Raw genomic sequence first — 57671 nt, forward strand, 5'->3', positions numbered from 1 at the left:
GACAGGCACCAGCACCGGCCTCGCAGACCGCGACCAGGACCGGGACCGGGACCGGGAGCGAGCCCGAGAGCGGCACCGGATCTGAACACGGCCCCCGAACCGGAACGGGAACCGGACCCAAGCGAACCTCCGAACCGGACTCCGATCCGGGCTCCGGACCGGGCGGACGCTCCCGTCCCGAAGACGACCACGCCCCCACACCGACCACACCGCCAGCAGACGCGGCCGCACCGGCCGCACCGGTCGCGGCGATGCGCCTGGTGCACCCGAAGACGAACGAACCGCTGATCCCGGTGCGCTCGAACCTGATCGAAGATCCCATCCCGGTCTTAACCTGCCCGCCGCGGGACGCCGCGGCGGGGAAGGCGCCTCATACAGCCGCCAGCTCGAAACCGGAAACGGCTTCGAGCCATTCCCCGTGTCCAAGCCCGGAACAGCACACCCAAAGTGCCCCAAGTCTCCACACCCGACCGGCCCGAAACCCGCCCCCGGCCGCCCCGAACCGGCATCCCCTCCCCGCCACCGAACCCGCAGCCACAGCGCCCACCACAGCCGCCGAACCGGCCCCTAGAGTCCCGCTCCCGCTCCTGCTCCCCACGACCAACCTCCGTGGCCGACAGGGCACCCCGACCTCCACTCAGCTCCTTCGTCGCCGCCCGCCTGAAGACCGCCCAAAGCGGACCGAGCTCCGAAGGGTCCGCCCCCACCCGACTCCTACCTCGTCATCGCTGCCGCTCTTGGCGCAGAGCAACCATCTGCCCGACACCGATCCCGCCAACGACCCCACGGCCATTGCCGGACTCCTCAGGCCCGCCGCCAACCACCGCCGACATATCCGCTGCTGCCCCACGACCGACCTCCGCGGCCGAGAATCCGCTCCCGACCTCCACTCAGCTCCTCATCGCTGCCACGAGAGCTGGGATTCGGGAGCTGGATCTCCAGCCTCACCGTAATCGGGATAGTCCCTCAGGCTTGCAGGGAGTCGCGCATGCTTACCGGCTGAGCTGCGCGATGCGTCGGCTCGCCGAGTCCCACCGCACCACCCCCGAACAGGGCTACTACCCCCTTGACCGGGCGAGCTTGAACGGAGCCCACGCGGTCCTGCACGTCAGCGCGGGCACCGGGACCGAACACGCCCTGGGCGACGCCGAAGCAAACGGCGAACCGCCCGGGAAGTACCAGCTCTAGGTCAGCTCAGAGCCTCGGCCAGGCCGTCGGACAGCAGCTCCACCTGCCACGTGCGGGCGCCGGCGGCCAGCAGCGTGTCCCTGATGTGCCTCTCGGAGATCTTCTTCGGCGGATCCCACGCCAAGGCCCGCACGATCGCGGGCGTAATCAGGTTCTCGGCCGGCAAGCGGTGCTTCTCGGCCACTTCGGACACCACGGCGCGGGCGGCGGCGAGCCGCTCGGCCGCGTCCGGGTCCCTGTCCGCCCAGCGGTGCGTCGCGGGAGGGCCTTCCTGCGACGGCGTCGTCGACGGCAGCTCGTCGCCTGCCAGCGTCCGCGACTCGGCCAGCGCCGACAACCACAGCCGCGCATTCGTGCGCCCGCCGCGGCGGCGGAACCCGGGCAGGCTCATCAGCTCGGCGAAGTCGGTGGGATCGTTCGTGGCGGCCTCGACGATCGCCGCGTCGGGCAAGACCTTGCCGGGCGCCCGGTCGAGCTTGCGGGCCAGGTTGTCGCGGGCCTCCCAGACCGCGCGCACGCGGCCGAGGGCCTTGGCGCCGCGGACCTTGTGGATACCGGAGGTACGTCGCCAGGGCTCCTTGCGCGGCTTCGGCGGCCCGGCGGTGCGCACGTGCTCGAACTCGGCTTCGGCCCAGGCCGTCTTACCCTGCTTGGCGAGCTCGGCGGCGAGCTTCCCGCGCAGCTCCAAGAGCAGCTCGACGTCGAGGGCGGCGTACACGAGCCAGTCGTGCGGGAGCGGGCGCGAGGACCAGTCGGCCGCCGAATGCTGCTTCTCCAGCCGGTATCCCAGCAACTGCTCGGTGATCGAGGCGAGCCCGACCTTCTCGAAGTCGCACAGTCTCGCGGCCAGCTCCGTGTCGAACAGCCTCGTCGGATGCAGTTCCAGCTCGGCCAGGCACGGCAGGTCTTGGCTCGCGGCGTGCAGGATCCATTCCGGGCCCCTCAGCGCGGCCTGCAGCGGCTCGAGGTTCTCGATCGGGATCGGGTCGACCAGGACCGTCCCGGTACCGGCGCGGCGCAGCTGGATGAGGTAGGCCCGACCCGAGTAGCGGAAGCCCGAGGCGCGCTCGGTGTCGATGGCGATGGGACCGGAGCCGGATTCCAGGCGTTCGGCGGCCTGGGCGAGGTCGGCCGAAGTCTGAATGAGCGAAGTCATGCCTTCTCGCGGCTCGGTCAGGAGTTCGGGCTCTGGTTCGGGCTGGGGATCGGTCACCTGTTCACGGTACGGCCATCCGCGCTGGTCGCGCCACTGCCCCGCCGATCAGGAGGACGAAATACACCTGAATATGGTGCTATAACCCCATTATCATCTACCGATAGTAGAGCGCAGGCCACACCGCCCTGGAAGGTGCGCGCCACATCGCACTCTCCGCTGCGGGCGGGCACGCTCGACGCGTGCCAAGATGACAATGTGCGTACCGCTGCAGCGACTCCAGTGACGTCCCCATTTCTCGCGGCCTGCCGGGGCGAGGAGCCCGATCGGGTTCCGGTCTGGTTCATGCGCCAGGCCGGGCGCTCCCTGCCCGAGTACCGGGAGGCGCGGGCGGGCACCACCATGCTGGAGGCCTGCCGGACCCCTGAGCTCGTCGCCGAGATCACCATGCAGCCGGTCCGCCGCTACGGCACGGACGCGGCCATCTTCTTCTCCGACATCGTCGTGCCGCTCGCCGCAATCGGCGTCGACATCGAGATCGTCCCCGGGGTCGGCCCGGTCGTCGCCGAGCCGTTCCGCACCGAGGCCGACGCCGATCGCCTGCGCAACCTCGACCCCTGCGACGTCGGCTACGTGACCGAGGCGATCGGCCTGCTGGTCAAGGAGCTCGGGGAGACCCCGCTCATCGGCTTCGCCGGCGCCCCGTTCACCCTCGCCTCCTACCTCATCGAGGGCGGCCCGTCGCGCGATTACGCCAAGACCAAGGCGCTCATGCGCTCCCGCCCCGACGTGTGGCACTCCATCGCCTCCAAGCTGGCCGCGATCTGCGGCGAGTTCCTCCGCGTCCAGGTCGAGGCCGGCGCGAGCGCGGTCCAGCTGTTCGACTCCTGGGCCGGGGCCCTGTCGGAGGCCGACTACCGCCGCTTCGCGCTCCCGCACTCCACCGCCGCGCTCATGGGCGTCGCAGATTCGGTGCCGCGCATCCATTTCGGTGTCGGCACCGGGCACCTGCTCGAAGCGATGGCCGAGACCGGCGCCGAGGTCATCGGCGTAGACTTCCGCATCCCGCTCGACCAGGCCGCGGCGCGGCTGCCGGGCAAGACCCTCCAGGGGAACCTCGACCCGACCGCGATCCTCGCCGACGACGAACCGCTCATCGCCGAGACCGACGAGGTCCTGCAGGCCGGTCGCGCCGCCCGGGGCCACATCTTCAACCTCGGCCACGGCGTCCTGCCCGACTCCGACCCGGCGAAGCTCAAGCTCGTCGTCGACCGCGTCCACGAGGCGACACGGCGATGAGGGTCCTCATCGTCGGCGGCGGCATCACCGGTCTGGCCGCCGCGCACCGCCTGCGCGAACGGCTCGGCGAGGACGCCGAGATCGTCGTCGCCGAACGCTCCGACCGCCTCGGCGGCAAGATCCACACCGTCGACTTCGCCGGCCGGCCGGTCGAGGCAGGCGCCGAGTCGCTCCTGGCCGCCCGCCCCGAGGCCATCGACCTGGCGAAGGCCGTCGGGCTCGGCGACGCGCTCGTCCACCCCTCCGGTCTCAAGCCGGCGTTGAGTCTCGACGGGCGGCTGCGGGACTTCCCGACCGGCACCATGATGGGTATCCCGGCCGACCCCGCGGACGTCGCCGCCGTCGCCGACGTCAAGGAGGGCCACGGCTCGGACCGGCCCATCCTCGCGCCCGGCGCCGACATGTCGGTGGGGGAGCTGGTGCGTTCTCGCCTGGGCTCGGAAGTGCTCGACCGGCTGGTCGCGCCGATGCTCTCCGGGGTGTACGCCGGCGATGTCGACCGGCTCTCGGTGACCGCCGTCATGCCCCAGCTCGCCTCGGCCCTGCGCCGCCATTCGCGCCTGACCGACGCCGTCGCCGAGGTCAAGCGGCCCGCAAGTGGAAAACCGGTGTTCGCCACCGTGGACGGCGGTCTGGGCCGGCTCGTCAAGGCGACGTCCGCCGAGGCGCGCGCGGACGTGCGGATCGGCATGACCGTCCGCGAGCTGCGCCAGACCCCGTACGGCTGGGAGGTCGTCGCCGGGCCCGTGCCGGACCCGATGAAGGTCACCGCCGACGCGGTCATCCTCGCCGTCCCCGCCTCGCCCGCCGCCAGGCTTCTGCGCGGCGTCGAACCCGAGGCCGCCGCCGCGTTGTCGGGTGTCGCCTACGCCTCGGTGGCCTTGGCGGCCTTCGCGTTCGACCACATCGACCTGCCCGAGCGGTCCGGTTTCCTCGCCCCGGCGAGCGCCGGGAGGGCCGTCAAGGCCGCTACCTTCTTCTCCCAGAAGTGGCCGCATCTGGGGACCCGCCGTGCCATCCTGCGCGTCTCCATGGGGCGGATCGGCGACGAGGCGCTGCTCCAGAGCGACGACGCCACGCTCGCCAAGACCGCGCTCAGGGAGCTCGGCGAGCATCTCGGGCAGCGGATCCCCGAACCGGTCGCGCAGCGCGTCGACCGATGGGGCGGGGCGTTGCCGCAGTACGCGCCGGGCCACCCCGAGCGCATCCGCGCCGCGCGCGAGAAGCTCAGGGAGCACCGCGGCATCGCGATCGCCGGCGCGGCCGTCGACGGCGTCGGCATCGCCGCGTGCATCGCCTCCGGTCGGGCCGCCGCCGACGAGATCGCCGCCCAACTGGCAACCGAATCCGACTAGTTTCGAAGGGCCGCAACGTGGCACAGCAGGCGAACAATCCGAACGCCCAGCGCATCAAGGAACTCAACGAGACCGTCCGGTACACACTGTGGTCGGTGTTCCGCGTGGCCGAGCCGTTCCCGTCGATCCGGCAGGACCTGATCTCGGACACCGAGTCGTTCTTCGGGAAGCACTGCCCCGACGCGGGCGTGACGGTGCGCGGCACCTACGACCTGACCGGGATGCGCGCCGACGCCGACGTGATGGTGTGGTGGCACGCCGAATCCTCCGACCAGCTGCAGAAGGCCTACTCCGACCTGCGGCGCAGTGCCTTCGGTCGGCACCTGGCGCCGGTGTGGTCGAACATGGCGCTGCACCGGCCGGCCGAATTCAACCGCAGCCACATCCCGGCGTTCCTCGCAGAGGAGGAGCCGCGGAAGTTCGTGTGCGTGTACCCGTTCGTGCGGTCCTACGAGTGGTACCTGCTGCCGGACGAGGAGCGCCGCGACATGCTGCGCGAGCACGGCATGCAGGCCCGGGACTACCCGGACGTGCGAGCGAACACGGTGGCGAGCTTCGGGCTGGGCGACTACGAGTGGATCCTGGCGTTCGAGGCCGACGAGCTGCACCGGATCGTGGACCTCATGCGCGAGCTGCGCGCCTCCCGAGCCCGGAGGCACGTGCGCGAGGAGATCCCGTTCTTCACAGGCCGCCGCCGCACCATCGGCGACATCATCGACGACCTGCCCTAGCCCGTGGAGCCGAACGCCTGGCTCAGCGCGCTGGCCGTTGTCGCCGCCGTGTTGCTGCTGATCGAGGGCGTGCGCCAACTGCGGCGCCGCTGGATGCTGGTCAACGTGGACGGCGAGAGCATGGAGCCGGCGCTGCGAGACGGCGACGAGGTGCTGGCCAAGCGCACCCGCAGGATCGAGGTCGGCCAGATCGTCGTGGTCGCGGCCCCGGACCCGCTCCTGGGCTGGGCGGAGCCTCCGAAGAAGGGCCGAGGCCCGTGGTGGGTCAAACGTGTCGCGGCCGTCGCGGGCGAGCCGATGCCGGGATCGGACGAGACCGTGCCGCCCGGTCACTACTTCCTGCTCAGTGACAATCCGGTCGGCGAGGACTCCCGCCGTCACGGCGTCTGCCCGGCCCGGATGATCGCAGGCGTCATGGTCCGGAAGTTCTGACGACCAAGCCGATCCTAAGAACCGGGCGCTTGGTCCCGCGATTCGGGACGTGGCAGACTTGGTTCATGCCAGCGCTTCGTTCACGCACATCCACCCACGGCCGCCAGATGGCCGGCGCACGCGCGCTGTGGCGCGCCACCGGCATGACCGATTCGGACTTCGGCAAGCCGATCATCGCCGTGGCCAACTCGTACACCCAGTTCGTGCCCGGGCACGTCCACCTCAAGGAGCTCGGCGGCATCGTCGCCGAGGCCGTCACCGAGGCCGGCGGCGTCGCCCGCGAGTTCCACACCATCGCCGTCGACGACGGCATCGCCATGGGCCACGGCGGCATGCTCTACTCGCTGCCCAGCCGCGAGATCATCGCCGACTCCGTCGAGTACATGGCCAACGCACACTGCGCCGACGCGCTGGTGTGCATCTCCAACTGCGACAAGATCACCCCGGGCATGCTCATGGCCGCCCTGCGCCTGAACATCCCGGTGGTCTTCGTCTCCGGCGGCCCGATGGAGGCCGGCAAGACCGTCGACAGCAACGGCGTGGTCACACGCAAGCTCGACCTCATCGACCCGATGGTCGCCGCCGCGAACGACGACGTCTCCGACACCGAACTCGGCGTCATGGAGGCCGCCGCCTGCCCCACCTGCGGCTCCTGCTCGGGCATGTTCACCGCCAACTCCATGAACTGCCTCACCGAGGCCATCGGCCTCTCCCTGCCGGGCAACGGCTCGACCCTGGCCACCCACGCCTCCCGCAAGGCCCTGTTCTCCGAGGCCGGGCGCGTGGTCATGGACCTGTGCAAGCAGTACTACGGCAAGGACGACGAGTCGGTCCTGCCTCGGAGCATCGCCACCCACGACGCGTTCGAGAACGCCATGGCCCTCGACGTCGCGATGGGCGGCTCCACGAACACCGTTCTGCACCTGCTCGCGGCCGCCCGCGAGGCCGGCCTGGACTTCTCGGTGGCCGACATCGACGCGGTCTCTCGCCGCGTCCCCTGCGTCTCGAAGGTCGCGCCGAACTCGCCGGACTACCACATGGAGGACGTCCACCGCGCCGGCGGCATCCCCGCGATCCTCGGGGAGCTCTACCGCGGTGGCCTGCTGCACGAGAACGTCCACTCGGTCCACTCTCCGAACCTCGCCGAGTGGCTCGGCAAGTGGGACATCCGCGCCGAGAACCCCGCCCCCGAGGCGATCGAGCTGTTCCACGCCGCGCCGGGCAACGTCCGCACCACCGAGCCGTTCTCCACCGAGAACCGCTGGGCCAGCCTGGACACCGACGCCGAGAACGGCTGCATCCGCTCGGTCGAGCACGCTTACACCGCCGACGGCGGCCTCGCGGTGCTGTTCGGCAACCTCGCCGAGGACGGCTGCGTCGTCAAGACGGCAGGCGTCCCCGATGAGAACCTGACTTTCTCCGGCCCCGCCCATGTCTTCGAGTCCCAGGACGACGCCGTCCAGGGCATCCTCGACAAGTCCGTCAAGGAGGGCGAGGTCGTCGTCATCCGCTACGAGGGCCCCAAGGGCGGGCCGGGCATGCAGGAGATGCTGTACCCGACCTCGTTCCTCAAGGGCCGCGGCTTGGGCCGCAAGTGCGCGCTCATCACCGACGGCCGCTTCTCCGGCGGCACCTCGGGCCTGTCGATCGGCCACGTCAGCCCCGAAGCCGCCGGCGGCGGCCTCATCGGCCTGGTCGAGGACGGCGACGTCATCGAGATAGACATCCCCGCCCGCCGCATCGAGCTCAAGGTCGAGGACGCGACCCTGGCCGAACGCCGCGTGGCCCAGGAAAAGCGCGAGAACCCGTTCACGCCGGTCGACCGCGACCGCACCGTGAGCCAGGCCCTGCGGGCCTACGCCTCGATGGCCACCCCGGCCAGCGACGGCGCCGTCCGCAAGGTCCAGTAGACCATTCACCACCGCACCGCAGCCGGGCCCGAAAGGGCCCGGCTGTTTGCGTCGGCCGAGCTCGAACAGGCCGAGGACCTCGTCCGAGAGGACGAACCCCGAACGCTGCGAGCGGCTCGCACCGACCGCCGACGTCCGCGACGAGCTCCCAGAAGTCCTGAAGATCCGCTTATGCGGAATTCGATGTCACGCACCGTAGTCGCATGGCGGCGTGGTGGCGGAGACCATCCCTAAAGGATGCACATGTGACCAGCGTCCGCTCTGGGGCGCGGTTTCGCCCCGCCGCACGATGGGGCATTCTGTAAGGCACGAGGCTTCCTAGGATTGGGCTCTGAGCATGTCGCCGTCACCCCGCCGCGCACGCCTCCTCATGTCGTGGATCGCGGCCACCGCAGTGTGGTGCTCCGTGTTCGCGGCCGCCATCGTCACCGGACTGCGCTCATCCCCCGAGGCCATGCACGATGCGACCGCCGCCAGCGTCGGCAGTCTCGGCGCCGCCTGCGCAGGACTGCTCATGTGGCGCACCGCCGCCCGCCTCCGGCCGACCAGGCGCGTCTCCTATCAGATGATGGCCGCCGGTGTCCAGGTCACGGCCGGGACCGTCGCCGCCGCCTGCTGGCTGCCGTCCGGGGCCGCCTCCTTCGCCGCCGGCATCGGCTTCACCGCAGCGATCGGGCTCTACGGACTCGCCTTGCTGCGACTGCCCGACGAGCGCTGGGACGGCGCGGCCGTCCAGCGCCGCCTCGTCGACGGCAGCTTCGTCGGCGTCTGCGCGCTCTTCGCCTTCTGGCTCGTGGTGGCCCGCCCTTGGCTCCAGGCGAACCGCGGCCACCTCAGCAACGGCGACCTCGCCATCATCATCCCGGGCATGCTCGGGATGGTCCTCCTCGGCGTCGGACTCACCACCACCTTCCGCCTCAACCGGTGGCGCCGCCGCCACGCCTTCGCGTACACGGCCGTCCTGGCCGTCCACACCAGCGGCCTGGCCCTGTTCACCACCTGGCAGTGGAACCTCCCCGAGGTCAACACCCTGTGGTGGTCCGTGGCCTGGGTGGCCTCCACCGCCGCCCTCCTCGGTGTCACGTACCTGGCGCTGCGCCAGAAGCCGGCGATCGACAAGCCCAACTACCCGAGCGTCCACTACACCGTGATGGCCGGGGCCGCCGTGCTCGCCACCGCCGTGTTCCTCCACAACGGCGCCTCCTCGGGCCCGCTGCCGCTCGACGCCGCTCTCCTCGCTCTCGGCGCCGCCGCCGCCCTCGGCGGCCGCCTCGTGCTCACCAACATCGACGTCCGCCGCGTCGCCGGCGACGCGGCCGACCGCCAGCGGCGCCTGTCCGCCATCGTGGGCGTCGCCTCCGACACCGTCCTCGTCCTCGACACCGACCTCAAGGTCACCTGGCACCCCGAGGACTCGGAGTGGCGCCCCGCCACCGAGGCAGGTCAATGCCTCGGCGCCCGGTTCCTCGATCTCATCCACGCCGACGACCGGCGCGGCGCCGAAGAGGACCTGCGGGCGCTGCTCGAAGGCATCAACGCCACCGGCAAGGTCACCCTGGACGTCCGCGTCCGCGACTCGGCCCGCCGCTGGAGGCACACCGAGACCGTCGTGACCGACCTGCGCGGCCAGCAGCAGGTCCGCGGCCTCGTCGCCCGCGTCGAGGACGTCGGCGCGCGCCGCAGCCTGGAGGCCGAGCTGGCCCGCATGGCCTACACCGACCCGCTCACCGGCCTGGCCAACCGCCGGGCCCTCCTCCAGAGCCTGGAAGACGGCGTCGCCGCCGAAGAGCACAGGACGGCGCTGCTGCTGCTCGACCTCGACGGGTTCAAGAACGTCAACGACACCCGCGGCCACGATTTCGGAGACGAGCTGCTCGTCGAGGTCTCCAGGCGCATAAAGGAACTGCTCCAGCCGACCGACCTCGGCGCGCGGCTCGGCGGCGACGAGTTCGCAATTCTGCTGCGCGCCAACAGGTCCGAAGCGGTCTCCATGGCCCGCGACCTGGTCGCCAAGCTCTCGGACCCCTACGAGTTCCACGACGCGTCCACCGTGTTCACGACCGGCTCGGTCGGCATCGCCACCGCCTCCGACGGCATGCACGACCCCGAGACCCTGCTGCGCAGCGCCGACCTCGCGCTCCGGGCGGCCAAACAGGCCGGGAAGAACCGCTACGAGACCTATGACGCCGAGTTCGACCGCAAGGTCCGCCGCCGCAACGAGCTCACCCAGGAGCTGCGCGGCGCGATCGCCCGAGACGAGCTGCGCCTGGCCTACCAGCCCGTGTTCGCCCTCGAAAACCGCTCGATCGTCGGCGCAGAGGCCCTCCTGCGGTGGCACAACCCCCGCCTCGGCCAGGTCAGCCCCGGCGAGTTCATCCCCGCCGCGACCGAGTCCGGCCTCACCCAGGACCTCGCGGTATGGGCCGTCAACCGCGCCGCCGAGCAGCTCGCCGCGTGGCATTCGGCCGGCATCAAGGCGTGGATCTCGGTGAACGTCTCGGTCAAGGAACTCCACACCCACCTGTTCGCCACCGAGGTCAACACCGCGCTCATCGCCGCCGGCGTCCCGGCCTCGCGCCTGGTCCTCGAGGTCACCGAGCACGACTTCTCCCACCAGATGAACACGCTCGTCGCCCAGCTCCAGGCGCTTCGCGGCGCGGGCGTGCGCATCGCCCTCGACGACTTCGGCTCCGGCTACTCCTCGCTGGGGCAACTCGACCGGCTCCCGGTCGACATCATCAAGATCGATCGCGACCTCGTCGCCAAGGACGACGGAGGCGTCGGCCCCCTCGCCGCGGTCACCGTCGAACTCGGACGACGCCTCGGCATGGAGGTCATCGCCGAAGGCGTCGAGACCGACACCCAGCTGGAGGCCATGATCAAGGCCGAGGCCCCGCTCGTGCAGGGCTACCTCCTGGCCCGCCCAATGCCGGCAGACGACCTCACCAGGTGGCTGCGCGAGGACCCGGCGGCCATCACCGCCGAGTGAGACGACATCTCGCACTCTGGGAAAAGTTGACTCACGGGCCGGAATCATGCATGCTGGGTGCGTGCCGAAGCAGAGCTACTTCCAGACAGCCGCCCCCGAGCGGCTGCTCGTCGTAGTACTTACCTAGCGCACCGTCGTTTCCCTGACGGTGCGCTCGCCCCGTGCGTCCTTGCACGCGGGCGATTTTTTCTGCCCGGGGAACGACGTCCCAAGTGTCGAACAGTCAGCCAAATACTCTCTATTGGACGAAGGACATGAGCACACCAGTGAAGGCACCGAAGCCAGGGCCCCAGGCTGCCAAGGCTCAGCCCGCCAGGCCCAAGGCCCCCAAGCCGGGTCCGCCGCAGATCACTCCCGCCGCCGCTCCCGTCCTCACCGGCGCGCAGGCCGTCGTGCGGGCTCTGGAAGAGCTTGAGGTCGAGGCCGTCTTCGGCATTCCGGGAGGCGCCATCCTCCCGGCCTACGACCCGCTCCTCGACTCGGTGAAAGTGCGCCACGTCCTCGTCCGCCACGAGCAGGGCGCCGGGCACGCCGCCTCCGGCTACGCGCTGGCCACCGGCAAGGTCGGCGTCTGCATGGCCACCTCCGGTCCCGGCGCCACCAACCTGGTGACGCCCCTGGCCGACGCCCACATGGACTCCGTGCCGATGGTCGCCATCACCGGGCAGGTCGCCTCCACCTCCATAGGAACCGACGCGTTCCAGGAGGCCGACATCCAGGGCATCACGATGCCCATCACCAAGCACTCCTACCTGGTCCGCGACGCCGCCGACATCCCGCGCGTCCTGGCCGAGGCCTTCCACGTGGCCGCCACCGGCCGCCCCGGCCCGGTCCTGGTCGACATCCCCAAGGACATCCTCAACACCAAGGCCCCGTTCGTGTGGCCCCCGCGCATGGACCTGCCCGGCTACCGGCCCACCACCCAGCCCCACGGCAAGCAGATCCGCGAGGCCGCCGCGCTCATCGCTGAGGCCAAGCGTCCCGTGCTGTACGTCGGCGGCGGCGTCATCAAGGCCGACGCCCACGCCGAACTGCTGGAGCTCGCCGAGCTGACCGGCGCTCCCGTGGTCACCACGCTCATGGCCCGAGGCGCCTTCCCCGACTCGCACAGCCAGCACCTGGGCATGCCCGGCATGCACGGCACCGTCCCGGCCGTCCACGCGCTCCAGAAGGCGGACCTGCTGGTCGCACTCGGCGCCCGCTTCGACGACCGCGTCACCGGCAAGCTCGACTCCTTCGCGCCCGACGCCAAGATCGTCCACGTCGACATCGACCCGGCCGAGATCGGCAAGAACCGCGAAGCCGACGTGCCGATCGTCGGCGACTGCAAGGCCGCCATCGCCGCGATGGTCGAGGCCTACGCCGACCCCGGCCGCGAGCGCCTGAAGACCTGGTGGGAGACCCTCGACGACCTGCGCGAGCGCTACCCGCTCGGCTACGAGCCGCACGGTCCGGACGAACTGCTCGCCCCTCAGCACGTCATCGACAGGCTCGGCAGGCTCGCCGACCCCGACACCATCTGGACGACCGGCGTCGGTCAGCACCAGATGTGGGCCAGCCAGTTCATCTCCTACGAGCGGCCCGGCACCTTCCTCAACTCCGGCGGCCTGGGCACCATGGGCTTCGCCGTCCCGGCCGCCATGGGCGCCAAGCTCGGCCAGATGGACCGCATGGTCTGGGCGATCGACGGCGACGGCTGCTTCCAGATGACCAATCAGGAGCTCGCCACCTGCGCCATCGAGGGCATCCCGATCAAGGTCGCCGTCATCAACAACGGCAACCTGGGCATGGTCCGGCAGTGGCAGACGCTGTTCTACGGCAAGCGCTACTCGAACACCGACCTGTCCACCCACCACAGCGACGCCTCGCCGCGCGTGCCGGACTTCGTCAAGCTCGCCGAGGCCCTCGGCTGCGTGGGCCTGCGCTGCGAGACCGCCGAGGAGGTCGACGAGATCATCAAGCAGGCCAACGACATCAACGACCGGCCCGTCGTCGTCGACTTCACCGTCGGCCCCGACGCCATGGTGTGGCCGATGGTCCCGGCCGGGGTCTCCAACGACGAGATCCTCTACGCCCGGGACGTGCGGCCGAACTTCGACGACGAGGGAGAAATCTGATGAGCAAGCACACCCTGTCGGTCCTCGTCGAGAACAAACCGGGCGTCCTCGCCCGCGTCGCGGCCCTGTTCTCCAGGCGCGGCTTCAACATCGACTCCCTCGCCGTCGGCGAGACCGAGCACCCGGGCGTCAGCCGGATCACCATCGTGGTCGACGTCGAGGCGGGCTCGCTGGAACAGGTCACCAAGCAGCTCAACAAGCTCATCCACGTCCTCAAGATCGTGGAGCTCGAAGCGGAGGCCTCCGTGCAGCGCGAACTGCTGCTGGTGAAGGTCCGCGCCGAGGCCGCCACCCGCGGCCAGGTCGTCGCCGCCGCGAGCCTGTTCAAGGCCCGGTCGGTCGACGTCACACCCGACACGGTCACTTTCGAGGTCACCGGGAACTCCGACAAGATCGAGTCGTTCCTCGAAGTCCTCGAACCGTTCGGGATCAAGGAGCTCGTCCAGTCGGGGACCGTCGCGCTCGGGCGCGGGGCCAAGTCGATGGCCTCGCTGTCCCGCTACGTCTCACCGAGCTAGGTCGGGTCCTCACCTGCCCGCCACGTCCTATCGAGCCAAGTCAAGTAAAGGAAGAAACCAACACATGTCCGCTGAAGTGTTCTACGACGACGATGCCGACCTCGCCCTCATCCAGGGCAAGAAGGTCGCCGTCCTCGGCTACGGCTCGCAGGGCCACGCCCACTCGCTGAGCCTCCGCGACTCCGGCGTCGAGGTCGTCATCGGGCTCCAGGAAAGCTCGAAGTCGCGGCCGAAGGCCGAGGAGGCGGGCCTGAAGGTGCTCACTCCGGCCGAGGCCGCCAAGTGGGCCGACATCATCATGATCCTGGTTCCCGACACCGTCCAGGCGAAGCTGTACGCCGACGAGCTCGCGCCGAACCTGCGCTCGGGCCAGACTCTGATGTTCGGCCACGGCTTCAACATCCGCTACGACCTGATCCAGCCGCCGGCCGACGTCAACGTCGCCATGGTCGCGCCGAAGGGCCCTGGCCACATGGTCCGCCGCCAGTTCGTCGACGGCAAGGGCGTGCCCGCGCTGGTCGCCGTGGAGCAGGACCCGAGCGGCGACACCCAGGACGTCGCCCTGGCCTACGCCAAGGCCATCGGCGGCACCCGCGCCGGCGTCTTGAAGACCACCTTCAAGGAGGAGACCGAGACCGACCTGTTCGGCGAGCAGGTCGTGCTGTGCGGCGGCACCGCCGAGCTCATCCGCGCCGGCTTCGAGACCCTGGTGGAGGCCGGCTACGCGCCGGAGGCCGCCTACTTCGAGTGCCTGCACGAGCTCAAGCTGATCGTGGACATGATCTACGAGGGCGGGCTGACGAACATGTGGTACTCCGTGTCCGACACCGCCGAGTACGGCGGCGTCTCGCGAGGCTCGCGGATCATCACCGACGAGACCCGCGCCGAGATGAAGCGCGTGCTCGGCGAGATCCAGGACGGCTCCTTCGCCAAGGAGTGGGTCGCCGAGTCCGAGAAGCGGGAGAACTTCAAGAAGCTGCAGGAAGTCCAGACGGACAACCAGCTCGAAGAGGTCGGCAAGAAGATGCGCGACCTCATGCCGTGGGTCCAGCGCAAGATCACCGAGACCGCGTAGCTTCGGAGTGATCCAGAGCCGCGGTCCCGAGACCGCGTAGCCCGGCTCAGAAGGCATGAAGGCGGCCCCCACCCCCCGAGGGTGGGGGCCGCCTGTTCTTGCTGGGATACGGCTTGAGCGCATCCGATCCCTGCTGAGGGCGTCTGGGAAGTTCGACATCACCCGGCTCGCCGCCGATCGGGATGACGTCCGCTTGGTCGGCCTGAACGACCCCTACGAATGAGTCATCCCCATCTGGTCTGAATGATCTGTATCTGACGTGTTTTAATCTCTCGTCGTCGGGTCCGTTTTCATGCCGTTTGCCTCAGAGGAAGATCACCGAGACCGCTTGAGCCTCAAGCGCGTTGAAGCCCGGGAACCTCGCGATTCCCGGGCTTTCGCCTTGCGCCGCGGCTACTGCGGCAGGTGCTGGCGTGCGGCTGCGACCTGCCGGGCGGCCGGGGTGAGCGCCGGCCCGACCTGGTTGATGAGGTTCGCAAGCTCGTGCCCGACCTGGCCGATATCGCAGTGCAGCCCCGCGAGCGCCAGGATGCTGGCGCCGCTGGAGACCGACATCGAGAACATGTAGCCGCCGTGCATTTCGGTGAGGTTGCTGATGACCGGGTCGGCCTGCAGCGACCGCGCCGCCCCCGCCAGCAGGCTCGTCAGGCCGGAGGCGATGGCCGACAGCCGTTCGGCCTCATCCCGCGGCAGCGTGTCGTTTGAGGCGATCAAGAGCCCGTCGGCCGCCACCGCGATCACGTGGGTCACGTTAGGCACCCGGCCGACGAAGTCATTGAGCAGAAAATCCAAGTGTGCGCTCGTGGTCATGGACTCGTTCCTCGAATCAATCGTTGGGCTGTTGTTGGTTTCGGCTGCCGGCAAGGCCTCGCGCGTAGGCCGAGTAGGTTGCGCTGATCGTCTTCGGGTCGCGCTGGACGGGCTGTCCGGCGCGTTCGGAGGTCGGTGCGATCGCGCCAGGTACCAGATTGGACATCGGTTGGCGCCGCGGCAGGCCGCCCTCGGTGAGCGGCTCGGCCGGCTCGGACTTCGGGAGGGCGTGGCCGGCCCGAAGCGACGGCTCCGCGTGGACGTACTGCACGTCGAACTTGAGGTCCGGGATCTCCGAGATGAGCCGCTTGGGCGCGTTGAGCGCCGGAACGGCGGGCAGCGCGGGCTGCGAGGGGACCGTCGCCGTGCCCCTGGCGGGCGCTGAATCGATCGCCGCGGGGGGCCTGATCGGGATCGCCTGCGCGGGCGGCCGAGGCGGCGCCTGCATCGCCGGGGGCGGCACGGGCGCGGGGGAGGAGGACTGCTGGAACAGCGGGGCGTTGCGCCGCTGGACCTGCGGTTCCTCGGGCTTGGGAGGAGGCGGGGCGGCGGGCAGCGCGGACTGCGGGCGCTCCTTCTTCTCAGGCTCGGTGAACGACAGCAGCGGGCCCGGGATCGCGATCTCGGCGACGGTGCCGCCGCCCACGGTCGGCCGCAGCTCCACCTCGATGCCGAGCCGCGCGGCCAGGTGACCGACCACGGTCAGGCCCATCGACTGCAGGGCCTCCAGGTCGATCGGGACGCGCCTTCGCAGCCGGTCGTTGAAGTGCGCCATGCGCTCGGGCTCGATGCCGATTCCTTGGTCGCGGATCTCGATGACCGCGCGCCCGGTCAGGACCCGCGCCGTCACCTCGGCGGCGGACTCCGAGTAGCGGGTGGCGTTGTCCATCAGCTCGGCGAGCATCTGCACCATGTCGTCGACGGCCTCGGACTTCACCCACGCACCGTCGTCGGAACGCAGCTCGACGCGGGTGTAGTACTCGATGCGGCTCTGCGCGGCGGTGAGCACGTCCGACAGTTTCGCGTCGGTGGTGCGGACCTTCGCCGCGGAGGAGCCGCCGAGGACCAGGAGCGAGTCGTTGGCGCGGCCGACCAGCGAGACCAGGTGGTCGAGCCGGAACAGCCGGTTGAGGCGCTCGGGGTCGGACTCGTTGCGCTCGGCCTCGTCGAGCTCGGCGGTGAGCCGGCCGGTCAGCGAGTGGCCGCGTCGCGCCAGGCGCACGAATACAGCGCCGATGTGGAAGCGCAGCAGCGCCTGCTGGGCGGAGATCCGGATCGCCTCGCGGTGGACGATGTTGAACGCCTCACCGACCTCGGACAACTCGTCCCGGCCCTTCGTCTGGAGCGGAGGCGTGGTCCGCGCGGCGAACTCGAACGGCGTCAGGCCGCCGAGGCCCTCCTGCTCCTCCACTCGCTTGACCGCTCTAGGCAGGTCGACCATCGCGATCTGGCGCGCCGAGCCGGACAGCCTGCGCAGTCCGCGGGTGACGCTGCGGCCGATACCGAAGGCGATGAGGACGGCGAGCGCCATCGCCGCCACCGCGATCGCGCTCTCGATTGCGAGCCGCTGCAGCACGGCGTCGCGGATGTCGGTGGCGAGCGCGTCGGTGGCGTCGAGCGACTCGCCGACCAGGCCGGCGGTGGCTTCGTGCCGGGCGTCGTACGCGGCCATGAGCTCGGTGTGGTCGAGGTCGTGGCTGTCGTCGGAGCGTGAACCGGCGACCTGGCTCTCGAACGTGTTGGCCGGGCGGGCGTCGGCGGCGCCGAGGCCGCCCACCTTGAAGACGGCCGCGTCGGGGTCGGTTTGGGCCGCGATTCGGCGGTACTGGACCAGGGCCTCGTCGCGGGCGGCGGACAGGCGCATGAACGGCCGGTAGTCCTCGGCGAGGGGCTTGCCGTCCTCCAGTCCGAGGACGAGGATCCGCAGCTGCTCGGAGTTCTCGTCGATGGCCGTCAGCAGGCCCGCGGTGCGCAGGTGGCGGCTCAGGTCGGCGGTGTCGGCGACGTCGACGGCACGGTCGATGACCGCCCTCAGGCGGGAGATGAGCGAGTTGTACACCGTCAGGTGGACCTCGGCGACCGTCTCGTCGTTGATCGCGGCTCTCGCGATCGGCAGCCGCTCCAGCGGCTTGTCGGCTCGGTCGAGCAGCGCGGTCATCTCGGCGTCGAGCTCGAGTTCGGACCGGGAGGCGGCGAGCGCCTCCAGTTCGGCGTCTGCGACCGCCTCGGTCTCGTCGAAGTGCTCCAGGAGCGTCTCGACGTCGTCGAGCCCGGTGTCCTCCTGGAACACGAGCATCGCCGCCGCCAGTCGTTCGTGCTGGACGGCGTCGATGGCTCTGCTGACGTCGCCGACGAGCTCCACGACCTCCGCGGTCACGCCGACGTCGCGGGCGTCGGCGGCGGATTCGACGATGCGCAGTGAGACCACTCCGGCGAGGGCGAGCGTGGGGACCAGCAGCATGATGGTCAGCTTGGTCCGTATCCGCATGGACGACCATCTGCTCGGCCGGCGCGGACCGCCTGTAGTGGCAGGTTCGGGGTTTTGCTCCACCGCCCTGGGGCTCCTTTGCGTTCGGTGCGAGTTGTGCTATTCGACGCCCAGATACGCTTCCACGACTCTGGGGTGTTCCAACAGTTCGGAGGCCGGACCGCTGTGGGCGATCTCGCCGGTCTCCAGGACGTAGCCGGTGTCGGCCGCGCGCAGCGCCCGGCGGGCGTTCTGCTCGACGAGGACGACGGTGACCCCGGTGGACCGGATCTTCTCGATGACCGAGAAGACCTCGTCCACCATCTTGGGCGCCAGGCCCATCGACGGCTCGTCCAAGAGGACGACCCGGGGCCGGGCGATCATGGCGCGTGCGATGGCGAGCATCTGCTGCTCGCCGCCGGACAGGGCGCTGGCCGGCAGCGATCGCCGCTCGGCCAGCACCGGGAACAGTTCGTACATCTCCGACTCGGAGGCGGCGCTGCGGCGGCGCCGGTGGGCGCCCAAGCGCAGGTTCTCGGCGACGGTGAGGGTGCCGAGGATCTGGCGGCCCTCGGGGACCAGGACCAGACCGGCGCCGACCCGGCGGTGGGTCGGCCAGCGCGTGATGTCCTTGCCGTCGAGGCGGACCGCGCCGGACTTGGGTCTCACCAGGCCGCAGACTGCGCCGAGCACGGAGCTCTTTCCGGCGCCGTTGGCGCCGACGAGGGCGACCAGGCCGCCTTCCGGCACTTCGATCGAGACGTCGCGGACGGCGTTGACCCGCCCGTAGGAGACGTGGACGGACTCGACCGACAGGATCGGATCAGACATATTCGCTCTCCCCGGTTTCCGTGGCGCCCAGGTAGGCCTCGACGACCTTGGGGTCGGCGGCGACCTCGCGGGGCCGTCCGGCGGCGATGACCTCGCCGAAGTTCATGACGACCAGTCGGGTGCAGGTGTCGAGGACCATGCGGACGTTGTGCTCGATGAGCAGCACGGTGATGCCGTCGTCGGCCAGCGCCTTGATGAGTGCGGCGAGTTCGGCGGCTTCGACGTGGTTCATGCCGGCGGCGGGCTCGTCGAGGATGAGCAGGGTCGGGTGGGCGGCGAGGGCGCGGGCGATCTCGAGCCGCCGCTGGTCTCCGTATGACAGTGCGCCGGGGCGGAGGTGCGCCCGCTCGGCCAGGCCGACCCGGTCGAGCTGCGCCCAGGCGAGGGCGCGGGCGCGCCGCTCGTCGCGGCGGGCCGAGGGCAGCCACAGGAGCCTGCGCAGGTAGGTGGGGCGGCTGACGACGTGGGTGCCGACCAGGACGTTGTCGAGGACGGTGAGTCGGTCGAACAGCTTGGAGTGCTGGAAGGTGCGGCTGACGCCGGCCTGGGCGAAGCGGTGGGCGCCGCCGTTCGAGCCGAGGGCCACGCCGAGGACTTCGCCTTCGCCGGAGGTGGGCGGCTCCAGGCCGCTGATCATGTTGACCAGGGTGGTCTTTCCTGCGCCGTTGGGGCCGATGACGCCGAGGATCTCGCCGGAGCGGATCTCCAGGTCGATTTCGCGGACGGCCTGGACGGCGCCGTAGGACTTGCCGAGGGCGCGCAGTTCGGCCACTGCGGTGCCCGGTTCGGGCAGCGGCGGGAGTCCGGCGAGGTCGGTTCCGTCGGGGTCGACGCGGCGCGGTGCGGGGCGTCGGCGGGCGAGGAGGCTCGACAGGCCGCCGGGCAGGAACAGGATGACCGCCAGCAGGAGCAGGCTGGTGACGAGCGGGTGGACCCAGCCGGCGTCGAGCCCGAGGGCCGATTGGATCTCGGGCACGACGGTGAGGAATCCGCTGCCGAGCACCGGCCCGAAGAACACGAGGTAGCCGCCGAGGACGGCGGTGACCAGTCCGTCCATCATGAGACTGAAGTCGAATGCGGCGGGGGTGATTCGGCCGAAGAAGTAGGCGAACAGGACCCCGTAGACGCCGGCGATGGCGCCGGAGGCGACGAACGAGGTCATGCGGGTGCGCACGACGTTGACGCCCATGGAGCCGGCGGCGAGCTCGTCTTCGCGGACGGCGGCGAAGGCGCGGCCGACTCGGGAGGGGCCGAGTCGCCAGAACAGGTAGGCCAGGACCGCGACGATGATCCAGGCGAAGTCGAAGGTGACCCATTTGTCGACGCGGACGCCGAGGGCGCCGTTGGTCCACTCGGCGTTGGTCATGGCGACGCGCACCATCTCGCCGAAGGCGATGGTGGCGATGGCCAGGAACACGCCGCGCAGCCGCAGCACCGGCAGCCCGACGACGAACGCGGCGCCGGCGCCGACGAGCGCGCCGACCGGGAGGCCGACGAGCACCGGGGAGAGCGAGCCGAACAGCGGCTCGGCGGGGACGACGAGCGTGGAGACGTAGGCGGCGAGGGAGGCGAAGCCGGCCTGGCCGAGGCTGAGTTGCCCGGCCATGAGCACGACGTGGAAGGAGTAGGCGAGGATCGCGCCGAGCGCGATCGTGGTGATGAGGGTGTCGTACCCGGCGAGCATCAGACCTCCCTGACTTTGACGTGGCCGAACAGGCCCTTGGGACGGATCACGAGGACGGCGAACAGGAGCGCGAAGGCGACCATGCCGCGCCAGGTGGAGTCGAAGTAGGTGACGGTGAGGGCTTCGGCGAGGCCGAGGATGAGCCCGGCGGCCATCGCGCCCCACAGCGAGCCGAGGCCGCCGAGGATGATGACGGCGAAGCCGATGAGTTCGATGGAGGCGCCGAGACCGCGGTTGGCCTGTCCGAGGTTGAGCGCGAGCAGGACCCCGGCGACCGAGCCGAGCGCGGACGACAGCGCGTAGGTCCCGGCGGTCACCCGGGTGACGTTGACGCCGACGACCTTGGCGGCGGTCGGGTTCTCGGCGACGGCCCGCATGGCTCGTCCCAATGGGGTCTTGGAGACGAGCCATGCGAGTCCGAGCATGAGCACCAGGGCGAGCCCCAGCGTGACCAGTTGCATGAGGGTCACGCGGAGGCCCGCGATCTCATACAGCCGGTTGGGGAAGTAGGAGCTGGGGAAGCTCTGGGGCTCGGTCCCGTACCTCGCGTGCAGGAGGGCGATGAGGAGGCCGCCGAAGGCCACCGACGAGATCAGGCCGGCGAAGTGCTCGTCGTCGCGGCCTGACAGCGGGCGGAAGGCGGTGCGCTCCAGGAGCACTCCGGCGAGCGCGCCCGCGCCGGCCACGATCGGGAACAGCAGCCAGATCGGAACGTCGAACCGCGTCGCGAGCTCGATGCCTACGAAGGCGCCGCCGGTGAAGATCGCGGCGTGCGCGAGGTTCAGGTGGCGGAGGATCCCGAAGACGAGCGTGAATCCGATCGCGAAGAGCGCGTAGATGGATCCGGCGAAGACGCCGTTGGCCAGTTGTTGCAGCATCTCTGTTTCCCTGTACGGAGGTTGGGACGAGACGGACGTGTGGTCTGTCGGTCTTACTGGAGGATCGTGAACTCGCCGTTCTCGATGATCTGGACGAACGGCTCCTGGGTGACCTCGCCGTTCTCGTCGAGGGAGATGGCGCCGAGGATGGAGTCGAACTCGAGGATCTGGCCGAGGTTGTCCTTGACCGCTTCGCGGTTGGCGTCGCAGTCGGCGCGGACGGCCTGGTCGATCAGGTAGCCCGCAGTGTATGCCTGGGCGGCGAACTGGTCGGGGGCGCGGTCGTAGGCCTCGGTGTAAGCGGCCATGAAGTTGGCGTTGCCGGTGGTCTCTGCTGCCGCACTCCAGGCGCCGCCGACGATGAGGCCTTCGGAGGCGTCTTCGAGGGCGCCGACGAGCACCGGCGAGTTGAAGGCGTTGCCGCCGACGATCGGGGCGTCGATGCCGAGGTCGCGGGCCTGCTTGACGAGCGGGATGGTGGCGCCGGGCAGGGCCGAGAGGATGACGGCGTCGACGTCGGCGTTCTGGACCTTGGTGAGCTGGGCGCTGAAGTCGGTGTCGGCGGTCGCGAAGCTCTCGTCGACGACGACTTCGACGTCCTCTTCGGCCAGGACGTCCATCATGGTGTTGTAGGCCGAGGCGGTGAACTCGTCGGCGCTGTCGTGGAGCACGGCGACCTGCTCGATGCCGATCGCTTCCTTGGCGGCGGGAATGCTGGCCGCGAGAGCGCCCTCTTCGGGGAGGGAGGCGCGGAAGACGTAGTCGCCGATGTCGGGGATGCCCTCGGCGGTGGTGGAGACGCCGAGCGCGGGGACGCCGGCGCTCTGGGCGTCGGGGAAAGTGGTGAAGGCCATGTTCGACAAGGTCGGGCCGACGATGACGCTGACCTCGTCTCGGTCGATGAGCTTCTCGAAGGCGGCGACGCTGTCCTCGACGCTGGTCTTGTCGTCCTCGACGATCAACTCGTAGGAGACGCCGTCGGTGGCGTTGATCTCCTCGAAGGCCAGTTCGAGCCCTTCACGCTGGTACTCGCCGGCGAACGCGGCGGCTTCGGTGAGGCTGAAGACGGCCCCGACCTTGACGGTCTCATCGATGCTGCATTCTGCACCGCTGCCTGTTCCGACCAGCGCGTCGTCGGAGGTGTTGCTGGTGGCTTCCTCGGAGACGCAGGCGGCGGAGGCGAACAGGGCGGCGACGGCCACGACGGTGCCAGAGGACTTCTTGAATCGCATATTCTTCCTTGGGTCTTTGACGAGTGGGGGCGTCAGCGGGACAGACCGCCTTGTGGGGCGGGTGTGGTTCCCGTTGGCGGCACGGGGCCACCTTATAGGGGCCGATCAACGGGCACAAGACCGATCCCGTGGTTGTCTCATAATGGATTCCGAATATGGGATCCTGTTGGGGGGGAGTCCATCGCGAATGCCGCTGCGGCGCTGGCAGAACTGTGGAGTAAGGGTCACTTAGGGCATTCGAAGTGATTCGGCGAGATGTCCCGATGGTGAACTCAACGCGTAACACGGGCGATTCGGAACTGTGCAGAGGATACGCTGTGATCATGTGCCATTGCACTCCGAAGTCACGCTGATCGCCCGTTGATTCATCCTCAATGGAATTGACTCCTCTCGGGGCCGCACCTCCACGGTTTCCGCGTCGGTCGGCGGTGCGGATGCGGGCCTGGTCCGGGCCTGGAGTCAGAAGCGCATCCCGGCCTTCGCCGTGTGATCGCCCTCGCGTCTATCCTGGGGGAGTGGCTCAGCAAGGTGTGAAGACTTACCAAGTGCGGACGTTCGGGTGCCAGATGAACGTCCACGACTCCGAGCGGATCGGCGGCCTCCTCGAACAGGCCGGATACGTGCCCGTCGGCGAGGCGGACGCGCCCGACCTGGTCGTGTTCAACACCTGCGCCGTGCGCGAGAACGCCGACAACAAGCTCTACGGCAACCTCGGCCACCTTCGCCCGGCGAAGACGCGGAATCCGGACATGCAGATCGCCGTGGGCGGCTGCCTCGCGCAGAAGGACCGCGGCGAGATCGTCAAGCGCGCCCCCTGGGTCGACGCGGTGTTCGGCACCCACAACATCGGCGCGCTCCCGGCCCTGCTCGAGCGCGCCCGCCACAACCGGGCCGCCGAGGTCGAGATCCTCGAGTCCCTGGAGGTCTTCCCCTCCACGCTGCCGACCAAGCGCGAGTCGACCTACTCGGGGTGGGTGTCGATCTCGGTGGGCTGCAACAACACCTGCACGTTCTGCATCGTCCCCTCGCTTCGCGGCAAGGAGAAGGACCGCCGCCCCGGCGAGATCCTCGCCGAGGTCCGCGCGCTGGTCGAGGAGGGTGTCTCGGAGGTCACCCTCCTGGGTCAGAACGTGAACACCTACGGCGTCGAGTTCGGCGACAAGCTCGCCTTCGGCAAGCTGCTGCGCGCCTGCGGCGAGATCGACGGGCTGGAACGGGTGCGCTTCACCAGCCCGCACCCGAAGAACTTCACCGAGGACGTCATCGCCGCTATGGCCGAGACGCCGAACGTGTGCCACCAGCTGCACATGCCGCTCCAGTCCGGCTCGGACCGCGTGCTGAAGGAGATGCGCCGGTCCTACCGCTCGAAGAAGTTCCTCGAGATCATCGGCAAGGTCCGCGAGGCGATGCCGGACGCGGCGATCACCACCGACATCATCGTCGGCTTCCCCGGCGAGACCGAGGAGGACTTCGCCGAGACCCTCCGGGTGGTCGAGGCGTCCCGCTTCTCCAGCGCCTTCACGTTCCAGTACTCGATCCGGCCCGGCACGCCGGCCGGCGAGATGGAGAACCAGATCCCGAAGGAGATCGTCCAGGAACGCTACGAGCGCCTGGTTGAACTCCAGGAGCGCGTCTCCTGGGAGGAGAACCGGAAGCTCGAAGGCACCGAGGTCGAAGTACTCGTGACCGTCGGCGACGGCCGAAAGGACGAGGCCACGGGCCGCATGTCGGGCCGCGCCCGCGACGGCAGGCTCGTCCACTTCGAGAACGCCGACGGCGTCCGCCCCGGCGACGTCGTCACCACCACCATCACGTACGGCGCCCCGCACCACCTCGTCGCGGACTCGGCGATCCTGACCCACCGCCGCACCAAGGCCGGCGATGCCTGGGAGGCGGGGCACCAGCCGAAGCTGCCCGGCGTGAGCCTCGGCATGCCGACGATCGGCCGGAAGCCGGAGGCGAAGTCCGATTCGCCGGGCTGCGCCTGCTGAAGACGCTTGCTCAAAGCGTGGAACGCCGAGACCGCTTCGCAAGGCCCGGCGACGGGGCTGTCCGCGACTCAGAGCCGAGTGGCCTCCGGCTTCAACCGGAGGTCGCCTGCCGATCGCTATACGAGGCTGTCCTCCCACTGGCGGTGGAGTTCGGCGTAGTCGCCTCCCGAGGCGATCAACGCCTCCGGCGGACCGTCCTCGGTGATGCGGCCGGCTTCCAAGACCAGCACCCGGTCGGCGATCTCCACCGTCGACAGGCGGTGCGCGATGATGATCGCCGTCCGGTCGGCCAGGATCGTGCGCAGGGCGCGCTGGACCAGCCGCTCTGAGGGGATGTCGAGCGAGGAGGTCGCCTCGTCGAGGATCAGCACGCGCGGATCGGCCAGGAACGCGCGGGCGAAGACCACGAGCTGCCGCTGCCCGGCCGACAGTCGCCCGCCCCTCTTGCGCACGTGCGTGTCGTAGCCGTCCGGGAGCGCCTCGATGAACTCGTGCGCGCCGACCACCTCGGCGGCCTCGACGATCTCCTCGCGCGTCGCTCCGGGCTTGCCCAGCTCGATGTTCTCGGCGATCGTGCCGTTGAACAGGAAGTTCTCCTGCGTGATCATGACGACGTTGTCCCGCAGGTCCGCCTCGGCCAGGTCCCGCAGGTCCACGCCGTCGAGCGAGATCGTGCCGCCCCGCGGATCGTAGAAGCGGCTCACGAGCTTGGCGACGGTCGTCTTGCCCGCGCCCGTCGCACCCACCAGCGCCACCGTCTGCCCACCCGGGATGTGCAGGCTCAAACCCGGCAGGACCCGCTGGTCCTCGCGGTAGTAGAACTCGACCTCGTCGAAGCGGACCTCGCCCCTCGGGCACTCGATCGACCGGGGCTCGTCCGGCTCGGCGACCTCGATCTCCTCGTCCACCACGCCCGACAGCTTCTCGAGTGCGGCTGTGGCCGACTGGAGCACGTTGTAGAACTGCACCAGCTCGTTCAGCGGGTCGAAGAACCGCTTCATGTAGAGCAGGAACGCCGCCAGCACGCCCACCCCGGTGTTGCCCTGCATGACCTGCCACCCGCCGAACAGCAGCACCACCACCGTCGCCAGGTGCCCGATGCCCTTCATTCCGCCGGACATGAACGCGTTCTGATGGTGCCCCTTGGCCTGCGCGTGCCGGTTGTCGGTGTTCAGCTTCGCGAAGATCTCCTTGTCGCGTTCCTCGCGCCGATACGCCTGCACCGCCCGGATGCCGCCCATCGACTCCACGAAGTAGACGATGAGCACCGCCACGGTCTCCCGCGCCCTGCGGTAGGCGATCGCCGAGACACGACTGAACCACTTGGCGAGCATGACCATCAGCGGGAACGTCAAAAGCGTCACCGCCGCCAGCAGCGGGTCGATCACCAGCATCACCACGGTGATCGTGATGATGTTGAGCCCTGCCATGACCAGGTCGTCCATGCCGTTCTCGGTCATCTCGCGGATCGACTCCATGTCCGAGCTCTGCCGGGCCGTCACCCGCCCCGAGGTGAACCGCTCATGGAAGGACACCGACAGCCGCTGGAACTTCCAGAACACCCGGTTGCGCAGCGCGTAGAGCATCGCGTTGCCCACCTTCGCGGACTGCACGATGTAGAGCCGCAGCGACACGTACTCCAGGACCGCCGACACCGCGAACGCCACCCCGATGCCGACCAGGATCGAGTAGTCGCCGTCGTCCCTGACCGCCGGGATGCCGCTGTCGATCGCGACCATCACCAGGATCGGCGCCGCCATGCTCGCGAAGTTCTGCACCACGAGGATCCCGACGAGGAACGCGATCGCCCTGCGATGCGGACGCATCATCCAGCCGAGCAGCGAACGGCTGCGCGAGCGCAGCCGCTTGATGGCGGCGGCGTCGTCGAGCTCGGCGCTGGTGCGCTCGGCCTCGACCGACTCGGCCCGCCCGCGCCATGCCACGTGCTTGTCGTCGTGCTTCACGGGCGCCGTCATGCGGCCACCTCCTCGGACTCGGCGGAGAGGACCTCTACGTAGTCGGGACTCGACTCCATCAGCTCCGAGTGCCGGCCGACCGCGGCGATCCGGCCCTCGTGAAGCAGAGCGACCCGGTCGGCCAGCGCGACGGTGGACGGCCGGTGGACCACGATCAGCGCGGTCGTGTCCTGCAGGACCTGTTCGAGAGCCCGCTCGACGAGCTCCTCGGTGTGGACGTCGAGTGCCGAGAGCGGGTCGTCGAGGACCAGCACGGCTGGCCTGACGACCACCGCTCTGGCCAGAGCGAGCCGCTGGCGCTGGCCGCCCGACAGCGACAGGCCCTGCTCTCCGATGCGGGTGTCGAGCCCGTAGGGCAGGTCGTGGACGAACTCGGCCTGGGCGACGCGGAGCGCTTCCAGCAGGTCGTGTTCGTCGGCGTCGGGTCGCCCGAGCGCGAGGTTCTCGCGGACGCTCATGGAGAACAGCGTGGCCTCCTCGAATGCGGTGGTGACCGCCCGGCGGAGGCTGTCGAGCCGGATGTCGCGGATGTCGGTGCCGTCCAAGGTGATCCTGCCGCCGGTCGGATCGTTGAGTCGGGAGGGCAGCGAGACCAGCGTGGTCTTCCCCGAGCCGGTCTTGCCTGCGATGGCAAGCGTCTCACCGGGCTTGACGGCGAGGTCGACGCCGCGCAGGGTCTTTCGGTCGTCATCGTCGTAGGCGAACTCGACGCCTTCGAAGGCGAGCGCGCCCCGGATCGCGGAGCGGTCCCTGGCGCGGGCGCCGGGCCGGTCGCGGATGGCCGGCTCGGTGTCGAGGACCTCGTAGATGCGGTCGGCGGCGGTCATCGCCTCGTTGCCGTGGGCGAGGACCCAGCCCGCCGCCTCGATCGGCCACAGCATGCCCAGTTGGAGCATGATGAACGCCGACAGCTGTCCGAGGCTGAGCCCGCCGTTCGCGACCATGATCGAGCCGAGGATGAGGGTCGTGCCCAGGCTGGCCGAGGCGATCGCGTCGAACGCCGACCAGGAGCGCGAGGCGATGTAGCTCTTGCGGATCCCCAGGTCTCGCAGGTGGGCGGCCTCCTTGCCGAACCGTGCGGCCATGAGGGGTCCCCGTCCGAGGGCTTTGACGGCGCGGATGCCGAGGGCCGACTCCTCGGCGACGCTGGAGACCTCGCCCGACTGGTCCTGCTCGGCGCGAGCGGCGGGCAGGAAGTTCTTGAAGAAGCCGCGCCCGAGCAGGAACAGCGGGACGGCCGAGGCGGCCACGACCAGCGCCAGCCGCCATTCGATCCACAGCAGCTGCGCGAGGATGAGCGTGATCATGAACGTCGACATGATGAGGAAGACCATGCCGCCGGCGAAGAAGCGGCGGATCATGCCCAGGTCGGTGGTCACGCGCGAGAGCAGCTGGCCGGTCTGCCACCGGTCGTGGAAGCCGGTGTGGAGGCGCTGGAGGTGCCCGTAGACGACGTCCCGGATGTCGGCCTCGATGGCCATGGCGGTGGTGGTCTGGAAGTAGCGCCGGGTGAGCGACAGCAGCGCGTCGAGTGCGCCGAGAGCGGCGACGACGCCGGCGTAGCGCCACAGGCCGACGAGGTCGCCGTTCGTGATCGGGCCGTCGATGGCGGCCCCGACCATGGGTGGAATGGAGAGTCCGGCGACGACGTTGAGAAGCACCATCGTCCATTGTGCTCCTAGGCGGATCCGGTAGGGGACGAGGTACTGCTTCATCCTCCACAGGTTCGCCAGCGGCCGCCCGCTCGCCCGGGGATCGTCTGTTTCGGACTCTTCTGCTGATGTCGACCGCTCTGCACCCACCCGGCCACCGTATGGCGGCCGGGTGGACGGAGGCAACTGATTTTCTAGCCGCGCGGCAAGCGGCTTATTCGAGCAGCAGATCCCGCAGGCGGTCGGCATCCTTGAAGCCGATCGCCCTGGCGTAGTCCGACAGCGAGCCGAACCGCGCGTTCATCTCCTCGATCGTCTCCAGCATGGCCTCGGCCGGGGTCGCCAGGCCGCGCTCGACGGCGGGCTTGCCGATATTGGCGTCCCTCCAGGCCCTCCAGCGCGCCAAGCCCACGTTGGACAGCTCGTAGTCCGCTGCGATGTCCTCGTCGCCGACGCCGAGCAGTGACAGCAGCACCGCCGCCACGATCCCGGTCCGGTCCTTGCCTGCCATGCAGTGGAAGATCACCGGCTCGCCCAGCGCGATCACGTCCAGCGAGTCGCGGATCGCCTTGTAACCGGCCTCCATCATGGCCGAGTAGCGCTGGCGCAGGAACCCGACGACCGAGTCGATCTCGAACTCGCGCCAGCCCTCCCAGGCGATGTGCAGAAGCTCGAAGTGGTGGAAGTCGATCCCGTCCAGCTCGGGGAAGCGGCCGGTCTGCTCCAGCTCGGCCGGGCGGCGCAAGTCGATGACGTGCCGGACGCCCATCTCGTTCACGATGTAGTCGATGTCGGCCTCGGTGGCCTGCCCGAAATTGTCGGAGCGGAAGACCCGCCCGGTCTTGACCTTCTTGCCGTCGGCGGCGTCGAGGCCGCCGATGTCGCGGAGGTTGAAGACGTTCACGGTGGGCAGGAACTGCTGCGGGAGGGTTTCCAAGGTCATACGGCTGCCTTCCTGTCGGCGGGGAGTCACCCTGAGTATTGTCACCCGAGATGAAAACGGCGTGAACCAAACAGTCCACGCCGTTGTAGCTCTTCTATTATCCCGATGATCCTACGAAAGGCCCAACGCCCCACTAGGAACTCTCGGAGAGCTCCAGGCCGGGCTACTTGGTTCCTTCCGCAAGCTCCAGGCCGGGCTACTTGGTTCCTTCCGCAAGCTCCAAGAACTGCCTCTTGGACGCCAGCTCCGCCTCGGCCTTCTTGATCCGGCCCGGGTTGCCGTCGGCCTTGGCCCGCTCCAGCTTCTCCTCGGCCTCTGACACCTGCTGCTTCATCTGGAGCAGCAGCGGGTTCTCCTCGACCGGGACCTTCCGCCAGGCGGTGTCCAGCGCCTCGCGCAGCTTGTCCTCGACGTTGCGCAGCCGCCGCTGGAGCTTCGCCTGGTTCTTGCGCGGGACCGCGCCCGTGTCGTGCCAGGAAGCCTGGATCTCGCGGAACGCGGCCTGAGCGGCCTTCGGGTCGGCGGCGACGTCGAGCGCCTCGGCGCGCTTGAGCAGCTCCTCCTTGGCGGCCTGGTTGGCCTCCAACTCCGCGTCGCGGGCCGAGAAGACCTCCGAGCGGGCGTTGAAGAAGACGTCCTGGGCGGCCCGGAACCGCTTCCAGGCCTTCTGCTCGGCGTCGGGAGCGAGCCTGCCGGCTTCCTTCCACTCGGCCATGAGGGCCTTGAGCCTGTCGGCGGTGGGACCCCAGTCCGTCGAGGTCGCCAGCTCCTCGGCGGCGGCGATCAATTCTTCCTTCTTCGCGGCGATGACCTTGCGCTCGGTGTCGAGCTGCGAGAAGTAAGCGCCGCGGTGGCGCGTGAACGTGTCGCGGGCGGCCGAGAACTTCCGCCACAGCCGCTGGTCGGTCTTGCGGTCGACGCCGTGAATCGACTTCCACTCCTCGACCATCTCGCTGAAGCGCTGCCCCGAAGCCTTCCAGTGGCTGTCGCGCTTGGCCAGCTCCTCCGCCTCGGCCACGAGGGCCTCCTTGGCGGCGACGGCTTCGGCGCGCTCGGCGTCCTTGGCGGCCTTGAACTCGCCGACGCGCTCTTCGGCGTGCTTGGACAGCTCGTCGAGCCGGTTGCCGAGCGCCTCGAGGTCCCCGACGACGGCGGCGGTGTCCAGGCCCTCGCGGAGCTTGCGCAGCTGCGCGGCGGCCTGCTCGACGTCCGCCGAGTCAGAATTGAGGCGCGCGGCGATGAGATCGACTTCGACCACCAGGTCGGCGTATTTCCGCGCGAAGTGCGCGAGCCCCTCGTCGGTGGAGCCGGCCTGCCAAGAGCCGACCGCGCGCTCGCCGGAGGAGGTTTTCACGTAAACCGTGCCATCGGCGTCGATGCGGCCGAAGCTGGTCCAGTCTCCGAGGTCACTCATCGCGGTAATCTCAAATCCTTCACACGAACTAAGGGACGTACTTCCCGTACCTTACGGTGGTTTCCGGGTCGCGGCCAGCCGGGGCCGTCCACAGCGGCGGATGAACGGTGACAAACCGTGCAATCCAGTAGACGAAGGGCCAGGCGCGCCTGCCTGCCCACTCGAACCGAAGGGGTATTCAGTTGGTCATCAGTGGTGGCAGCAACCCCACCCTACAGCCGACGGTGGTCGCGGTCGTAGGCCCTACCGCGGCCGGAAAGACGGCGCTGTCGGTCGCGCTGGCAGAAGCGCTTTCCGGGGAAGTGGTCAACGCCGACTCGATGCAGCTGTACCGCGGAATGGACATCGGCACCGCCAAGATCACCGAGGGCGAGAAGCGCGGCGTGCCCCACCATGTCTTCGACGTCCTGGACGTCACCGAGGCCGCGGACGTCGTCCGCTACCAGTCGATGGCCCGGGCCGCGATCGAGGAGATCGCCGCGCGCGGCCGGGCCCCGATCCTGGCCGGTGGCTCCGGGCTGTACGTCCAGGCGGCCCTGGACGAGATGGACTTCCCCGGCACCGACCCCGAGATCCGCGCCCGCCTGGAGGCCGAGCTGGAGCGCGAGGGATCGACGGCGCTGTGGGAGCGGCTGCGTCAGGCCGACCCGAAGGCCGCGAAGGCGATCCTGCCCTCGAACGGGCGGCGCCTGGTCCGCGCACTGGAGGTCGTGGAGCTCACCGGCTCGTTCACCGCCAGCCTCCCGGAACCGAAGGCGCACTACGAGGCCGTCCGCATCGGCGTCGATCTCGACACCGCCGTGCTGGACGAGCGCATCGAGCGCCGGGTCCGGGCGATGTGGGACGCCGGGCTCGTCGACGAGGTCCGCGAGCTGGAGGCGAAGGGCCTGCGCGAAGGCCGCACCGCCTCGCGGGCGCTCGGTTATCAGCAGGTCCTCGCGTTCCTGGCGGGGGAGTGCGACGAAGAGGAGGCGTTTCGCCTCACCGTGCAGGGCACCAGGCGCTTCGTGCGCCGCCAGCGCTCCTGGTTCAAAAGAGACGGCCGCATCGAGTGGTTCGATGCGGCCGATCCAGAGCTCGTCGAGCGGGTGCTCACACGCGCGGCTTCGGGCTCCGCGTGAGGTTCGGGTCGGTCTCGGCGACCGGCTCCAGGACCTCGTTGATCTTGGCGTAGATCTCGTCGTCGAGCTTGACGCCGGCGGCCTTGACGTTGTCCTTGACCTGCTCGGGGCGGGTGGCGCCGATGATCGCGGCCGAGACGTTCTGGTTCTTGAGGACCCATGCCAGGGCCAGCTGCGGCAGGTTCAGGCCCGCCTCCTCGGCGATGGGGACGAGCCGCTGGACGCGTTCGAGCAGGTCGTCGTTCTCCAAGAAGCCCTTCATGAAGCCGCCGAACTTCTCGTGCGCGCCGCGCGAGCCCTCCGGCGGGGCCTGGCCGGGCTTGTACTTTCCGGTCAGGACGCCCTGGGCGAGCGGGGACCACACGATCTGGCCGATGCCGAGTTCCTCGCAGGCCGGGACGACCTCGGCCTCGATGACCCGCCACAGCGCCGAGTACTGGGGCTGGCTGGAGACCAGCTGGATCTTCAGCTCCCGGGCGAGCGCGTGGCCGCGGCGGATCTGGTCGGCGGTCCACTCGCTGACGCCGATGTAGTGGGCCTTGCCGGCGTGGACCACGTCCGCGAAGGCCTGCATGGTCTCTTCGAGCGGTGTGTCGTGGTCGAACCGGTGGGCCTGGTAGAGCTCGACGCGGTCGGTCTGGAGGCGCTCCAGGGAGTTGTCTATGGACTCCTTGATGTGCTTGGTCGACAGCCCGCGATCGTTCTTGCCCTCGCCCATGGGCCAGTAGACCTTGGTGAAGATCTCCAGCCCGTCGCGGCGCTCGCCCTTGAGGGCGCGCCCGAGGACTTCTTCGGCCGCGCCGCGCGCGTAGACGTCGGCGGTGTCGAAGGTGGTGATGCCTTCGTCGAGGGCGGCCCGGACGCAGGCGACCGCGGCGTCCTCTTCGACCTGTCCGCCGTGGGTGATCCAGTTTCCGTATGTCAGTTCAGAGATGACGAGGCCGGAACGGCCGAGGTGACGAAACTCCATGGACACGAGCCTACCGGCCGCTCGGCTAGTGTCAACGAAACGAACATCACAAGCGTTTGCGCATCTAGAGTGGCCCGTCGTCGATCGATACGGCGGCGTCGAGGGACCTGACGGCCTCGGCCCGGTCCGTCCTGGCGGGCAGCAGTTCTGCGCCGTCGAGTCCGAGCGTGCCCCAGGAGTAGCCGTCCAAAGAGACCAGGAATCCGGCCGGGTGGACCGCGATGTGCTGGTAGCGAGGGGGAACGACGACGCGACCGGATCGGTGGACGACGCCAGAGCGCCCGCGCTGGGCGGCGACCGCGACTCCGCCGACGAAGCCGGTGACGGTGCGGCCGTCCACAGTGGTCGTGTCAAGCGAGTTGTAGAGCATCGGGACGACGACGGTCCCCTGCTTGTCGATGGCGCCCCAATCGGCCTGGCACACGGCGGCGACGCCACCTCTGAAGTCCCCGGCCTGGCTGAACGCGGCCTGGACGACGGGCCGTCCGTTCGGCCCGAGGTAGCCCCACCGGCCGGTCTGCGGGTCCTGGAAGCGATCGGGCGCGGGGTGCCCGGCCCTCTCGGGCCAGCCGCGCGGCGGCGGCCCGAACCCGGCCTTCGCGGCCAGCTCCTCGGCCAGGTCGAGCGCGATCTCGACGATCTGCATGATGAAGCCGTGCGAGTTCTGCTCACTGGCGCGCTGCAGGTGGATGAGGCCCTCGGTGATGCGGCCCTGGGCCAGGCACGACAGCGCGGCGTAGGCCCGGGCGGCGCCGGTGAGGGTGCGCGGCAGCTCTCCGGCCTCGGCGAGAGCGAACAACTGGTCGGCTTCGGCGTAGCGGCCCTGGACGCGCATCACCTGGCCGAGGCGGGCGCGGGCGGGTGCGAGCAGCATGTCGGCGCCGACGGCCTCGGCGTGTTTGACGGCGGCCGAGGCGTCGACTTCGGCGGAGTCGAAGTCTCCGAGGACGCGCATGATGACCGCGCGCACGCCGAGCAGGCGCGATTGGTCGGCCTCGCCCGGATGACGGGCGAGGCGCTGGCTGGCCTCTTCGCGGATGTGCTGGAGGCCGACGGTGTCGGCGATCGCGTGGCGCAAGGTCGCCCGGTCGAGCGGTCCGAGGGCGCGGACCAGCCCGGCTCGCAAGTCTGCCGCGACATCCACCACGTTGACTACTTTCAAGGTCACTGAGGGTTACGACATTCAGATTAGGCCATCAAGGATCCCGAGGCGAGCGGTGAAATCGCCTCGGGTCCTTGCGGCTGCGGGGACGGTCGCGCGCTAGCGAACGACCTGGCCGAGGTCGTCCTCGGTGGCCTTGTAGCTCATGCGCGGGCGCGGGTTGCGCATCGAGCGGAACATGATGGCCCGCTGGATTGCGTACCAGTACAGGCCCGGCTTGCGCTGCTTCGTGCTCGGGAACCGTTTCCAGACCAGGCGCCCCACCTTGCGGCACAGGAAGTACGAGTCGACGGCGAAGCCCGCCATCATGACGATCCACCCGAGCATGAGGATGCCGATCGCACCGGGGAAGACGTTCGTGGCAAGCAGCAGCGCCATGGTGAGCGCGAAGAAGTACTGGGCGACGGTGCGCCGGGAGTCGACGATGTCGCGCGCCAGCAGGCGCTCCGGCCCGCGGTCGCGGGGCAGGTGGTACTTGTCGAAGAGCGGGTCGCCCTTCCACTGGCCCTCGGCGATGCGCGCGCGCTCGACCCGGAGGTCGTCCTTCGCCTGGCGCTTCTGCTCCTTGGAGAGCTTGTTCGTCTTCGCCCGCTTGCGGGCTTCCTTGTATGTCAGCGGGGGGTTGGCAGGGGGGCGCGCTTTGGCCTGCTTGGGCCGCTTCGGGGTGGGCTTCCCCTTTTTCTCGGTGGCTGCGGCCGGCTTCGTCTCCTCGACGGCGGCGGCTGCGGCCTCGGCCTCAGCGGACTTCTTCCCCACGGGACGACCGACCTTCCTTAAGCTCGCGATGGGATGCTGACTCCCAGCATACTTGCCGAATTTAAGGCTCCGCATGCGTCGTCGCGTGCGACTCCTGAGCGACCGGGCGCTCGATCTTCGCGCCGAGCGCTTGGAGCTTCGATTCGAAGTTCTCGTAACCGCGGGTGATGTAGCGGTCGACGCCGTAGACGCGCGAGGTGCCCTCGGCGGCGAGGGCCGCGATGAGGTGGCTGAACCCGGCGCGCAGGTCGGGGATCTGCAGGTCGGCGGCGTGGAGTTTGCTGGGCCCGGCGATGACGGCCGAGTGCAGGAAGTTGCGTCGCCCCCACCGGCAGGGGGCCCCGCCGAGGCACTCGGAGTACAGCTCGATGTTGGCGCCCATCTGGCGCAGCTCGGAGGTGTAGCCGAGACGGTTCTCATAGACGGTCTCGTGCATGATCGACAGGCCGTCGGCCTGGGTGAGCGCGACGACGATCGGCTGCTGCCAGTCGGTCATGAGCCCGGGGTGGACGTTGGTCTCCAGCGCGACCGGCTTGAGGGGCCCGCCGCGGTGCCAGAAGCGGATGCCGCCCTCTACGGGGTCGTCGTCGACGTCGTAGGCCCCGCCGATGGAGCGGAAGACGTTGAGGAAGGTCATCATGTCGGCCTGGTGGGCGCCGCGGACGAAGACGCTGCCCTCGGTGGCCAGGGCCGCCGAGGCCCAGGAGGCGGCCTCGATGCGGTCGGGCAGGGCGCGGTGCCGGTAGCCCTTGAGTTCGCTGACGCCGACGATCTCGATGACGCGGTTGGTGTGGACCTTGATGATCGCGCCCATCTTCTGGAGGACGCAGATGAGGTCGATGATCTCCGGTTCGATCGCGGCGTTGCGCAGCTCGGTGGTGCCTTCGGCCATGACGGCGGCGAGCAGGACCTGCTCGGTAGCGCCGACCGACGGGTATTCGAGCTCGTAGCGGATGCCGTGGAGGCCGTCCGGGGCCGACAGGTGCGTGCCGTCGGGGGCCTTCTCGACGACGGCGCCGAACTTGCGCAGCGCGTCGAGGTGGAAGTCGATGGGGCGCCCGCCGATGTTGCAGCCGCCGAGGTCGGGGATGAAGGCGCGGCCGAGGCGGTGGAGGAGCGGCCCGCACAGCAGGATCGGAATGCGGCTGGTGCCGGCGTGGACGTTGATCTCCTCGACGCCGGCGGACTCGACCGAGGTGGGGTCCATGTAGAGGGTGTCGCCCTCGAGGTCGACGTCGACGCCGTGGACGCGCAGCAGACCGGTGACGACTTCGACGTCGCGAATCTCCGGGACACCGCGAAGGACTGAGGGGGAGGTGCCGAGCAGGGCGGCGACCATCGCCTTGGAAACAAGGTTCTTGGCGCCTCTGACAGTGACTTCGCCTTGAAGGGGGGTCCCGCCATGAATGATCAGCATGTCTTCAGGGGTGGTCGGCGTGCTGCTCAACTGGTCTCCTCAGATGGGTGGATAAGACCGGGATCGTCGATCAACGATAACGGAACAGCCGAGGGAGAAACCCCCAGGTAGGGACCTAACGCACGGTGATTGTCCTTACCGCTTGAGCGCGCGGCGGAACCGCGCCTCGACACGCGTCGGGGCAGACCCGCGCCTATATCCTATAGGATCAACGGTCTTGTCGGGGCCGCTCAGGGCAGTTCGAGCATCCGGTCGAGCGCCGCCCGGGCGTGCTTGGCGGTCGCCACGTCGACGGTGATCTGGTTCGGCACGCGCCCGGCCACGAGCTCCTCGAGCGCCCACACCAGGTGCGGCAGGTCGATCCGGTTCATCGTCGAGCAGTAGCACACCGTCCGGTCCAAGAACGAGATCTCCTTGTCCGGGTGCCGGTTCGCCAAGCGCCGCACTAGATTCAGCTCAGTGCCCACGGCCCACGAGCTGCCGGGCTCGGCCGCTTCCAGAGCCTTGATGATGTACTCGGTCGAGCCCACGTAGTCGGCGGCGGCGACCACCTCGTGCTTGCACTCGGGGTGGACGAGGATGTTCACCTCGGGCTTGCGCTCGCGCAGCTCTTCCACGCAGTCGAGTGTGAAGCGCCCGTGGACCGAGCAGTGGCCCTTCCACAGGATGATCTTTGCGTCGCGCAGCTCCTCGTCCGTCAGCCCGCCGTTCGGCTTGTGCGGGTTGTAGAGCACGCAGTCCTCAAGGCTGAAGCCCATCTCGCGGACCACGGTGTTGCGGCCCAGGTGCTGGTCGGGCAGGAACAGGACCTTCTCGCCGCGCTCGTAGGCCCACCTCAGCGCCCGCTCGGCGTTCGAGGAGGTGCAGACGATGCCGCCCTCGCGGCCGACGAAGCCCTTGATCGCGGCCGAGGAGTTCATGTAGGTCATCGGGACGGTGGCCTCGGCGATGCCGGAGGCCGCGAGGTCCTCCCAGCACTGCTCGACCTGCGAGGCCGTCGCCATGTCCGCCATCGAGCAGCCGGCGGCCAGGTCCGGAAGGACGACCCGCTGGTGGTCGCCGGTGAGGATGTCGGCGGACTCGGCCATGAAGTGGACGCCGCAGAACACGATGTACTCGGCGTCGGGGCGGGCCGCGGCCTGCTGGGCGAGCTTGAAGGAGTCGCCGGTGACGTCGGCGAACTGGATGACCTCGTCGCGCTGGTAGTGGTGCCCGAGGATGAAGACGTCGTCGCCGAGGGTCTCCTTGGCTGCCTCGGCGCGAGCGACGAGGTCCGGGTCGCTGGGCGCGGGCAGCTCGCCGGGGCAGTCGACGCCGCGCTCCGAGCCGGGGTCGGTGCCCCTGCCGAGCAGCAGCAGCGCGGTCTGGGTGGGAGCAGGTTCGTTGAAGCCCGTCATGTGAGCAATTCTTGCACGTTCCAAGCATCGACCGCACTATGCGGTGTGCTCGATTGCTCACTTCTCGAACAGGAATCTGTAAGCGGTTGCCGAACCGGGGGTGGTTTCGGCTAGGCTCTCGGTGTGCGCATTCTCATCGCTCCCGACAAGTTCGCCGGCACCATGACCGCAGCCGAGGCGGCGGACGCCATCGCCGACGGCTGGCGCCGCGCCCGACCCGAAGATGAAACCGACGCTCTGCCCCTCGCCGACGGCGGCCCCGGCTTCATCGACGTCCTCGAAGCGGCGATCCCCACGGCCGCAAGGCGAACCGTGAACGCCTGCGACCCGCTCGGACGCCCCGTCGAGGCCGACTACCTGCGCGACGGCGACACCGCCTACATCGAATCCGCCGCGACCTGCGGCCTCCACCTCCTCAACCCCCACGAACGCGACCCCCGACGCGCCACCACCTACGGCCTCGGACTGGTCATCGCCGCCGCCATCGAGAACGGCGCGAGGCGCATCGTCGTCGGACTCGGCGGCTCGGCCACCAACGACGCCGGCGCCGGCATGCTCACCGCCCTCGGCTACACCTGCCGCGACCGCGCCGGCGACGCCCTCCCGTACGGCGGCGCCGCCCTCGCCTCCTGCGACTCGATCGACGGGCAACCGCGCACCAGAGGCGTCGAGTTCATCGCCGCCACCGACGTCGACTCACCGCTCCTCGGACCTCACGGCGCGACCCGCATGTTCGGGCCCCAGAAGGGCGCAGAAGAGAGCGACCTGCCGTTCCTCGAATCCGCGCTGGCCAACTTCGCCGAGATCGCCGAGCGCGACCTCGGACCGGGAGGCGCCGCCGCCTGGCCCGGCGCGGGCGCGGCCGGAGGGCTCGGCATGGCGCTCTTCATCCTCGGCGGCAAGCGCGCCTCCGGCGCGAAGCTGACCTGCGAGGCCGTCGGCCTGGACGCGGCCGTCGCCGCATCGGACCTGGTCATCACCGGTGAAGGCTCCTTCGACGCGCAGAGCCTGCGCGGCAAGCTCGCCGCCGAGGTCGCGACCGGCGCCGCCGCCCACGGCAAGCCCTGCCTGGTCCTCGCCGGCAGGTCCGACGTCGACTCCCATCCCGACCTCGCGGGTGTTCATTCGGTCACCGCCCTGGTGGGCGGAGTCGAGGCCGCAATGAAAGCGCCGGTCGAGGGCCTGCGGGCGCTGGCGGAGTCGGTGGCCCGTACCTGGAACTACACTCGGGAATAGCGACAGGTCCGGTGCCGTTGGGTACTGTTGACAAGTCGAAGACCCGATCGACGCCGTTGATCCCAACTCACCGAGGGAGCCACAAGTGAGCGCAACTCAGCAGGCCGAGGACGTCAAGGAGACCACCGCCACCGGTGTGAAGCTCACCGACGCGGCCGCCTCCAAAGTCAAAGCCCTGATCGAGCAGGAAGGTGAAGAAGGCCTGCGCCTGCGCGTCGAGGTCAGCCCCGGCGGCTGTTCCGGCCTGCGCTACGGGCTGTTCTTCGACACCGACAACCGCGAGGGCGACGTCGTGCAGTCCTACGAAGGCTTCGAGGTCGTCGTCGACCGCATGAGCGTTCCGTACCTCCAGGGCGCGAGCATCGACTTCGCCGACCGCATCGACGCCCAGGGCTTCACCATCGACAACCCGAACGCCCAAGGCTCCTGCGCCTGCGGCGACTCGTTCCACTAAAGTCTCACGCGAGACTCCGACAGCCCGGTCGAAACCGCCCCATAGCGCGTGTCTCGGCCGGGCTCATTTATGGCTCGCAAGCGTCGCCAAGGGGGCTACGCCGTGTTCGCCTCCGAAACCGACGCCGGTCTGTCCGACAGCCTCCGACCGAACGAGGTCCTTTCCATGAAGACCGCCGTCTCCGGCTCCTCTGCCGCCGCCATCGCGCACGGGATGAACCAGCTCGGCCATCCGTCCATCGCCCTCGAACCCAGCAACGCGGAGTTCGACCTCATCGACGTCATGGAGCGCTCCGGGACCCTCGGCCTCGTCCACATCGGCGCCGACGACTCCAAGGTGATGCTGTCCTACGCCGAGCAGTGCCGCGACCTGGGCCTAGAGTTCAGCGCGGACCCCGGCACCCTCGAAGGCGCCGACGCGGCCGAGTTCATCGACGGCGCGAAGTTCCTGGTCACCAGCCGGGACCGCTACGAGTTCCTCCAGGCCACCACCGGCATGGCCGACGACGACATCCTCGCGGCGGTCCGCGTGCGGGTCACCACCGAGGACACCGACGGCGTCGAGATCGCCGGCCACGACATGGACCGCCAGCGGGTCCCGATCGCCCGCGCCCGCGAGGTCATCGACCCCTCAGGTGTCCCCGAGGCCTTCCGCGCCGGGCTCCTGGCCGGCATCGGCTGGGGAATGCCGTTGCGCAGGGCGGCCGAGATCGGCAGCCAGCTCGCGGCACTCGCCGCAGAATCCGTCGGCGCCGCCGCGTACACGGTCAATCCGGCTGAATTCGTGCATCGCCTGGACGAGTCGTACGGCGCCGCCTGCGCCGCGGAGGCCTCGGCCTACCTGCTTCCTGAGTGAGCTCGACCGATACGCCGGAGTAATGCCGTTTCGCGCCCGGAATCACTCGGGCAACCTGTTTCTCACCTATCAGGATTCAAGTGGTGACACGACCGTAATATTCCCGCTGCATTGTCTCTGACGGCCTACCTACAGGTAACAATTTCACAACGGACCCTTACGTTTGATGGTGTTGTGCGACATGGTGTGAGTTATCCCATGACTCAACTCACATCCATGGAGCGACCAGTGAGACGAATCCAAATGGCCGTAGCCACGGCCGCGGCCGCCGCACTCGCGCTGACCGCCTGCGCCGGTGACGAAAGCGACGTCGGAGGCGACGCCGACGGCATCCTCAACATGCAGATCGGCGAGGTGCGCAGCGTGATTCCCGGCGGCTCCGGTGAGTCCGAGGGCTTCCGCATCATGAAGAACGTCTACGAAGGACTCGTCTACTACGACGCCGACACCGGCGAGGCGAACAATCTGGTGGCCGAGGACATCTCCTCCGAGGACAACCAGACGTGGACCATCACGATCAAGGAGGGTCTCCAGTTCCACAATGGCGAGCCGGTGGACGCCAACGCCTTCATCCGCTCCTGGAACCGTACCGCGTACGGACCGAATGCGCTGCCGCTGAACTACTTCATGGCGACCATCGCCGGCTACGACGAGATGAACCCCGAGCCCCTGCCCGAGGAGGAGTGGGCCGACCCCGAGGTTCCGGAGTTCCCCGAGGCCGAGACCACTGAGCTGTCCGGCCTGACCGCCGTGGACGACCTGACCCTCCAAGTCGAGCTGTCGGCCCCGTTCATCGGCTTCCCGACCATGCTCGGGTACGAGGCGTTCTTCCCGGTGGCCGAAGAGTGCCTGGCCGACACGGACGCCTGCGAAGAGCAGCCGATCGGCAACGGGCCCTTCATGTTCGAAGAGCCGTACTCGATCGAGAACGGCGGCACCGCCGTCAAATGGGAGGACTACCAGACCACCGACCAGCCCTCCATCGCCGGCGTCCAATGGCACGTCTACCTCGAAGGCAACGACTGCTGGGCGGACTTCCTGACCGGTGACATCGACGTCTGCCGCCCGACCGCGGCCGACTACGAGACCGCCGTCAACGACCCGGACCTCGCGGAGCGCCGCATCGTCCAGGACGGCACCAGCATCGCCATGCTGGCCTACCCGCTCTACGACGAGAATTTCCAGGACGTCAACATCCGCCGGGCCATCTCGGCGGCGATCGACCGCGAAGGCGTGCTCAACGTCATCGGACCCGACCGGTTCAACCCGCTCGACTCGTGGGTCCCCGAATCGATCCTCGGCGGCGGACGCGGCGTCTGCGGCGAGTACTGCACATACGACCCGGACCTCGCCAACCAGCTGCTCGAAGACGGCGGCGGATGGCCCGAAGGCGAGCCGCTGCGCATCTGGGTCAACGACTCCAACGACAACCTCGACATCTTCCGCGCCATCGGCGACTCCATCACCGAGACGCTCGGCATCCAGTACGAGCTCGTTCCGATGGAGTGGACCGACTTCCTGGCCAACCGCGAAGGACACGACCTCGACGGACCGTTCCGTTCCGGCTGGGGTCCCGACTACAACCTGAACGAGAACTACCTCGAGCCGATCTACGGCGGCGGCGCCGCCACGAACGACCAAGGCTACGAGAACCCGGAGTACGACGCGAAGATCGCCGAGGCGGCCGCCGCGGACACCATCGAGGACGCGGTCGAGATCTACGCCGAAGCCGAGGAGATCCTCGGAAACGACATGCCGAGCGCGCCGATCTTCGTCGAGCAGGTCAGCTACTTCTACAGCGACCGCGTCGACAACGTGATCGTCCACCCGATCTACGCCGGACCTGGCGGTGACGCGGAACTGCGCGACATCGTCATCACGGAGTAGTCGATTGAAAGCGAGCCGCGGGCGGGTCACAGACCCGCCCGCGGCCTCTAGGACGGAACATCAATGGGACGCTATGTAATTCGGCGAATACTCCAGGGACTGCTGACGCTCTTCATCGTGCTGTTCCTGCTGCACTACCTCATGGCGCTGTCGGTGCAGATCCGCGGCAACCCGGCCATCCTCTTCTTCGGCGGGGAACGCACACCTCCGCCGGCCATGCTCGCCCAGGTCGAGCGGCTCTACGGGCTCGACAACAACTGCTACGAACGCACCGGCGACCCCTGCCTGGTGCCGTTCGTCGAACGACTCCAGAACTACGCGAGCGGCGACTTCGGAACCACGCTCAACGGCAACCGGAACGTCGGCGAGCTGCTCGGAATCTATATCCCGAACACGCTGCGGCTGTTCATCTTCGCGACCCTCACCCTGGTGGTCGTCGCAATGGTGCTCGGCACCTGGGCGGCCCGCCACCGCGGCAGGTTCATCGACCACTCCGTCCGAGGGACTACCATCCTGATCGACTCGGTCCCGGTGTTCCTGATCCTGCTGGCCTACGTGTACATGGCCGCGGTCCCGCTGACCAGGTGGGCCCGAGACATCTGGGGAACCGAATCGTTCATGGGCCAAGTGTTCAGACCGAACTACAACCCCGACTATCCGTGGACCACGATCCTCGTCCCCGGCATCATCGTCGGCACGGTCGGTCTTGCGACCCTCACCCGCCTGGTGCGGGCCAGCCAGCTGGAGAACCTCGGCTCCGACTTCGTCCGCACAGCCAGGGCCAAAGGACTCGGGAAGATGCGCATCACCATCGTCCACGTGGTGCGCAACTCGATGATCCCCATCGTCACCGGCGTCGGCTACCTGTTCGCGTTCATGCTCTCCGGGGCGGTGCTGACCGAGGGCATCATGGGCATCCCAGGCATGGGCCGCATGATCTTCCAAGCCGTCCAGCGCCAGGAGACCAACCTGGTCGTCGTCGGCCTGACCGTCAGCGCGGTCGTCGTGGTGCTCGTGTCCCTCATCGTCGACCTCCTGTACGCCGCACTCGATCCGAGGATCCGCTATGAGTGAGCTCGCAGTCCCCAAGCCCGAGCCGGAGGCGAAACAGGCGTCACTGTGGAAGGACGCCTTCCACACCATGCGCCGACGCCCCGACGTCATCATCGCCCTGGTAATCCTGCTGTTCGTGTTCGCCATGGCGGCCTTCCCGGCCCTGTTCACCGACAAGAGCCCCACCAGGTGCATCGGCCGGGAGGCACGCCAGCGGCCCGACACGTGGTTCAGAGGCGAGCACCCCCTCGGCACCGACGCGTTCGGCTGCGACTTCGCGGCCACCATCGTCCACGGCACCCGGCCCACGATCGTGCTGGCGCTGACCGTCATCGTCCTCGCGGTGCTCATCGGGCTGGTGCTCGGCATGCTCGCCGGCTACTACGGCGGCTGGCTGGACGCGGTCATCTCCCGGATGCTCGACGTCTTCATCGTCGTGCCGCTGCTGCTCGGCGCGATCCTGCTGCTCAGCCTCTTCCGCGGCCGAGGCTCCTCGGGCAACGTCATCGAGACCGTCGCACCCGCGGCGATCGCCCTGACGATATTCGGCTGGATGGAGTTCTGCCGGTACGTGCGAGCGGCGACCATCGAGACCAAGAACCTCGACTACGTCGTCGCCGCCCGCTGCCTGGGCGCCAAGGACCGGAGGATCATGTTCCGCCACATCCTGCCCAACGCGATCATCCCCGTCACGGCGGTCGTCCCGACCACCATCGGCGCGATCATCGTCACCGAGTCGGCCCTGGCAGTCCTCGGCATCGGCGTCCAGCCCCCGGCCACCAGCTGGGGCGTCCTGCTGTCGAACGGCACTCAATGGGCGGGCGGCGGCTACATCTACCTGTTCGGCCTACCGTTGTTGCTGCTGGTACTGACGGTGTTCGCGTTCGCGACCTTCGGCGACGCACTCCGCGACGCCCTCGACCCGAAGCTGAGGTGACCGACCAATGGCAGACACGATCCGAGTCGCAGGCGACACCCTGCCGGGTGCCGACATGAACGCCTCGCTGCTCGAAGTCGACGGCCTCCGCGTCGACTTCACCGTCCGGCGCAAGCGCATCCCCGCGGTGCGCGGCGCCAGTTTCACGCTCGACCAGGGCACGACCCTCGCCATCGTCGGCGAATCGGGTTCGGGCAAGTCCGTGACCTCCCAGGCGATCATGGGCATCCTCGACTCCCCGCCCGGCCACATCACCGGCGGCGAAGTCCGCCTGAGAGGCGTCGACCTGCTGCAACAGGACGAGGAGACCAAGCGGACGGTGCGGGCTAACCACATCGCCATGGTCTTCCAGGACGCCCTGTCCGCCCTCAACCCCCTGTGGTCGGTCGGCTTCCAGATCGGCGAGCTCTACCGAGTCCACCGGGGCACCAGCCGCAAAGACGCCAAGCAGAAGGCGATCGAACTGCTCGACCTGGTCGGCATCCCCGACGCGAAGAACCGGATCGGTCACTACCCGCACCAGTTCTCCGGCGGAATGCGCCAGCGCGTGATGATCGCGATGGCGCTGGCACTCGACCCCGAGGTGCTCATCGCCGACGAACCGACCACCGCGCTGGACGTGACCGTGCAGGCGCAGATCATGCGGCTGCTCAAGAAGATCCAGCAAGAGCGCAACATGGGGCTCATCCTGATCACGCACGACCTGGGCGTGGTCGCCGACGTCGCCGACGACGTCGCGGTCATGTACGCCGGGGAGATCGTAGAACAGGCGAGCATCCACGACACCTTCGCCCGCCCGGCCCACCCGTACACGAAGGCGCTGCTGCGGGCTATCCCGCGCGTCGACACGGTCGGACGCGAACTGGAGGTGATCCGCGGGCTGCCGCCGAACCCCGCGTCGCTGCCGAGCGGATGCCCGTTCCACCCGCGCTGCTGGGCGGTCGAACCGAAGAAATGCTCGAGTGAGGTGCCGCCGTTCGAGCCGGTGGCGGACGACCACCGCAGCCGCTGCCACTTCGCCAAGGAGGTCTACCGCGATGAACGCTGAACTGGGACAGGGCAACACGGCGCCAGAGCCGGTGCTGGAAGCGACGAACGTGTTCAAGCACTTCCCGATCCAGCGCGGCATTGTCCTCAAGCGCACCGTCGGACAGGTACAGGCCGTCGACGGCGTCGACTTGAAGCTCTATGCGGGCAAGACGCTCGGCGTGGTCGGCGAATCCGGCTGCGGAAAGTCGACCCTCGCGAAACTACTGGTGGGCTTGGAACCGCCGACGTCAGGCTCGATCAAGGTGCTGGGCAAGGAGATCGGCGACCTGTCATCGAGGCGCATCCGTCCGGTGCGGCGCGACATCCAGCTGGTATTCCAGGACCCGTACACCTCGTTGAACCCGCGGATGACCGTCGGCGACATCGTGGGGGAGCCGTTCGATATCCACCCGGACGTCGTGCCGCGGGGCAAACGGGCCGAGGCGGTGAAGGAACTGCTCGACATGGTCGGGCTGAGCGCCGAACACATCAACCGCTACCCGCACCAGTTCTCGGGCGGGCAGCGCCAGAGGATCGGGATCGCCAGGGCTCTGGCGCTGCGGCCGAAGGTGCTGGTGTGCGACGAGCCGGTGAGTGCCTTGGACGTGTCGATCCAGGGGCAGGTCATCAACCTGCTGCAGCGGCTCCAGGACGAGCTCGGCTTGGCCTATGTGTTCATCGCGCACGACCTGTCGGTGGTGCGGCACATCGCCGATGAAGTGTCGGTCATGTACCTGGGGAAGGTCGTCGAGCACGGCACGAGCGCCGAGATCTACGACCATCCGAGGCATCCGTACACGCAGGCGCTGCTGTCGGCGGTGCCGGTGCCGGATCCGGAGTTGAGGGGCCATCGGGAGGAGATCGTCCTGCAAGGGGACGTGCCCTCGCCGATCAACCCGCCTTCGGGCTGCCGCTTCAGGACGAGGTGCTGGAAGGCCACGGAGAAGTGCGCCGAGGAGGTGCCCGGATTGGACGTTGGAGACCACGGCACGCACCCGACGGCCTGCTTCTACGCCGAGGAACGCGACGTCACGCACGCCGTGAAGTAGGAGGCGAGCGAACAAGAAGGGGCTCCCGCGCGACGCGCGGGAGCCCCCTTCGACGTGGAACGACCGGCCCGGACGATTGCTTGAGCTGACCGCGAAACTCCGCGAGGCCGGAGAGGTCATTGAAATCCTCAAGATATCGACGGCGTTTCCCTGCGTCGGTGATGACGTCACCCACGACACCGGCATCTACGAGCTGTTCGATACCTTCGGTCCAGCCTTCGGCGGGCACTTCCCCTATCCCTGCCATTGCCTGTGCGGCCGCTGTCACGGTCGTAGGTTCTGAGAGCACGGCCAAGAGGCGGTCGAGTTCGACCGGCACCGACTCGAGTTCGATGCCGCGCGGCGGCATGTTGCCGATGCGGAGGATGCCACCTGTTCGGCGGGCTTCCAGATATGGTTTGAGCTGCAGGAGCGTCATTGTCGCCTCCTCTGGGCGGAGTCGTGGATCTGGTGCGGTGCTGTCATGAAACGGGGTGCAGATCGGCGGCCGGGTCGGCACTGAATACCACCTCGAGTCGGCCGTTGACGAATTTCGCAGCCGCGCCGTCGTCCAAGCCGACGCCGGCCGGGAGATCTCCGTGGTGTACCGCCGCAGTGAAGGTTTCGGGTCGTCCGGGTTCGGAGTTGTAGTGCGGGCAGAAGCTTCCGCTCAGCAGGCCGAGTCCGTCTTCGAGGGCGGTGAGCGGCCCGAAGGAATCGGTGAGGCAGGCTTCGAACCAGCACGCACTTCCCGCGCTGATTCCGGCGAGGACAACGCCGTTCTCGTATGCGTTGGTCACGGCCTTGTCAAGGCCGTGGAGTCGCCAGAGGCTCAGCAGGTTTGCAGTGTTTCCCCCCCAACGTAGAGCAGATCCTGATCTGCCAGGAACTGATCGAGGTCTTCAACGCTCCTTCTGAACAACTCCAGATGGTTCATTTGGCAGTCCATGGGTTCGAATGCCTCGTAGAAGCGTTCGATGTAGCCTTTGGAGTCGCCGCTCGCGGTGGGGATGAAGCAGACCCTTGGCTTCGGTTTGGGCACGGCATCGAGCGCCAATCGGTCGAGGTCGAGGTGTCGACCGTCCGAGAAGCCGCCGCCGAGCAGGAATATCGTCCGGACGGGCCTGCAGGGCGGGCTCGTCTGCGAGTTGAGCTGTTGGCGCTGCTGGCCGCCTCGGGACAGGACCCGGTCTACGTGCCCGGCCGAACGGTTCCTCAGCACCTGGTTCTGACACGGTGTCGAACTCTTTCACGCTCCCGACATTCGGCGGATGTCCGCGACGATGCCCGGGAGGACCTCCAAGAACCGCTCGACCTCTTCCTCGGTGGTCTCGCGGTGCAGCGAGATCCGCACATTGCCGTGGCTGAGCACCCCCATCGCCTGAAGCACGTGGGAGGGCCGCAGCCGCGTCGAGGCGCAGGCCGAGCCGGAGGAGACCGCGAAGCCCGCCCGGTTCAGCTCCGTCAGCAGCACCTCGCCGTCGACGCCCAGGCAGGAGAACGTGACGATGTGGGGGAGCCGGTCGACCGGGTCCCCCGGGAGCTCCACGTCGGGGACCGTCTCGGCGATGTGTTCGCGGATCCGCTCGGTCAGCACCCGCACGCGCTTGGACAGGTCCTCGCGCTCGGCGACCACCGCTCGAAGCGAGGCCGCGGCCGCCACCGCGGCAGGCACGTCGACCTCGCCTATGGCCTCCTGGAGTGAGGAGTCCTCTCCCGGGAACGGATTGCGCCAGCGCGTGCCCTTGCGCACCACCAGGATCCCGCAGCCCGACAGGCCTCCCCACTTGCGGGCGCTCGCCGCCAGCACCGACCAGCCCTCGGGGACCGGCTCCCACGGCAGGCTCGCCGCCGCGTCGCACACCAGTGGGACGCCGCCGAGGTTCGCCGCGATAGCGGCGATCGGCTGACGGGTCCCCACCTCGTGGTTCGCGCTCTGCACTGCCAGTACGGCCGCGCCGTCGATCCCGGCCAGCGGGTCGGCGTCGACGCGCCCGACCCGATCCACCGGGACCTCGACCGCCGTGCCGTCCTGACGCTGGTGCCACTGGGCCGCGTGCAGCACCGCCGAGTGCTCGACCGCCCCGTACACGAACGCCCCCGCCGCGCTCCGCGCTGCGATGACGCCCAGTGAACCGGCCTGCACGGCATGTGAACCGCTCGATGTGAAAGTGACCTCATCAGGCGCCACCCCGAGTGACGCCGCCACCGACTGCCGGGCCGCCTCCAGCAGCATCCGCGATCGCCGGCCCAATGTGTACAGTCTCCCGGGGCCCGCCCAACCCTCCGACAAAGCCGCAGCATAGGCGTCCTTGGCGGCCGGATGCGGCGGCTGGGCGGTCGCACCGTCGAAGTATGTCTGGGTCACCTCCCCAATGTAGAAGACGCCGGGCACCGAACCCAACCCCTTGCGCCCGGGCACGCACCCGGGGCAGTAGGCTCTGGTCCGTTAGATCTGCGTGGCGCCGCCTGCCCGGCGACGGCACGGCAGCCAAGCGCTCAGAAAGGCATGAGACAGGTGGTCGGAAAACCGTCCCGGGAATCTCGCGGCCGCGCCCGCCGCGCCATAGGTCTCACCGGAATCGTCGCGCTGCTTCCCGCAGTGCTCGCCGGATGCAGCCTGGAAGACGCCTTCTACCTGGGGTGGCCCCGGACGAAGCCGACCGACCAGTCCGAGATGATGATGGACCTGTGGGTCGGCGCCACCGTCGCCGCGCTCGTGGTCGGCGTCATCGTGTGGGCCCTGACATTCTGGTGCATCGTCGCCTACAAGAAGCGCGACCAGAAGCTCCCGCCGCAGGAGCGCCTCGACGAGGAGTTCCTCCCGCCGCAGACGAAGTACAACCTGCCGGCCGAGCTCACCTTCACCGGACTGCCGTTCATCCTCATCGGCGTCCTCTTCTACTTCACGGTGATCGTCCAGGACGAGGTCACCTTCATGAGTGACAACCCCACCGCGTGCACCGAAATCACCGCCTTCAAGTGGAACTGGCAGTTCACCTACACCGACGAGGACTGCGAGCCGCTGGAGACCGCCGACGGCGAACCGGTCCGGGAGACTGGCGACTCGGAGTACATCCCGATCATCGTGGTCCCGAACCAGGACGACGTCCGCTTCGTGGCCAGCTCCGAGGACGTCATCCACTCCTTCTGGGTCCCCGACCTGCTGTTCAAGCGCGACGTCATCCCCGGCGGCGAGGCCCAGACCACCCGCTTCGAGGTCGACTTCAACTCCGAGGGCTCCTTCGTCGGCCGCTGCGCCGAACTGTGCGGCGCCTACCACGCGTTCATGAACTTCGAGATGCGCGTCGTCTCCCCGGACGACTACCAGACGTTCATCGACGAGCGAGTCGGCGGCGCGACGACCCCCGAGGCTCTCGAAGCGATCGGCCAGGACCCGTACGCCACGACCACGAACACCTTCGACACCGACCCGAACTCGGGCGAAGCGAGCTAGGGAGCGCGAATCATGAAAACTGAGACCAAGCTCTTCCTCATCGTGATGGTCTCGATGTTCGTCTTCGCGGGCATCTACGCCCCGGTGACCTACTTCAACGAGAACCCGGCCTACGGGGTGCCGAACCAGATCGAATGGGTCGGCACGCTGGCCCTGGTCTTCTCAGGGCTCCTGACCGGCATGGTCTGGCTCGTGTTCTGGGTGATCTCGCGGCGCATCGACCCGCGTCCCGAAGACCGCGCGGACGGCGAGATCTCCGACGTCTCCGGCGAGGTCGGCTTCTTCAGCCCCGGCTCGTACTGGCCGCTCGGCCTGGCCGCGACCGCCGTGCTCGCCGGCATCGGCGTCGTCTTCTGGCTGCCGTGGCTCATGGTGGCAGGCGGCGCGGCGCTGCTGTTCGCCACCGGCGGCCTGACCTTCGAGTACTACACGGGCACGCGCAAGTTCGGCCCGCAGTAGCCGAGAATCGTGCAGGGCCCGGAGCTTCGGCTCCGGGCCCTTTCTCTATGCGGCCTCGGGGCCGAGCCCGTAGTTCGACAACAGCCGCGCGGTCGCCCGCGTCATCTCCGGCAGGTCGTCGGCCTGGTGCCATGCCGCGTCCCACACCTCGTGGCCGTCGACGATGATCTGCGTCGACTCGGGGTCGCGCACCAGACGGAACACGTTGTCGACCCAGCGGCCGCTGGTGTGGACCACCGCGCACGGTACCGCCGGGACCAGCTCCTCCAGATCGGCCTCGATCCCGGTCTCCTCGGCCAGCTCCCGCTTCGCGCCCTCGATCGGCCGCTCGCCGCGGTTCAGCAGTCCCGCCGGCAGCGTCCACCGCTTCCCGGGCGGCTGTCGCAGCATCAGCAGCCGCGTCGCGGCCTCGTCCATCACCAGCACCACCGAGCCGAGCGTGTACGTCGGCATCGCGATCCGCACGATCCTGCGCCGCAACCCAGACGGCAGGCTGTAGAAGATCAGGCCGACGGCCCTGCGGACCAAGGGCGCCCTGCGCCGCTTCACTGAGGGAGTCACCGGCACACCCTATCGGGCGACCGGCGAGCGCACCTGCGACGCCGGTCCGGTCTCGACGATCCGGCCTTCGCGCATGACCGCGACGCGGTGCGCGAAACCCCGCACCAGCGACAGGTCGTGGCAGATGAACAGGTAGCCGTGGCCGAGCCGCTCCTGAAGGCCGCGGAGGAGGTCGAGGATGCCCTGCCGCAGGCTCGGGTCGAGCGCGCTCGTGGGCTCGTCGAGGACGAGCAGGCGAGGCTCGCAGACGAGCGCCCGCGCGATGTTGACGCGCTGGCACTGCCCGCCGGACAGCTCGTGCGGGTAACGGTCGGCGAGTTCGGGGGCGAGGCCGACCCGGTCGAACAGCTCGGCGATGCGGGCGGGGGAGTCCTCGTTCCAGCGGCCCTGGATGCGCAGCGGTTCGGCGACGGCGCGGCCCGCGGTCAGGCGAGGGCTCAGGGAACCGTAGGGGTCTTGGAGGACCGGCTGGATCGCGGGCCGGACGGCGCGCAGCGCCGCCCCGGTCATCCTGGTCAGTTCCTGGCCTTCGAAGACGACCGACCCGGATTCGGGCCGCCGCAGTTGCAGCACCGCCGAGGCGGTTGAGGACTTGCCGCAGCCGGACTCGCCGATGAGGGCGAGCGTCTCGCCTTCGGCGATGTCGAAGGAGACGCCGTCGACCGCGCGGCCGGTACCCGCGTAGTCGACGGTGAGGTCCCGGACCGAAAGCAGCGGAGCGGGATCGGCGACAGGTGTCCGGGCCGGGCGGTCCGCGTCTTCGGGCACGTACGGGATCTGGCGTCCTCGGCGCATCGCCAGGACCCGGTCGGCGTAGGCCTTGACGACGTCGTGGTCGTGGGTGACGAGCATGAGCGCGGCACCGGTCTGCTCGCACATGGACCCGAGCAGTTCGAGGACCTGGGCCTGGATGCGCGGGTCGAGCGCCGTGGTGGGCTCGTCCGCGACGATGAGCTTCGGCCCGTTGATGGTCGCCATCGCGATGACGGCCCGTTGGCGCATGCCGCCGGAGAACTCGTGCGGGTAGGCGTCGGCCCGTTCCGCTGCGATGCCGACCGATTCGAGCGCCGCGAGCGCGGCTCGCCGGGCCGAACGGCGGTCGAGCCCTTGGACGAGGCCTGCGGAGGAGGCGAGCTGCTCGGCCACCGTGTGGACCGGGCTGAGCACCGTGAGGGCGTCCTGCGGCACGTAGCCGAGAGTCCGGCCCCACAGCCGGCGGTAGACCGAGCGTCCCGCGCCGACCAGCTGGTGCCCGTCGAGCTCCATCGAGCCGGTGACGGCCGACCTTTGGGGGAGCAGCCCCAGGATCGCCTTGGCGGTCAAGGACTTCCCGGCGCCCGATTCCCCGACGACCGCGAGGGTCTCGCCGGGCTCGATCCGGAAGGTGAGCTCGCGGACGGCTTCCGCGCCGCCGATGGCGACACCGAGCTCTTTGACGGTCAGCAGTGTTTCGCTCATGCCGCGACCTCCACTTCCGCGCGTCGACGCCGCGGGCGCCCCAAGTTCGATGTGGACACCGCCAGTCCGGCCAGCAGCGCCAAGGCCACGGCCGGTGCCAGCGCCGCCGCGGGTGCCCGCTCGACGTAGGCGCGGGACTCCTCCAGCAGCAGCCCCCATTCGGGCGTCGGAGGCTGGGTGCCAAGGCCCAGGAAACCAAGCGACGCCAGCGCCAGGGCGATGCCGGGCAGCCGCAGCACCGCGTGGCGTCCCAGCGGCCCGGCGACTTCGGGAAGGACGTGGCGGGTCCAGATCCACGCGGGCGTCGCCCCCAGGGCCCGCTGCGCGTTCAGGTGTGCGGCGGCCCGTGACTCCGCGACCAGCGCCGAGGCGTGGGTGGTCAGTGCCGGCCACGACACCAGCAGTACCGCGACGGCCGCGCCGGCCGTCCCCGGGCCCATGACGGCAGCGACGAGGATGCCGGTCAGGACCGGAGGCAGGGCGTTGAACACCTCGGCGGTCCCGGTCGCGAAAGAAGGCCAGAATCCCAGGACGATCGCCCACACGTAGCTGACCGCGCAGATGACCGCCGCCACGCCGACGGTCGTGGTCGCGCCGTGGCCGATGCGGGCCAGGACGTCCCGGCCGAGCGAGTCCGTTCCGAGCGGGTGGTCCCACGAGGGCTCGAGCAGACGGGCGGCGGTGTCGACGGTGAGCGGGTCGCGCAGCAGGCCCCAGCCGATGATTGTCGCCAGGACCACCGTGAGCGCGAACGGGACGACCAGCTGGCGCCGGGTGGCCGGGGCCAGTCGCGGAGCGGGCAGGGACAGCGCCGCGTCGCGCAGGCCGGTCCCGAGCATCCTGCGCCGCGCCAGATGCGTGAGCGCTCCCGCCGCCAGACCGAGAGCGAGCAGCACGAGCACGCAGCCCTGCAGCATCGGCAGGTCCTGCGCTTTCGCCGCTCCGAGAGCCGAGCGGCCGAGGCCGGGGATCGCGAAGATCGCCTCGACCGCCACAGAACCTCCGGTCAGCAGCACGACGGTCAGTCCGAGCTGGGGCAGCACCGACGGTAGCGCGCGACGCAGCACCCCGAGGGCGATCCGCGCCTCGGACACGCCCGAGGCCCGCCACAGGGCGACCCAGCGTTCGGTGAAGGCCGCCGGGAGTGCGTCGCCGACCAGCCGCCCGAGCAGCCCGCCCGCGGGCAGCCCGAGCGCGAACGCCGGCAGCACCAGGTGCCGGGGTCCGGACCAGCCCGAGGTCGGCAGCCAGCCGAGCCACACGCCGAAGGCGATCAGGCCGACCGTGGCCAGCAGGAATTCGGGCATGGCGGTGAAGACCGCTCCGACCGCCCCGCCGGGACGGCGTTCGCCGAGGATGCCGCGCGCGCCGCGGATCAGGGTGGGGGCGCACAGGGCGGTCGCGGTCACCAGCGCGACCGCCAGTGCGCACGCCATGAGCAGCAGCGACACACCGAGTCCGGACAGGACGTCCGGCAGCACCGGTGTGCCGGAGACCCACGAGGTGCCCCAGTCGCCGTGGACCAGGCCGGAGGCCCAGTCCACGAGCAGCCTGACCGGTCCGGCGTCGAGCCCGAGGTCGGCGCGGATCGCCGCGAGCGCTTCGGGCGTCGGTTCCTGCTCGGCGTAGCGGGCGCGGAGCACCGACAGCGCCGGGTCCTGCCGCGACATCCACGGCAGCAGCCCGACCACCGCAAGCAGCACCAGCAGCGTCCCGACGCGGACGAGTGCGGCCTTCACCTCGGGGCCCCGCATCTCAGGCGATCCGGGTCTCGGCGGTCACCAGTTCGCGTTCGCGGGGGTCCTTGGCCGAGCCGACGACGTTGGTCGCGTCGCCTTGGATGACCCGCTCGTGGAGCAGCGGGACGGCGCCGTCGGTGTTGAGGATCGCGGTCTCGGCTTCCAGGACCGCCGCGCGGCGCTCGTCGCCGGTCGGCGTGGCCGCCGCGACTCGCAGCGCTTCGTCGACGGTGTCGTCGGCGAGCTGGGCGATGTTGAACGAGCCGTCCGAGGCGAAGTCGGAGTACATGTACGCGACCGGGTCGCCGGAGTCGAGGACCGTCGCCCGCGACAGGATGAAGGCGTCGAAGGCGCCGCCGAGCGCGTCCGATTCGATGTTGGCGTACTCGCGGATGTCGAGCTCGACGGTGAATCCGGCGTCTTCGAGCTGCTGCTGGAGGACCTGAGCGACCTCGGGGAGTTCGGCGCGGTCGGTGAACGTGCCGATGGTGATCGCGGTGCCGTCGGCGGGCCCGGCGTCGGCGGGCTCGGTGCGTCCGGCGCGCCGCTCGGCCCAAGGGATGGCAGGGCCGAGGAGGCCCTCGGCGAGGTCGGCGCGGCCCTCATAGACGCCGTCGACCAGTTCCTGTGCGTCGATCGCTTCGCGGGCGGCGGCGCGCAGGGCCGGGTCGGCGAACGGGCCGGACTCGCAATTGAGGTAGAAGGTGCAGGTGCGCGGCATCGGCACCTCGGTGATCTGGTCCTCGTCGAGCAGGCCCGCCTGGGAGACGGGGACGGCCTCGACGATGTCGGACTCGCCGGAGCGTAGCCGGCCGGCGCGGGCGGTGCCGTCGGGCACGAAGACGACGTTGATGCCGGCGGCGGCGACCTCGCCGCCCCACCACTCGTCGTTGCGGTCCAGCGAAGCCGACGTGGTGCCGTTGACGGCGGTGAGTACGAACGCGCCGGTCCCCGCACCGACCGGGTCGACCACGTCGCCCTCGTAGGCCTTCGCGGCGAGGATCGACAGCTGCGGGGACGACAGGCGCTCGGGCATGATCGGGTCGGGCTCGGCGCTGCTGACGGTGACCGTGTTCCCTTCGGCGACAACAGTGAGGTCGATGCCGTCGAGGATCCGCGGCTTGGGGGCGGCCTGGGAGGCGACGGTCAGGGAGTTCACGACGGTCTCGGCGGTGAGGCCGGTGCCGTCGTGGAACTTCACGCCCTCCCGGATGGTGAAGGTCCAGCCGGTGCCGTCCTGCGTCCAGTCCGTGGCGAGAGCGGGCAGCGCGGTGCCGTCGCCGTCCAACACCACGAGCGTCTCGGCGGTGGACCACCGCGAGAGCTTGAAGGCGTCGTCCGACAGCGGCGTCAGGCCCGAGCGGGGCGGCTGCATCATCGCGATGCGGACGCGGCCGTCGGAGTCCTCGGCCTCGGCGGCGAAGCAGGCCGCGACGGCGCCTGCGGGCAGGACGGCGGCGGCGCTGATCAAGGATCGGCGAGTGACAGACATGGCGAAGCTCCTGGGGACGGGCGGGGCGTGCGTCACGGGAGCCTAGCGAAATGAAAACCGTATTCATTAAGAACCGCTGTGCGAGATGCCTCTGGTCACATCCGGTCCCACTAGGGAATCTCCCTGTCATCGAGGTGCGGGTCACATACGCTTGACATTCGTCCGCGCGCCCGACGGAGCCACTCAAGGAAGCGGTGAGGCAGATGAGCCTGACGCACCACGAATTCTGGACCCTCGTCCACGGCATGGTCCTCGGAGCGCTCTTCCTACTCGGCTTCGCAGGAGGCCTCGAAGGCCTGTGGGCCCTGCGCCCCCACCAGATGACCTCGGCCGGCATCCGCGCCCGGGTCCTTCGGCTCAAAATCGGCACGACAGCGATGGCCGTGGCCGCCTGGGGGACCGTCATCACCGGCACCTGGATCGTCTACCCCTGGTACCGCGAGGACGTCCCCGACAGCCCGCGGTCGACACTCCTGGCCGACCCGGCGACCGCGGAGTGGCACCACTTCGGCATGGAGTGGAAGGAGCACATCGCCTGGATGAGCCCGCTGCTCGCGACCTTGGTGGCATTCATCGTCTTCTACTACGGGGCCGGGCTCGTACTGCACGACCGGCTGCGGAAGACCACCCTGGGGCTGTTCACTCTCGCGTTCGGGGTCGCCGCGATCGCCGGTGCCTTCGGTGCGCTGATCACCAAGACCGCTCCGCTCATCTAGGAGGGAAGCACCATGGCAATGAACCCGGACACCGGCCCGGCCGCCGAACTCGGCGGCTACATCGACAAGCCCGAAGGCCCCATCACGGCCGCGATCCTCGCCGTCGGCATCGGCTGCTTCGCGCTGGGCCTGCTGACCACGCTGGCGGAGGCTAACGAAGGTGTCAAGGAGTTCCTCAACTTCTACGACCCGGTCGGCCCGCTCTCGGGCAAGACCACCTGGGCCGTCGCGATCTGGCTGCTCACCTGGATCGTCCTGCACCTGGTCTATCGCCGCAAGAAGACCGAGTCACGCAAGGAACTGGCCGTCTCGCTCGTCCTGATCGCATTCGGCCTCTTGGGAACCTTCCCGATCTTCTTCCAAGCCTTCGCCGGATAGCGGACCGAAGGTGGGACGAGTCGGCCGGTACGCCGGATTCTGTCGTTGAGCGGCCATCCATCTAGGCGCGCCGTCGCCGACGCGCTCGAGCGGTCTACCCGCGAAGGCACCCCTTGGGGGTTCGGGCGGGCCGCCCTCGATCCTCCGCGCAGAGCCTCGCGGCTCCTCTTGACCTTGCTCCGGGTGGGGTTTACCTAGCCGCCGCCGTCACCGGCGGCGCTGGTGGTCTCTTACACCACCGTTTCACCCTTACCGGCCGAAGCCGGCGGTCTGCTTTCTGTGGCACTGTCCCGCGGGTCACCCCGGGTTGCCGTTGGCAACCACCCTGCCCTTTGGAGTCCGGACGTTCCTCGCCAGTGACGGGCTCCGTCACTGCCGCGACCGCCTGGCCGACTCGTCCCAGCGCTCAAGGTTACGCTGTCGAGCGCCATGATGCTGCTCCAGGTCACCGGATTGCTGCTCGCCGGACTCGTCGCCGGCGGGCTCAACGCCGTCGCCGGAGGCGGGTCCCTGATCACCTACCCGACACTCCTCGCCGTCGGCGTCCCACCCCTTTACGCGAACGCCACCAACGGCATCGCCGTCGCGCCCGCCTACGCCGCGGCCGCATTCGGATCCCGCGACAACCTCAGCGGCCAGCGCCGGCGCGCGCTCACGCTGATCCCCACCGCCTTCGTCGCGGCGATCTGCGGCACGATCCTGCTGCTCAACACCTCCCACGCCGTCTTCGAAAACCTCGTCCCGTTCCTGGTCCTGGCCGCCACACTCCTCATGGCCGTCGGCCCCTGGGTCAATCGCAAGGTCACCGCCCTCAACGGAGGCCGTGCCCTCCACCCGGTCGCCCTGCACATCGGCGTCGGCCTCGGCTGCCTCTACGGCGCCTACTTCAACGCCGCGCTCGGCCTGGTCCTCCTGGCCGTCATCGCCATGAGCCTCACCGAGAGCCTCGCCCGCATCGGCGCCCTGAAGAACTTCTGCACCTTCATCGTCGGCGTGGTGACCGTCGTCGTCTACGGCCTCTTCGCCGACGTCGCGTGGTGGGCCATCGGCGTCCTGATCCCGGCCACGTTCATCGGCGGCTACGTCGGCGCCCGCGTCTTCCAGCACCTCCCCGAACGTCCGCTGCGGATCGGCATCATCGTCTACGGCGTGGTCCTGAGCGCCATTCTCCTGGTGAGGTGACGCCCGGCATTCGCACGGGGAACAATAGGTCCATGCCGACGCTCCGTATCGCACTCGCCCAGGACAACCCGACCGTAGGCGACCTCGACGCCAACGCCGAACTCATCCGGCGCGCCGCCACCGCCGCCACCGAGGCCGGCGCGCACCTCCTCGCCACCGGCGAGCAGGCCCTGACCGGCTATCCAGTCGAGGACCTCGCACTGCGCCGGTCCTTCGTGGACGCCAGCCGCGCCCGCCTCGAACGCCTCGCCGCCGAGCTCGCCGAGGACGGCAACGGCGGCC

50 protein-coding genes and 1 other RNA gene (1 of these 51 running past the window's edge) are annotated in these 57671 nt (G+C 69.2%); 26 read left to right on the forward strand and 25 right to left on the reverse strand.

Translation table 11 applies throughout. The annotated features are described in order from the left end of the window. Positions 1-972: 972 nt before the first annotated feature. The gene (locus L0U85_RS07585) at positions 973-1188 is read left to right on the forward strand and encodes a hypothetical protein (RefSeq protein WP_241377150.1); all 216 of its coding nucleotides are present in this window, start codon (positions 973-975) and stop codon (positions 1186-1188) included. Position 1189: 1 nt separating this feature from the next. Here the strand turns inward: L0U85_RS07585 and L0U85_RS07590 are convergent, their stop codons facing one another. After that, a complete protein-coding gene (locus tag L0U85_RS07590) occupies positions 1190-2344 on the reverse strand; it encodes a ribonuclease D (protein WP_277605536.1) in 1155 nt (384 codons plus the stop codon). Between the two features lie 279 nt (positions 2345-2623). Between L0U85_RS07590 and hemE the strand changes: the two genes are divergently transcribed. From hemE to ilvC, 9 genes are all read left to right on the forward strand, one after another. Beyond that, positions 2624-3640 carry a uroporphyrinogen decarboxylase gene (gene hemE, locus L0U85_RS07595; RefSeq protein ID WP_241377152.1) on the forward strand — a complete coding sequence of 339 codons (1017 nt, stop codon included), beginning with the start codon at positions 2624-2626 and terminating at the stop codon, positions 3638-3640. Continuing rightward, positions 3637-4995, forward strand: a complete 1359-nt coding sequence (hemG, locus tag L0U85_RS07600) for a protoporphyrinogen oxidase (protein WP_241377153.1) — start codon at positions 3637-3639, stop codon at positions 4993-4995. Before hemE ends, hemG begins: the two co-directional genes overlap by 4 nt. Positions 4996-5012: 17 nt before the next feature. Then, on the forward strand, positions 5013-5726 hold the full coding sequence (gene hemQ, locus L0U85_RS07605; protein ID WP_241377154.1) for a hydrogen peroxide-dependent heme synthase: 714 nt from the start codon (positions 5013-5015) through the stop codon (positions 5724-5726). A gap of 3 nt (positions 5727-5729) precedes the next feature. Next, on the forward strand, positions 5730-6158 hold the full coding sequence (locus L0U85_RS07610) for a S24/S26 family peptidase (protein ID WP_241377155.1): 429 nt from the start codon (positions 5730-5732) through the stop codon (positions 6156-6158). Positions 6159-6223: 65 nt separating this feature from the next. Beyond that, positions 6224-8068, forward strand: coding sequence for a dihydroxy-acid dehydratase (gene ilvD / locus L0U85_RS07615; RefSeq protein WP_241377156.1), 1845 nt, complete (start codon positions 6224-6226; stop codon positions 8066-8068). Between the two features lie 337 nt (positions 8069-8405). Next, positions 8406-11057, forward strand: coding sequence for an EAL domain-containing protein (locus L0U85_RS07620; RefSeq protein ID WP_241377157.1), 2652 nt, complete (start codon positions 8406-8408; stop codon positions 11055-11057). Between the two features lie 254 nt (positions 11058-11311). Then, positions 11312-13174, forward strand: coding sequence for an acetolactate synthase large subunit (locus tag L0U85_RS07625; RefSeq protein WP_241377158.1), 1863 nt, complete (start codon positions 11312-11314; stop codon positions 13172-13174). Further along, complete coding sequence (gene ilvN / locus L0U85_RS07630) at positions 13174-13692, forward strand: acetolactate synthase small subunit (RefSeq protein WP_241377159.1); 519 nt, start codon at positions 13174-13176, stop codon at positions 13690-13692. Before L0U85_RS07625 ends, ilvN begins: the two co-directional genes overlap by 1 nt. A gap of 64 nt (positions 13693-13756) precedes the next feature. Beyond that, positions 13757-14767, forward strand: coding sequence for a ketol-acid reductoisomerase (gene ilvC, locus L0U85_RS07635; protein ID WP_241377160.1), 1011 nt, complete (start codon positions 13757-13759; stop codon positions 14765-14767). Positions 14768-15160: 393 nt separating this feature from the next. On the opposite strand, the gene L0U85_RS07640 is transcribed toward ilvC, so the two are convergent. The 6 genes from L0U85_RS07640 to L0U85_RS07665 form a co-directional block, all read right to left on the reverse strand. Beyond that, positions 15161-15577 (reverse strand): roadblock/LC7 domain-containing protein, encoded by a 417-nt coding sequence (locus L0U85_RS07640; protein WP_241377161.1) that lies wholly within the window; start codon positions 15575-15577, stop codon positions 15161-15163. 16 nt (positions 15578-15593) lie between these two features. Further along, the gene (locus L0U85_RS07645) at positions 15594-18065 is read right to left on the reverse strand and encodes an ATP-binding protein (RefSeq protein WP_241377162.1); all 2472 of its coding nucleotides are present in this window, start codon (positions 18063-18065) and stop codon (positions 15594-15596) included. Positions 18066-18164: 99 nt separating this feature from the next. Then, positions 18165-18875, reverse strand: a complete 711-nt coding sequence (locus L0U85_RS07650; protein WP_241377163.1) for an ABC transporter ATP-binding protein — start codon at positions 18873-18875, stop codon at positions 18165-18167. After that, the gene (locus tag L0U85_RS07655; protein WP_241377164.1) at positions 18868-20559 is read right to left on the reverse strand and encodes a branched-chain amino acid ABC transporter ATP-binding protein/permease; all 1692 of its coding nucleotides are present in this window, start codon (positions 20557-20559) and stop codon (positions 18868-18870) included. Before L0U85_RS07655 ends, L0U85_RS07650 begins: the two co-directional genes overlap by 8 nt. Then, positions 20559-21437, reverse strand: coding sequence for a branched-chain amino acid ABC transporter permease (locus L0U85_RS07660; protein ID WP_241377165.1), 879 nt, complete (start codon positions 21435-21437; stop codon positions 20559-20561). The genes L0U85_RS07655 and L0U85_RS07660 overlap by 1 nt, the downstream gene beginning before the upstream one ends. Positions 21438-21490: 53 nt before the next feature. Then, complete coding sequence (locus L0U85_RS07665; protein ID WP_241377166.1) at positions 21491-22669, reverse strand: ABC transporter substrate-binding protein; 1179 nt, start codon at positions 22667-22669, stop codon at positions 21491-21493. Between the two features lie 530 nt (positions 22670-23199). Here L0U85_RS07665 and miaB point away from each other — a divergent pair. Next, on the forward strand, positions 23200-24660 hold the full coding sequence (miaB, locus tag L0U85_RS07670; RefSeq protein WP_347177383.1) for a tRNA (N6-isopentenyl adenosine(37)-C2)-methylthiotransferase MiaB: 1461 nt from the start codon (positions 23200-23202) through the stop codon (positions 24658-24660). A gap of 116 nt (positions 24661-24776) precedes the next feature. On the opposite strand, the gene L0U85_RS07675 is transcribed toward miaB, so the two are convergent. The 4 genes from L0U85_RS07675 to L0U85_RS07690 all read right to left on the reverse strand — a co-directional run bounded on the left by L0U85_RS07675 (position 24777) and on the right by L0U85_RS07690 (position 30645). Further along, positions 24777-26636, reverse strand: coding sequence for an ABC transporter ATP-binding protein (locus tag L0U85_RS07675; RefSeq protein WP_241377168.1), 1860 nt, complete (start codon positions 26634-26636; stop codon positions 24777-24779). Next, entirely contained in the window at positions 26633-28351 is a 1719-nt protein-coding gene (locus tag L0U85_RS07680) for an ABC transporter ATP-binding protein (RefSeq protein WP_241377169.1), read from the reverse strand. The genes L0U85_RS07675 and L0U85_RS07680 overlap by 4 nt, the downstream gene beginning before the upstream one ends. Positions 28352-28502: 151 nt before the next feature. Next, positions 28503-29231, reverse strand: a complete 729-nt coding sequence (locus L0U85_RS07685; RefSeq protein WP_241377170.1) for a tyrosine-protein phosphatase — start codon at positions 29229-29231, stop codon at positions 28503-28505. Positions 29232-29427: 196 nt separating this feature from the next. Beyond that, complete coding sequence (locus L0U85_RS07690; protein ID WP_241377171.1) at positions 29428-30645, reverse strand: DUF349 domain-containing protein; 1218 nt, start codon at positions 30643-30645, stop codon at positions 29428-29430. A 182-nt stretch (positions 30646-30827) separates the two neighbouring features. Here L0U85_RS07690 and miaA point away from each other — a divergent pair, with 182 nt between their 5' ends. After that, the gene (miaA, locus tag L0U85_RS07695; RefSeq protein ID WP_241377172.1) at positions 30828-31766 is read left to right on the forward strand and encodes a tRNA (adenosine(37)-N6)-dimethylallyltransferase MiaA; all 939 of its coding nucleotides are present in this window, start codon (positions 30828-30830) and stop codon (positions 31764-31766) included. On the opposite strand, the gene L0U85_RS07700 is transcribed toward miaA, so the two are convergent. From L0U85_RS07700 to nadA, 5 genes are all read right to left on the reverse strand, one after another. After that, positions 31738-32736 carry an aldo/keto reductase family protein gene (locus tag L0U85_RS07700; RefSeq protein ID WP_241377173.1) on the reverse strand — a complete coding sequence of 333 codons (999 nt, stop codon included), beginning with the start codon at positions 32734-32736 and terminating at the stop codon, positions 31738-31740. The two genes, miaA and L0U85_RS07700, sit on opposite strands and share 29 nt — an antisense overlap. 64 nt (positions 32737-32800) lie before the next feature. Then, on the reverse strand, positions 32801-33904 hold the full coding sequence (locus L0U85_RS07705) for a WG repeat-containing protein (RefSeq protein ID WP_241377174.1): 1104 nt from the start codon (positions 33902-33904) through the stop codon (positions 32801-32803). Between the two features lie 93 nt (positions 33905-33997). Beyond that, positions 33998-34654, reverse strand: coding sequence for a DUF3043 domain-containing protein (locus tag L0U85_RS07710; protein ID WP_241377175.1), 657 nt, complete (start codon positions 34652-34654; stop codon positions 33998-34000). A gap of 61 nt (positions 34655-34715) precedes the next feature. Continuing rightward, the gene (gene murA / locus L0U85_RS07715) at positions 34716-36071 is read right to left on the reverse strand and encodes a UDP-N-acetylglucosamine 1-carboxyvinyltransferase (RefSeq protein ID WP_347177384.1); all 1356 of its coding nucleotides are present in this window, start codon (positions 36069-36071) and stop codon (positions 34716-34718) included. A 230-nt stretch (positions 36072-36301) separates the two neighbouring features. Beyond that, positions 36302-37468 carry a quinolinate synthase NadA gene (nadA, locus tag L0U85_RS07720; RefSeq protein ID WP_241377177.1) on the reverse strand — a complete coding sequence of 389 codons (1167 nt, stop codon included), beginning with the start codon at positions 37466-37468 and terminating at the stop codon, positions 36302-36304. A 123-nt stretch (positions 37469-37591) separates the two neighbouring features. On the opposite strand from nadA, the gene L0U85_RS07725 reads away from it, so the two are divergent. From L0U85_RS07725 to L0U85_RS07760, 8 genes are all read left to right on the forward strand, one after another. Next, on the forward strand, positions 37592-38704 hold the full coding sequence (locus tag L0U85_RS07725) for a glycerate kinase (RefSeq protein WP_241377178.1): 1113 nt from the start codon (positions 37592-37594) through the stop codon (positions 38702-38704). Between the two features lie 85 nt (positions 38705-38789). Next, a complete protein-coding gene (gene erpA, locus L0U85_RS07730; RefSeq protein WP_241377179.1) occupies positions 38790-39158 on the forward strand; it encodes an iron-sulfur cluster insertion protein ErpA in 369 nt (122 codons plus the stop codon). A 102-nt stretch (positions 39159-39260) separates the two neighbouring features. Beyond that, positions 39261-40013 carry a PfkB family carbohydrate kinase gene (locus tag L0U85_RS07735; RefSeq protein WP_241377180.1) on the forward strand — a complete coding sequence of 251 codons (753 nt, stop codon included), beginning with the start codon at positions 39261-39263 and terminating at the stop codon, positions 40011-40013. Positions 40014-40241: 228 nt separating this feature from the next. Then, entirely contained in the window at positions 40242-41900 is a 1659-nt protein-coding gene (locus tag L0U85_RS07740) for an ABC transporter substrate-binding protein (protein WP_241377181.1), read from the forward strand. A gap of 63 nt (positions 41901-41963) precedes the next feature. Then, positions 41964-42974 (forward strand): ABC transporter permease, encoded by a 1011-nt coding sequence (locus L0U85_RS07745; RefSeq protein WP_241377182.1) that lies wholly within the window; start codon positions 41964-41966, stop codon positions 42972-42974. After that, the gene (locus tag L0U85_RS07750) at positions 42967-43890 is read left to right on the forward strand and encodes an ABC transporter permease (RefSeq protein WP_241377183.1); all 924 of its coding nucleotides are present in this window, start codon (positions 42967-42969) and stop codon (positions 43888-43890) included. The genes L0U85_RS07745 and L0U85_RS07750 overlap by 8 nt, the downstream gene beginning before the upstream one ends. Positions 43891-43897: 7 nt before the next feature. Further along, a complete protein-coding gene (locus L0U85_RS07755; protein WP_241377184.1) occupies positions 43898-44938 on the forward strand; it encodes an ABC transporter ATP-binding protein in 1041 nt (346 codons plus the stop codon). Continuing rightward, positions 44928-45968: a dipeptide ABC transporter ATP-binding protein gene (locus L0U85_RS07760; protein ID WP_241377185.1), complete on the forward strand. Its 1041-nt coding sequence runs from the start codon at positions 44928-44930 to the stop codon at positions 45966-45968. The genes L0U85_RS07755 and L0U85_RS07760 overlap by 11 nt, the downstream gene beginning before the upstream one ends. On the opposite strand, the gene L0U85_RS07765 is transcribed toward L0U85_RS07760, so the two are convergent. From L0U85_RS07765 to L0U85_RS07780, 4 genes are read right to left on the reverse strand one after another with little or no spacing between them, the layout of a single operon-like run. Further along, positions 45949-46386 (reverse strand): hypothetical protein, encoded by a 438-nt coding sequence (locus L0U85_RS07765; RefSeq protein WP_241377186.1) that lies wholly within the window; start codon positions 46384-46386, stop codon positions 45949-45951. The two genes, L0U85_RS07760 and L0U85_RS07765, sit on opposite strands and share 20 nt — an antisense overlap. A gap of 43 nt (positions 46387-46429) precedes the next feature. Beyond that, complete coding sequence (locus L0U85_RS07770) at positions 46430-46747, reverse strand: Type 1 glutamine amidotransferase-like domain-containing protein (RefSeq protein WP_241377187.1); 318 nt, start codon at positions 46745-46747, stop codon at positions 46430-46432. 32 nt (positions 46748-46779) lie between these two features. After that, positions 46780-47169, reverse strand: coding sequence for a Type 1 glutamine amidotransferase-like domain-containing protein (locus tag L0U85_RS07775; RefSeq protein ID WP_241377188.1), 390 nt, complete (start codon positions 47167-47169; stop codon positions 46780-46782). A gap of 27 nt (positions 47170-47196) precedes the next feature. Beyond that, positions 47197-48315 carry an aminotransferase class V-fold PLP-dependent enzyme gene (locus L0U85_RS07780; protein ID WP_241377189.1) on the reverse strand — a complete coding sequence of 373 codons (1119 nt, stop codon included), beginning with the start codon at positions 48313-48315 and terminating at the stop codon, positions 47197-47199. 150 nt (positions 48316-48465) lie between these two features. Here L0U85_RS07780 and L0U85_RS21210 point away from each other — a divergent pair, with 150 nt between their 5' ends. Then, complete coding sequence (locus L0U85_RS21210) at positions 48466-49404, forward strand: cytochrome c oxidase subunit II (protein ID WP_241377190.1); 939 nt, start codon at positions 48466-48468, stop codon at positions 49402-49404. A gap of 12 nt (positions 49405-49416) precedes the next feature. Continuing rightward, complete coding sequence (locus L0U85_RS07790; RefSeq protein ID WP_241377191.1) at positions 49417-49863, forward strand: cytochrome c oxidase subunit 4; 447 nt, start codon at positions 49417-49419, stop codon at positions 49861-49863. Between the two features lie 45 nt (positions 49864-49908). Here L0U85_RS07790 and L0U85_RS07795 read toward each other — a convergent pair whose 3' ends face one another. From L0U85_RS07795 to L0U85_RS07810, 4 genes are read right to left on the reverse strand one after another with little or no spacing between them, the layout of a single operon-like run. Beyond that, a complete protein-coding gene (locus tag L0U85_RS07795) occupies positions 49909-50424 on the reverse strand; it encodes an NUDIX domain-containing protein (RefSeq protein ID WP_241377192.1) in 516 nt (171 codons plus the stop codon). 9 nt (positions 50425-50433) lie between these two features. After that, positions 50434-51882 carry an ABC transporter ATP-binding protein gene (locus L0U85_RS07800; RefSeq protein ID WP_241377193.1) on the reverse strand — a complete coding sequence of 483 codons (1449 nt, stop codon included), beginning with the start codon at positions 51880-51882 and terminating at the stop codon, positions 50434-50436. After that, positions 51879-53636 carry an ABC transporter permease subunit gene (locus L0U85_RS07805; protein WP_241377194.1) on the reverse strand — a complete coding sequence of 586 codons (1758 nt, stop codon included), beginning with the start codon at positions 53634-53636 and terminating at the stop codon, positions 51879-51881. Before L0U85_RS07805 ends, L0U85_RS07800 begins: the two co-directional genes overlap by 4 nt. Position 53637: 1 nt before the next feature. After that, positions 53638-55113 (reverse strand): ABC transporter substrate-binding protein, encoded by a 1476-nt coding sequence (locus L0U85_RS07810; protein ID WP_241377195.1) that lies wholly within the window; start codon positions 55111-55113, stop codon positions 53638-53640. A gap of 203 nt (positions 55114-55316) precedes the next feature. Here L0U85_RS07810 and L0U85_RS07815 point away from each other — a divergent pair, with 203 nt between their 5' ends. Further along, on the forward strand, positions 55317-55829 hold the full coding sequence (locus tag L0U85_RS07815; protein WP_241377196.1) for a hypothetical protein: 513 nt from the start codon (positions 55317-55319) through the stop codon (positions 55827-55829). 12 nt (positions 55830-55841) lie between these two features. Continuing rightward, positions 55842-56207 (forward strand): hypothetical protein, encoded by a 366-nt coding sequence (locus L0U85_RS07820; RefSeq protein WP_241377197.1) that lies wholly within the window; start codon positions 55842-55844, stop codon positions 56205-56207. A 12-nt stretch (positions 56208-56219) separates the two neighbouring features. Here the strand turns inward: L0U85_RS07820 and rnpB are convergent. After that, positions 56220-56604, reverse strand: an RNA gene (rnpB, locus tag L0U85_RS07825) — RNase P RNA component class A. 32 nt (positions 56605-56636) lie between these two features. Here rnpB and L0U85_RS07830 point away from each other — a divergent pair. Together L0U85_RS07830 and L0U85_RS07835 are read left to right on the forward strand one after the other, a co-directional pair. Next, entirely contained in the window at positions 56637-57389 is a 753-nt protein-coding gene (locus L0U85_RS07830; RefSeq protein WP_241377198.1) for a sulfite exporter TauE/SafE family protein, read from the forward strand. A gap of 32 nt (positions 57390-57421) precedes the next feature. Continuing rightward, positions 57422-57671: the 5' end (the start) of an NAD+ synthase gene (locus L0U85_RS07835; RefSeq protein WP_241377199.1), read on the forward strand. It continues 1529 nt past the right edge of the window; only the first 250 of its 1779 coding nucleotides appear in the window; the start codon lies at positions 57422-57424; its stop codon lies off the right edge, out of view.

Origin of the sequence: Glycomyces sp. L485, assembly GCF_022548875.1 — a bacterium.
In the GTDB taxonomy this organism is placed as follows: Bacteria; Actinomycetota; Actinomycetes; order Mycobacteriales; family Micromonosporaceae; genus Glycomyces.

Coding starts and splice junctions, on each gene's coding strand:
- L0U85_RS07590 (WP_277605536.1), bottom strand. CDS start 2,344: ATGACTTCGCTCATTCAGACTTCGGCCGACCTCGCCCAGGCCGCCGAA.
- hemG (WP_241377153.1), top strand. CDS start 3,637: ATGAGGGTCCTCATCGTCGGCGGCGGCATCACCGGTCTGGCCGCCGCG.
- ilvD (WP_241377156.1), top strand. CDS start 6,224: ATGCCAGCGCTTCGTTCACGCACATCCACCCACGGCCGCCAGATGGCC.
- L0U85_RS07620 (WP_241377157.1), top strand. CDS start 8,406: ATGTCGCCGTCACCCCGCCGCGCACGCCTCCTCATGTCGTGGATCGCG.
- L0U85_RS07625 (WP_241377158.1), top strand. CDS start 11,312: ATGAGCACACCAGTGAAGGCACCGAAGCCAGGGCCCCAGGCTGCCAAG.
- ilvN (WP_241377159.1), top strand. CDS start 13,174: ATGAGCAAGCACACCCTGTCGGTCCTCGTCGAGAACAAACCGGGCGTC.
- ilvC (WP_241377160.1), top strand. CDS start 13,757: ATGTCCGCTGAAGTGTTCTACGACGACGATGCCGACCTCGCCCTCATC.
- L0U85_RS07640 (WP_241377161.1), bottom strand. CDS start 15,577: ATGACCACGAGCGCACACTTGGATTTTCTGCTCAATGACTTCGTCGGC.
- L0U85_RS07645 (WP_241377162.1), bottom strand. CDS start 18,065: ATGCGGATACGGACCAAGCTGACCATCATGCTGCTGGTCCCCACGCTC.
- L0U85_RS07650 (WP_241377163.1), bottom strand. CDS start 18,875: ATGTCTGATCCGATCCTGTCGGTCGAGTCCGTCCACGTCTCCTACGGG.
- L0U85_RS07655 (WP_241377164.1), bottom strand. CDS start 20,559: ATGCTCGCCGGGTACGACACCCTCATCACCACGATCGCGCTCGGCGCG.
- L0U85_RS07660 (WP_241377165.1), bottom strand. CDS start 21,437: ATGCTGCAACAACTGGCCAACGGCGTCTTCGCCGGATCCATCTACGCG.
- L0U85_RS07665 (WP_241377166.1), bottom strand. CDS start 22,669: ATGCGATTCAAGAAGTCCTCTGGCACCGTCGTGGCCGTCGCCGCCCTG.
- L0U85_RS07675 (WP_241377168.1), bottom strand. CDS start 26,636: ATGACGGCGCCCGTGAAGCACGACGACAAGCACGTGGCATGGCGCGGG.
- L0U85_RS07680 (WP_241377169.1), bottom strand. CDS start 28,351: ATGAAGCAGTACCTCGTCCCCTACCGGATCCGCCTAGGAGCACAATGG.
- L0U85_RS07685 (WP_241377170.1), bottom strand. CDS start 29,231: ATGACCTTGGAAACCCTCCCGCAGCAGTTCCTGCCCACCGTGAACGTC.
- L0U85_RS07690 (WP_241377171.1), bottom strand. CDS start 30,645: ATGAGTGACCTCGGAGACTGGACCAGCTTCGGCCGCATCGACGCCGAT.
- L0U85_RS07700 (WP_241377173.1), bottom strand. CDS start 32,736: ATGGAGTTTCGTCACCTCGGCCGTTCCGGCCTCGTCATCTCTGAACTG.
- murA (WP_347177384.1), bottom strand. CDS start 36,071: ATGCTGATCATTCATGGCGGGACCCCCCTTCAAGGCGAAGTCACTGTC.
- nadA (WP_241377177.1), bottom strand. CDS start 37,468: ATGACGGGCTTCAACGAACCTGCTCCCACCCAGACCGCGCTGCTGCTG.
- L0U85_RS07745 (WP_241377182.1), top strand. CDS start 41,964: ATGGGACGCTATGTAATTCGGCGAATACTCCAGGGACTGCTGACGCTC.
- L0U85_RS07750 (WP_241377183.1), top strand. CDS start 42,967: ATGAGTGAGCTCGCAGTCCCCAAGCCCGAGCCGGAGGCGAAACAGGCG.
- L0U85_RS07755 (WP_241377184.1), top strand. CDS start 43,898: ATGGCAGACACGATCCGAGTCGCAGGCGACACCCTGCCGGGTGCCGAC.
- L0U85_RS07760 (WP_241377185.1), top strand. CDS start 44,928: ATGAACGCTGAACTGGGACAGGGCAACACGGCGCCAGAGCCGGTGCTG.
- L0U85_RS07765 (WP_241377186.1), bottom strand. CDS start 46,386: ATGACGCTCCTGCAGCTCAAACCATATCTGGAAGCCCGCCGAACAGGT.
- L0U85_RS07790 (WP_241377191.1), top strand. CDS start 49,417: ATGAAAACTGAGACCAAGCTCTTCCTCATCGTGATGGTCTCGATGTTC.
- L0U85_RS07800 (WP_241377193.1), bottom strand. CDS start 51,882: ATGAGCGAAACACTGCTGACCGTCAAAGAGCTCGGTGTCGCCATCGGC.
- L0U85_RS07805 (WP_241377194.1), bottom strand. CDS start 53,636: ATGCGGGGCCCCGAGGTGAAGGCCGCACTCGTCCGCGTCGGGACGCTG.
- L0U85_RS07810 (WP_241377195.1), bottom strand. CDS start 55,113: ATGTCTGTCACTCGCCGATCCTTGATCAGCGCCGCCGCCGTCCTGCCC.
- L0U85_RS07815 (WP_241377196.1), top strand. CDS start 55,317: ATGAGCCTGACGCACCACGAATTCTGGACCCTCGTCCACGGCATGGTC.
- L0U85_RS07820 (WP_241377197.1), top strand. CDS start 55,842: ATGGCAATGAACCCGGACACCGGCCCGGCCGCCGAACTCGGCGGCTAC.
- L0U85_RS07830 (WP_241377198.1), top strand. CDS start 56,637: ATGATGCTGCTCCAGGTCACCGGATTGCTGCTCGCCGGACTCGTCGCC.